Source organism: Acinetobacter sp. UBA5984 (genome assembly GCF_002429925.1).
Lineage (GTDB): Bacteria > Pseudomonadota > Gammaproteobacteria > Pseudomonadales > Moraxellaceae > Acinetobacter > Acinetobacter variabilis.
Window position 1 is genome coordinate 1 of the sequence record NZ_DJBE01000078.1, and the last position, 57,671, is coordinate 57,671.

A 57,671-nucleotide genomic window follows, 5' to 3' on the forward strand; every position below is an offset into this window, starting at 1 on the left:
ACAACTTGGAACTGAGCAAAAATGATTTATGAAAGAGGTCTTATCTATGTTTTTATATTTTTATAAAGAGAAAATAACTTTTTCCTTAGTTTCTTTTTAACATGTGCGACCCAGCTTGTCACTCTCATTTTACATCTCCACTATTAATCAAAATTATAAGTAGAAATATATGTTATCCCTTTGTAATTTTAGTTGAATATTCAACCAATAAAATAATATTTATTAATCACTTAAATTTCATACGTGTATGATCAAGCCTCTTTTTTCCTATTTCCTTAAAAGGGTTTATATGAACATGCTTAAAACAATGATCGCAACTGCAATCGTAGCGACTTCTGCATCTGCAATGGCAACTGAAGCTCAAGTTGCGCCAGCAACTGTTGTAACCAAAACAACCCAAACTATTGCTAAAGAAACTGCTGCACCTGTACAAGCGAAAGTTGAAGCTGCTCAAGCGACTGTTGCTGCAACTCAACAAGCGGCTGAAACTAAAGCTGAAGCAGTAAAAACAGAAGCAACGACTCAAGTAGAAATGGCTCAAGCTACAGCAGAACAACACGTTGAAGCTGCGCAAACTGAAGCAGTAGAAACCAAAGATACGGCTGCTGAAAAAGCAGAAGTAAAAGCCGAGAAAAAAGGCTGGTTCTCTTGGTTTAAAAAAGCAGCTTAAGATTTTTTAAGCATAAAAAAAGATGTCCGGGTGACATCTTTTTTTATTTTTGGCTCTCTCTGATTTAAAGCCAAAAATCTAAAAACTGTATAAATCTCTTATTCGACTTTTTGGGCTAGCATAGTCGCAAAATGCTGCTTGATCCGGTTGCCCTGTTCATCTACACGATGTAATTCACCTACATTTTCATTGTATTTCACCAGATTCCAGCCTTTATAATAGGCACTAAGCTGTCCCGGCTTAAAACTAAACGGAAAGTCTGGCTGTACCGGAATATCATCGGTATCCATCGCACAGACAATCAGGTTATAACCGCCCGGCACTGTCGCCTGCTGCATCTGTGCAATAAGAGGTGGAATGGTATCGGCCTGTAGGAACATCATCACTACCGTACAGCAGATAAAGTCATATTGGCCCTGAATACTTGGGTCAAGATTTAAATCTCGTTGCTGAACCTGAATATTCCCGATTTCTTCGGCCTGAATGATCTGTCTTAAGGTCTGCAGACTATTTTCATTCACATCCCAGGCATCAACTTCAAAACCGTTCTGGCTCAAATACAGCGAATTGCGGCCTGAACCACAACCGACATCCAGCGCACGGCCACCCTTTAAATACGGCATAGCCGCCAGAATTTCCGAATGAGTCGGGCTTAGCTGATATTTTTTGCTGAAGTAATTCTCAGGTTTGCAGTAAAAACGCAGCTGACATTCTGCATCTTCACTGGCAGAAATAATCTTATGCCATACCTGTGGTTCAATAAACGGTGGTTGCTGCTCTGGCGTAAATACATGTTCAGACTGTATATGACCTGACTGATCCAGCATGGCAAAATGCAGCTCACCTTTAAGAACGGTCAGCTTTGCCCAAGTCCCCGCTTTGGTATTATGTGGCTGCTTGAACCCTTGTGGAATAGCTTGCTGTGACCAGACCGGAAATTCTTTATAACATCTCAGTTGTTGCATAAAAGCTTGTGCTCCCTATCTTCTCTTTCCGTCTGCAAGTATGCTTCTGGATATTCATTTTTCTCAAGCATAGTTGGTTCTATTACAGATGAGAACTGGTACATCTTTGATGTAAGCAATGCAGTAAGACTGATCGATCTAGCAAGAAAACCTCAATACAATTTAGCGCATAAAAATCCATAAGACCCTTATATTTAGAGTTTGTTCTCTGCTTCTTTAAGAGCCTGCTGATCCACTTGAGTCATTTGCTGGTTAAGCTGCACTATTTCCTGATAGAGCTTATTGAATTGCTTTAAGGGTGCATCTTCATAGAACATAAAGGTCTGGTTTTTCTTTTCCCATTTATTGTTTTTCAGCACCAGAAATAACTGGTCTGCTTTGGCCAGACTCTGTTTCTCAATTTCAAAAATTGCATGGGCATTATCCTGCTGCTGATTGGCTTTCAGATTATCTGCCAGCTGCTGACGATAACGGCTTTTAATGTCCAGCTGTTTCACCTGCTCTAACTGCTGGGTTGCCCGCTGTTGAATTATCTGTTCATAGCCATCGACAATTTCATGCACACGCTTCAGCATGGCTTCGGTTTCTTTATAGTCTTGAGCCTGATCTTTGGCTAAGCGGTCAATATCCAGAAAACGATCCCAGTCCGCTGCTTTGAGGTCACGTAAATACTGATTGCGAGCCTCGGCACGATCACGCATCTGACCCAAAATAAACTGAGCCATCACAGCATAATCCCCGTCCAGGCGATTATCTTCCAGATCAATCTGAATCGGTTTAGACCAATCCTGTGCCTGCTGCAAAATAGATCCGGTTTTTTCTTCCAGTACCGTTTCATATTCCTGCAAATCGGCCTGCTGTTTTTGCTCTACAGAATTTTGATAAAATAACCAGATCAAAATTACCAGTACCACTCCAGCGATAATCATAAAAACACGGGGCATCTACACGCTCCAGGTCTGTCATCCAGATCTTATTGATTTTTTACACTATGCTTATTTTTCCAGCATAATTCAAGACATAGAACTTTTCACATTTGTGAATGTGCTTTCTCAATACTGAAAAATGAATCCAGTAAAAAGCCTGAAGAAAGGAAATAAGTTTTTAACCCACCCTTTCTCCATGACGTGATCTGGCTATACCGAAACTGACTGACCTGATCAGCCTGGCCCACCGGATTGTGTGCTAGCGCGAACCAAAAGGCAGACTGAGCTCAAGCCGATTCGGATCAAACTGTTCCCGGACGATCTGGACATTGGTGGCATTCCGGTCAATACCGAAAGGTTGCAGAATTACATAGATTCCGTTTCTTGGATCTGAAGACTGCAAGCCTTGCGCTACTGCCAGTACATATTCTCGGAACACAGTAGGCAAACTGTCCAGATCAGGATTAGGCGCTGCTGCCCCTATGTCAATATTTGCAACAACATCACCATCGACACTATAAGCTTGGATATCGCGTTCAATTTTCATCAGGCGCATCTGCAAAGCCTTACGCTGGCTGGCACCTTCCTGATAAGGCGTGATTTCCGTCACAGCACGCATTTCAGGCTCTGCCATGACAGTTAAGGTGGGAAGTACCGTTGTTTCAGAATGAGCAGGAGTTGCGTGACTCAATATAGGGAGAGTAAAAGCAGTACAGGTCAGCATCAGGCCCAAGCTTTGAATGGATTTTAGGAGATTCATCTTATTACCCCTCGGTTGGAAAAGGGAAAGCGTCAGATTAAATCTTACAAGTAATACAGCTTCTTATTGTTAAGTTTGATAAACGGTCAATCGAACCCATTACACCCTGATAAAACCAACCATCAAATCAGGAACAAAGCTCCTAAAAAACATAAATTAATCAAAGGTTAAATTTAAAAAAAGCAAAAATCCCCGGTTTGCGGGGATCGATCTGCATTACTGGCTCGTCCTTTAAGGAGATCTTGGAAATTGTGCTACAGGGGATGGATTGTTGTAGTTTTCTAATAAGCCCAGATTCACCTTGTCCAGATTGATCTGTAATTGAAGGCCACGCCCTGGCTGCATGCTGCTGCTACGATCGATCCCGACATTCTCCAGCAGTGTATACAGCCCTTGGGTTGGATCACTAGATTGTAAGCCTTGGGCGATGGTCATCACATACTGTTGCAGTGCAGGTGACAGTAGACTCAAATCTGGAGCTTGGGTCGGCTTGATATCGAGGTTTGCCAGCACATTTGGATTGACCATGAAATTCTCTGCATCCTTGGTTCCTCGGATTACCTGATGCTGCAAGGCAAGACGATTGGCTTCATTCTCAATAAATGGAACATAGCCAGTTTCATTACTCATTTCAGGTTCAGCCATAATGGTCATCGTCGGCAAGGATAAGCACCGGTTTCTGTTCTTCCGCGTGTACTCCTATGCTCAATGTACCTAACAGAATCCCAAATAAAGATGTTTTTATACTATTCATGGGCTTTCCCCTACTTCAAATTTCACAACCTGAATGCCTTCATCGGTTGCTAAAGTCTGTATTTAATCTAGTTATCTATTAGATTACCTTGATTATTTAGAGAACTCATTCCTGTTCAGATGGATGGCAAAACAAGTTAATTCTTGGGCTGAATCAAAAATTACAGGCAAAAAAAACCTCAAACAATGTTTGAGGTTTTTTCGAATATGGTGGCGAGACCCAGGATCGAACTGGGGACACACGGATTTTCAATCCGTTGCTCTACCAACTGAGCTATCACGCCGATGCGGTGTATTAAGCCGTATCTGGACACATTAGTCAATCAAAATTATGAAAAAAAAGATTGAGTGTCTGAATTTTGGCCTAAAAAAAAATCCCTGATGGGATCAGGGATTGAAAACTTTAAAATCGTTTTGAATATGGTGGCGAGACCCAGGATCGAACTGGGGACACACGGATTTTCAATCCGTTGCTCTACCAACTGAGCTATCACGCCGATGTCGCGTATTAAACAGTTTCAGCTCTTAATCGTCAAGTACATAACGTATAAAAATCACCAAATGTTTACTTTTCCATCGATTTGCATGTTTATACAGCAATATTTTTCAATATTCTCAGCAAATACCTGACTAATAAAACAAATTGAATCTGTTATTTACAAAAAAAGCAGCCCGAAGGCTGCTTGAAATTTATCTGTATTTAAATTTTTTCAAGATTTGCCAGACAGCGGTGAATGGCCCCACATCCCGGTACGAATGCTTTTACTCCTTTTTCCTCTTCCATTCGGCATGCCTCACTCACCAGCCTTTCTGCAACCCCGCGTCCACGGTTGGCCGGATGCACCACAATATTTTCCAGGGTTCGGCTTTCGCCTTGTCCCGTGCACCAGATGGCGCCGATGATTTTGGTGTTAAATTCTGCGGTATAAAGTAAGGTATACTGTGCAAGGTTTTGCTCTAGATGTTCAATGGCATCTGCCCCATCACTAAATTCAGGGCTAGTGTCATACAGTCGCTCAAGCTGGCTGCGCACTTCGTCGTTTTCTAGAGAAGTATAAGCATGTACGGTAATAGGCATTGATAAACCCTCCTGAGCAATCTAATATGCGGTGACGTCGTCACGGCGAAAATATTTTCTACATCAATCATTTTGACGTATTTGAGGAACGTGTCTATGACAGATCGTATCAGTGAAGTGGTAAGAAATACCAACGAAACCAAAATTCGAGTTCGTTTGAACCTCGATGGTACTGGTCAAGGCACTTTAAACACTGGTATTCCATTTTTAGATCATATGATTGATCAAATCAAGCGACATGGGCTGTTTGATATTGATATTCATTGTGATGGAGATCTGGAAATTGATGACCATCATACCGTAGAAGACTGTGGTATTACCTTAGGTCAAGCGTTCGCTCAGGCTTTGGGTGATAAAAAAGGCTTACGTCGTTATGGACACTTCTATGCGCCGCTTGATGAATCTTTAAGCCGTGTGGTGGTGGATCTGTCTGGTCGTCCGGGTCTGTTTATGGACATTCCATTTACCCGCGCCATGATTGGCCGTTTTGATGTAGACCTGTTCTCTGAGTTTTTCCAGGGCTTTGTCAACCACTCGCTGATGACTGTACACATTGACAACTTAAAAGGTAAAAACAGTCACCACCAGATCGAAAGTGTATTTAAGGCATTTGCCCGTGCACTGCGTATGGCATGTGAAGTTGATCCACGTGCTGCGAATACTGTTGCTTCAACCAAAGGTACCTTGTAATGACCCGTATTGCCCTTCTTGACTATGGCATGGGAAACCTACACTCAGCAGCCAAAGCACTTGAACACGTCGGTGCAACGGTAGATGTAACCAATGATCCAAAACTGATCGCCCAAGCCGACAAAATCGTTTTTCCGGGTGTGGGTGCGATGCGTGACTGTATGCAAGGCATGCATGAAGCCGGAATTGATGAAGTCGTGCGTAATGCCGTGTTCAACAAACCGGTGTTGGCCATCTGTGTCGGCATGCAGGCCCTGATGCGACGTTCCGAAGAAAATGGCGGTGCGGATGCGCTGGGTATTTTTGCAGGTGAAGTCAAACATTTCCCTGAAATGGCAGGTTTGAAAGTACCGCATATGGGCTGGAACCAGGTACATCAGGCCGATCCAAGCCATCCAATGTGGAAAGACATTGCTCAGGATGCACGTTTCTATTTCGTGCACAGTTACTATGTAGAACCGCAAGATCCAAGCATCGTGGCAGCGACCTGTAACTACGGTATTGATTTCTGTACTGCCCTGCATAAAGACAACCTGTTTGCGACTCAGTTCCATCCGGAGAAGAGCCATACTGCAGGCCTTCAATTGCTAAAAAACTTTGTGGATTGGAATATCTAATCCAATATATTCAAAAAGCTCGCATCATGCGGGCTTTTTTATGGGCTACAGTTTAAAATTTTATTTTTGAAAAATAATTCACATCCAAGCTTCCTTCTCTAAGGTATGCTCTATTCAACCTGAATATTCATCAATGGAAGATTCTTTAATCATGGATACACAGCCAAATGATGTCATACCGAGTAAAGAGACAATAGCGACTTTTCCACCTTTTCAAAATATCGCACCTGAAAATATTGTGGTGATTAACAGCATTCAGCAATGTGAAGCTCTACGTGAAGAACTTGAGCAGATTTCGGTCTTTGGTCTGGACACTGAGTCCAAACCGACTTTCAAGGTCGGTGAAGTTTCCACTGGTCCGCATTTGGTTCAGCTGGCCACTCTAGAAAAAGCTTACCTGTTTCAGATGAATGCTGCCATTTGGGATTTTCTGAAACCGATTTTTGCCAATCGAGACCAGATCAAAGTCGGTTTTGGCCTGAAAAATGATGCGCATCTCTTCCGTAAAAGAGGCATTGAGCTGAACAGTGTCATTGAACTGTCAAAGTGCTTTGGTGCGTTCGGCATTAAAAATCCTCTTGGATTAAAAAATGCGATGGCTTTGCTATTTCAGGTGAATTTTCCTAAATCGAAACGGGTTACGACATCGAACTGGGCGAAAAAACATCTCAGTCAGGCACAGATTGAATATGCGGCTGCAGATGCCTATGCACCTTTACTGGTCTTTGAAGAATTGCTGCACCGTGGCCTGAGTCCCAAGGAAGTTCCCAATACTTCACTAAAATTGAAAATTCGCCCGCATTCAAAAATTTGAATGAACAGAAGATCAGTTTTCTAGCGAAATATCATTTTGATATCAGACTCCCTCAGGAGTATTGCAAAGAATAAAAAATTGAAGAATAAAATCTTGTCACTCCAGCATATCTTCAGACAGGTTTTCTTTTTTCATACCGTTTAAGAGTTAGAAATTTCGACTTTATTTGCTAAGATGAACTCACTGAAATTCATTCTAAAGATTGAGCAAGGAGCGAAAGCATGCTGATCATCCCTGCAATTGACCTGAAAGATGGCAAATGTGTCCGTTTAAAACAAGGTCGTATGGAAGACGATACCGTATTTTCTGACGATCCAGTGGCAACAGCACAGCATTGGGTAAATGAAGGCGCTCGCCGCTTGCATTTAGTAGATTTAAATGGTGCTTTCGCAGGTACACCGATTCATAAGCCAGTGGTAGAAGCGATTGCTAAATCACAGCCAGAATTGCCTATCCAGATTGGTGGCGGGATCCGCTCACTGGAAACTATTGAGCACTATCTGGAAGCAGGCGTGTCTTTTGTGATTATTGGTACAAAAGCAGTACAAAATCCTGAATTTGTAGAAGAAGCATGCAAGAAATTTGCAGGCCATATTATTGTGGGTATTGATGCCATGAACGGCATGGTAGCCACTGATGGCTGGGCGAATGTCACTGATGTAAAAGCGACTGATCTGGCAAAACGTTTTGCGGATGCAGGCGTGTCTAGTATTGTTTATACCGATATTGCTCGTGACGGCATGATGCAGGGTGTCAACATCGAGCAAACCGTACATCTGGCACAATATTCAGGTCTGCCTGTGATTGCTTCAGGTGGTGTAACAAATATGGATGACGTGCGTAACCTGAAAGACCAGCCTGGTATTTTAGGTGCGATTACTGGTCGTGCGATCTATGAAGGCACTTTGAATCTGCGTGAAGCACAATTATTGCTGGATGAACAAGAAGCGCTATAATAGCGTCTGCTGAAAAAGAGGTCTGTGGACCTCTTTTTTATTGTTCAATTTTTTGATCCTCTCTCCCATGTCGACACCTGTTTCCCAAACTCCCTCTACTTGGAGAACGAAAGTTCCTCAACTTGCTCTGATCCTGATTACCATCATCTGGGGCGGCAGTTTTATCACCGTACAATATGGCCTGCATTTTAGCAGTCCCGTGATCTTCGTCGGGCTACGCTTTGCAGCGGCGGCAATTGCCGTTACCTTGCTTTCGCTGAAGCATCTGAAAGGCATAACACTCAAAGAAGTGGCAGCGGGTGCCCTCATCGGGGCGGTGATTGCAATCGGTTATGGAACACAAACGGTGGGTCTGCAAACGATTAGCAGTAGTGAATCGGCCTTTCTGACTGCACTATATGTTCCATTGGTGCCCCTACTACTCTGGCTGCTGTTCCGTAAGAAACCGCATTTTATGACCTGGATCGGGGCTCTATTTGCCTTTCTTGGTCTGGTGTTTTTGACGGGCAATGGCTTTGGTGCCATTCAGCTGAATTTTGGTCAGGCGCTGACTTTACTTGGTTCAATTGCCATTGCGCTTGAGATTATTTTTATCAGTCATTTTGCTCCAAAGGTGAATACCCGGCGTGTCACCGTGCTACAACTCATTTTTGCCTCGCTATTTTGTTTTCTGATGGCACCGATGCTGGGTGAAACTCAGTTACCTGACTTTCACTGGCATCTGGCAGGTATTTTGGTCGGCCTCGGTATTGTCAGTGCCTGTATTCAGCTGGTGATGAACTGGGCACAAGAAATGGTAGATCCTTCTCAAGCTGCGATCATTTATGCGGGTGAACCGATCTGGGCAAGTTTATTTGGACGTATGGCGGGAGAACGTTTGCCTGCGCTGGCACTTCTAGGCGGATTGATGGTGGTACTTGGGGTGATTGCCAGCGAATGGAAACCAAAATTTTTCAGAAAAGAAAAAATAGAAGAGTTGAAGGAAGATCTTTCCTAAGCTTATGAACTCCCCCTCTTAAAAAAGGGGGAGTTATTTATCTAAAGAAATATAGCTAACTTTATTTGGTATACATCGGTCGATTGTCATTCAGACGCATAATGCCGCGAATCGCGCGATAGACAATCCAGATCCAGGAAACAAAGACTATAACCAGACAGAAAGTGGATGCGCCAAAAGCGACGCCTGCAAACAGGTCCGGATCTTCATGGGTAAAGAACAGGAATAGGAATGGCACAAAGGCTACAATATTCCAGAATAGATACCACCAGAAACTGCGGATTTGCCAGGTAAAGTGACTTTCAAAAATCGAACCTCGTACATCCGAGCGCTTCACATAGTTAATAATCAGTGCAATCACTGCCAGCAAGCCACCACTAAAAATGGCCACGATATATAAGATATAAAGAATCAGGGTTAGCGTGCGATTTGAGTCTTTATCAATTGAATAGTTCATCTACGCTCCTGTGGTTGTTTCTAGATATTCAGGCTGTTGAAGGGAGAAATCAGCCATATAATCAAAATGATGTTAAAAGCTATAGTACAAAAATAAATTTGCCGGAAGGGTTGTTTTTGTGTTTTATGCCGTAATTTTTGCTGTGCCAGCCAAGCTGCCGGCCACCCTCCTAGAAATGCCACCAGATGCAGGGTATTTTCTGGAATACGGCGATTGCCCAATTGTGCCGCTTCCTTATCCTGGGCATATAGCCAGTAACTGAGAACATTCATCAGGCTCACCAGCAACAGGATCATTCCACTCAACAAGCCGGCTAAACTTAGTCCCACTAATACCAGAATATAAGCCACAGAAGCAACCTGCATCGGCTGTAGTTTTTCTTGCTGGCTTCGGCCTGATGTTTTAGTTTTTGTTTTTGCCGTTTTGGTTTGTGATGCTTTCAGGTACATAACCTGCTGGGCACGATAACGGCCCTGCTCGTCCAGAATCACCAGATAATCCAGCGCACAGCCGACAATTGGCCGTGGACCGGGACGGGCAAAATCCTTGATATGCAAAAACACGCGATCTTTGGCCGGATCATTGGGCTGAATAAAGCCATAGCCTTTGTCATCAAACCATTCCACTAAACGTCCCTGATCGCGCATTTTGCCTGTTCCTGTTTATTTTAAAGTTAAGCTGTCACGAATTTTAAACGTTCAATCAGCATGTTACGCATCTCTTCCGGATTTTTTTGCAGAATATCTTCACCGGTACGACCTTCAGCCGCATTTTTCTGTGCCACTTGTAAACGCATCATCCAGAAACGACCCGCAGCCATTGCCAGGTAAAGCTCCAGACATGATTTTTCATCTGCAGTTAAAGGGCGAATAGTTTCATAGGCTTTTAAAAAGGCATTGGCCTTTTCTTCATTTAAAGTAACCTCCGGATAATTGGTACAGAAGTCATTTAAAGTAATCGCGATATCAAACAGGAATTCATCTTTATTCAGTTCATAAAAGTCCAGAATTCCTTTCAGCTGATCACCCTCAAACAGGGTATTGTCACGAAACAGATCCGAATGGATAAAGCCACGTGGACGATCTGGATATACTGCGGTTAAAGCTTCATACAGGCCCAGAAGTTTGCCTAGTAAGACTTTATCTGCTGCGTTCAGGCTTGGTTTAATTTCCTGTGCTACGTTATACCAGTAGGCATGGTCACGGACAAAGGCACGCTCAAGTTTAAAATCTTTCAATGCCACATGCATTTTGGCCTGAGCAATGGCAATCGCTTCCACATGCGCAACGGTAGATGGCATCGGATGCTCACCCATCATACGTGGCGCAATTTGTGCGGGCTTATTTTTTAGCGTGTGAATGGCTTTACCTGAGTGGGATAAAGGCACCGGTACGGCCAGACCTGCCTGCCCCAAATGCTGCAAGACCGGCACCAGTTCTCCGGCGGCCTGTTCATCCATATCTTCAAAAACGGTCAGCACATATTGCTGGTTTTCGCAGACCAGAAAATAGTTCGTATTCTGGATACCTCCTTGAATGGGAATCAGATCAATCACCTCAAGTCCATAAGGTGCTGCGAAATCCTGAACTTCCTTTAAAGTCAAAGTGGTATAAACCGACATAGAAAACCTGCGAAAAAACTTACATATTTTTGCTAGAATACCGTTTCCATCTACCAAGGTGTAGCGCTTGCGTGGGTGAGTTTCATAATCGGCTGTAATAATTGGAAAAATTTATGCTAGCTAAACGTATTATTCCTTGTCTGGACGTCGACAACGGTCGCGTAGTCAAGGGTGTTCAGTTCCTTGATATTCGTGATGCGGGTGACCCGGTAGAAGTGGCACGCCGTTATAATGAACAAGGTGCCGATGAAATCACTTTCCTTGATATTACCGCTACACATCATGGACGCGACACCACTTACCGTACCGTTGAGCGTATGGCTGAATCTGTATTCGTACCGCTTACCGTAGGCGGTGGCGTGCGTAAAGTCGAAGATATTCGTTTACTGTTAAATGCAGGTGCGGATAAAGTCAGTATTAACTCGGCAGCAGTCTTTAACCCTGAGTTTGTACAGGAAGCCTCACAGCGTTTTGGTGCGCAATGTATCGTGGTGGCGATTGATGCCAAAAAAACTGGCGAGAATAAATGGGAAATCTTTACCCACGGCGGACGCAAACCGACCGGTATTGATGCCCTGGAATGGGCAGAGAAAATGGCCAGCTACGGCGCAGGCGAACTGTTAATTACCTCTATGGATGCCGATGGCACCAAAGCAGGTTATGACATTCCACTCATGCGTGCTATCAATGACCGCGTCACTGTACCGACGATTGCCTCTGGTGGCGTAGGCAACTTGCAGCATCTGGCTGACGGGATTATCCATGGTGGTGCCGATGCAGTACTTGCCGCCTCTATTTTCCACTTTGGCCAGCATACCATTCCTGAAGCCAAGGCTTATCTAGCTGCTCAAGGCATTGAAATGCGTCTCTAAACAACAGCCTTCAAATGAAAAAGAGCGTGAATATCACGCTCTTTTTTTTATGGATTATTCTTAGGAATCATTTAAATTCTGGACAAAAAAAGGAGTCTTGCGACTCCCTATAAAAACCAAGAAGAACTACAGCACTTGGTATTTTTGACATTTACAATATAACTCAATCTGTATGCAGGTTGATAAGACTTTCAATCATCAACAGACGCAAATATAGGTGAAATCCTGAGCACAATATTGACAATATATACAGAATTTATTGACAAATCACGACAGGGCTAACCAAAGTGAGAAATGGTTAACATTTTATGTGGCAGATTACTCGAATTTTAAGTTATTTAATCACGATCTTTAGCCCATTTAGCCGGGAAATAACGCTGGGTTAAGTGGGTTAAGCGCGTAGAGATCTGCTCCGGCAAGGCAATACCAAGGGGATTTTTTTCCTGTAAATCTGCTGAAGAAATCACCCGGGTTCCCATCAAATAATCAAACCAGGGCTTGGTTACACACCAGTTGGCATCTTGGTTACTGTTCATATGATGATCATAATGCCAGGGAATTTTTTTTCTGGCCCATTCTGGTTGCAGATGTGCCCGCCGATGCATATAAAAATAATTGCCTGCACTATATAGCGTGGCCAAAAACATGCCTTTGGACAAGGGATAAAAAGCCAGCCCGAATACGCTCGCTGCGACGGCCAGTGAACCGATTTCATTACGGATTCGCCAGTTTTTCAAACCTTCAACATAGGCATAATCAGAAAATCTGGTCTTGCGAACTTCACGATGATGTTCCCAATGTGAGCGCATGCTGTCCGGCACTGGGCTATAACGCGTCTGCCCTGCCCGATGGGTACCATGCAGCACATATTTATGCGCGAACCATTCAAAGCCATTGGCTACGACCAGTCCTGCTAGAAAGCCTTTCCACATGATCTTTTCCTCCCTGTTTGTTTACACTATAGGTCAAACAAAGGGCTAGATATTGACCGATAATTTCAATATCATTGACAAAAAACGACAGAACAAAAGAATTAAAAAATGCACGTTCCCCAAGATTATGTCGGTTCGGTATATGGTGGTTTAGGACATTTGCTTTTGGACTATTACCAGCTCAAACAACTGGACATTCCCAAGAAATTGTTTGCGATCCAGAACCTGGAGCGTTTTGATTATATTCTCTGGCGTGATCTGCTCAGCCAGCTGGACCAGGAGTTGCAGCGGCCAGCACTCGGCCTGGAAATCGCGCAACTGGTGCAAGCCAAGCATCTGGGTATTATTGGCTATCTGGCATTATCCAGTGAAACGCTGGGCGAAGCCTTTATGCGTTATCATGACTATCATCGCCTGATCTATGATGGCAGTCCCTTACAGGTCAGTCTGGATCGAGATTACCTGTCTATTTCCTGGAGTGAAATTCCGTTTAAAGTGAGTACGCAACTCACAGATGAGATTGCCATCGCGCTCATGACTGAATTTATTCGCTCAAGCATTCTGGACCAGCATCAACTGCATCTGCATGAAGTCCATTTTCAGCATCCGGTCAATAAAAATATTGCGGTCTATGAACAGTATTTCCGCTGCAAGGTCCGTTTCGGTCAGGCCAGAAATCAGGTACTGATTCCTGTGAGTGAAATGTCGACTCCTTTAAAGAAAGGTGATCAGACCTTACAGAAATTACTGATGCAACAGGCAGAAGCGGTGCTGGAAAAACTTCCGAACTCCACCCAGATTGATCAACGCTTGCAACAGGCGATTCTGGTGGGTCTGCAGAAAAATATGTTCCAGATTGAACATATCGCCAAACAGATGAATTTTTCTGTACGTCAGCTACAACGTTACCTGCAAAAACAGGGCCAGACCTATCAGCAGCGTATACAGGAAATCCGCTGCATGATGGCCATGCAATATCTAAAAGATCCTCATCTGAGTTTGCAGGAAATCAGCATGCTGCTTGGCTATTCTGAACAAAGTGCATTTCAGCGTGCCTTCAAGCAATGGACCGCTCAGACACCACAACAATGGCGCTCAGAATATCTGGAAACCCAGGTGCAGGAAAAATTTCTGGACTATCCTGCTACCGCAGAGATTAATGTCCCATATCAGATTTAAAAGTTTGAATAAAATAAAAAAGCTCCTCATCAAAGGAGCTTTTTTCTAGCCGGAATAGTGATTAAGAAATTTCTATAAAAATGGATTTTCAATTTCATCTGCATCATTGCGTTCAATTTTTTCTGGCAGATCCGGTGTTTCTTCGAGCTGCTGCACAATATCATTTAACAGTGCTTGTAAGACTTTGGCTGCCTTGAGACCGGCCTGGTCTTTGGTAATTTGCAGATTGCCATACACACTGACACAGTCCAGATCATTCTCAACTGTCAGGTCATGAATCGCATGCGATTCGGTTCCATTTTCAAATGCTTTAAACATTAATTTCCACTCTGTTTTATTATTGTTACTCACCTGTCTTCAGCATGCTACCTGAAGCCTGCTTTTTACAGCAAGCTCCTTTTCACTATTTCAGCAGCTGCAGTATGTATTGTAGTAAGGCCTCAATCAGCTGTTTAACAATCGTATCCTGGGTATCATGATCGATCCCGTTCTTATTGACTGATGAGCTCGTATTACTTGTACTGGCCGAACTTGAAGCCGACGGTTTGAACTCACGCTGCAATTTTTCCAGATCTTCTTTCGGCACGTCTTCAGCACACTGGCTTTCTGCATCCCAATTCGAATAGGCAATTTTCTGGTTAGCCTTCACAGCATTCGCAGTCAACGGCAGATGATAGGTATTACGTTTCTGTTCTTCAGTTAACTGAGGAAACAGGTTAATGCCAAGCTGCTCTTCCAGATAACAGACACTGACAATGCGAACCTTGAGCGAATTATCATTAGGAGCATAGTAGGCACCAATGGCTCCAGTTTTCGGCATATAGATTGCTTTGTACACGGCAGTTGGTACAATCACACCCTTGCCAATAGTTTTCAGTTTTTTGGCTGCAAAGACAGGCCCAGTCACTACATATACGTCCTGCTTCTGCTTGGTCACAATGGCCCGGGTCGCTTCTTCTAGCTCGCGCCAAACCTGCTGATTGTTCTTTGGTGCCTGCGGAACCATATTGGCCAGCGAGAAACTGTCAGACTGTGAAGCTTTATTTGGCATATCTGCATTTGGCGCCATATGGCCACGGTCATAGCCTGAGCCACGATAGTCAGCCAAAGTCGCACGATGAGCAGCATTTAGTCGTGTTTCTTCATGGAAGTTGTCTTCACGTGGAATTTTCTGGCTCAGACGCTTCGGTGTTAAAGCCTCCGCCACCCACAGTGGCGTTTTGGATACACCCGAATAACCCACATTAAAGCCATTAAAACACAGTGAATAACTGTCTTTTTTCAGGCTGTCTTTCATCAGGTAAGGCGGGATGTCCCGGTAAAACTGTTCCAGACAGCTCGAATTCGATGTAGAAGGCAGAGAAATCCACTGACTGATTTTTTCCTGGCCAAACGCAATCGCAAAACTCCCGGAAGCGACCATTGCCAGGATCACTTTCACGCTATTTTCATTAAAAAACTGAAAAACTGAATTCTTCGACTTACGCTGCTTCTTTGCCATGCTACACGTGCTTTTAAGATCAAAATCGGGGGTTTTGCGAGCTTAACAAGCCATGTATATGAAGTATATCTTACCCCCTTTATTTGCCTAATAATTACACAATCTATCCCTATATTCTTAAATCTTGTAACAAAGTGTCGTTTTTTTAGTGAGCTTTCAACGCGGTTTTTTTACCTTTAAGTAGCTTTGATTGTGACCTCGTCTTGAGTGTGCAAAGCTAATTGACTACTCAAATTACGTACAATTATTAGCAATGGAGTTAATTTATGAATTCCAAACTATCTAACAAACTATCTAAGTTATTAGGTCTCGGAATATTTACAAGTGTGATCAGTGCCGGCGCATTCGCTGAGCCTCCTGTACAAGCGGGTGAAACACTTGAAAGCTTGTCTAAAGCTAAAATTAGTACCACTGTAAATGGTCAGCAAGCCTCACTGGAAAGCCTGGTGAATTCTGGACAGATTCGTCTGGTAAACCAGCCAATGTCTGCACCTGCTCAGCCAGGCCAGCAGCCACAACAATCAATGCCAAATCAGCCAATGCAAACACCAGGTATGCCTAATGCACTTGTTGCACAACCAGAAATGCCGGATACCAATCCGGCTCCAGCCAATCTTGAGTCTGAACCAGCAGCCCCTGCTACAGAACAGGAAATGACTATGGGTGAAGCTGTAGAGCAACCAGCTCTTGAAGAACAGCAAGCTGCTGCACCTGAAGCGGCTCTGTGATGACTGAGCAAACTGAAATTGCGGTAGAAGCTGAAGCTGATCCTGCGGTAGATGCACCTTTAAACGCAGCCCCTGAAATGCCGGCTGAGACAGAAGCAACAGAACAATAATTTGTTATAAAGCTTTCTAAATTCTCTCCCCTAAAAAAACCAGAGCCTTGCTCTGGTTTTTTTATTTTTACATCTCGATCTGGCTACCCAGCTCCACTACCCGGTTGGTCGGAATCTGGTAGAAGTCGCTGACTGGACTGGTATTACGCTGCATGGAAACAAACAGTTTTTCCCGCCAGGGTGCCATTCCCTCTCCCACTGTATGCATAATCCGTTCCCGGGAGATAAAGAAACTGATCTGCATCAGGTCATATTCAAAGCCCCATTCTGCATACGCATGCTGCAATGCTTCCGGGATATTAGGCTGATCCTTAAACCCGTAATACATCGTGACTCGATAAAAATGCTCACTGAGTTTTTCTAGTTTGATGCGTTCTTCATCGCCTACAAAAGGAATATCCCGGGTAATAACCGTCACCAGAATATTGCGCTCATGTAGTACCTTGTTGTGCTTGATATTATGCAACATCGCATGCGGTACAATGGTCGGGGTTCCGGTCAGGAAAATCGCTTCACCCGGCACAAACTTGGTGCCTCCACCGATTGAAATACTCTTAATAAACAGGTCAATTGGTAGCGCATCTTTTTCTAGACGGTTCAGGACCAGTGCACGACCATCTTTCCAGGTCATCAGAATCGTAAATAATGCCGCCCCGAGCAGAATCGGTACCCAGCCACCTGATGCAATTTTTAAAGACGTTGAGGCTACAAAAACTAGATCCAGCATCAGGAATGGTGTGGCAAATAACACTACTTTCCAGATTGGCCAGCGCCAGAAACCATAAGCCAGAATACTGATTAAAATGGTACCACACAGCATAGTCATGGTGACTGCGACCCCATAAGCACTCGCTAAGCGGGCACTATTTTCAAAGAGTAAAATCAAAATCACCACAGAAATAAACAGCATCCAGTTAATGAAGGGCAGATAAATCTGGCCACGTTCTTCGGCTGAGGTATGTTTTACGCTCAGACGCGGTAAATAGCGCAGTTGAATGGCCTGATTCACCATGGAGAACACCCCGGTAATCACCGCCTGTGAGGCAATCACAGCAGCTGCCGTCGCCAGACCAATCATTGGATATAAGCCCCATTCCGGAAGTAGCATATAGAAAGGATTTTCCAGTGCTTCAGGACGGCGCAGCAACAGTGCCCCCTGTCCGGCATAATTCAGTAACAGACAGGGCAACACAATAATAAACCAGGCCAGACGAATCGGCAGACGACCAAAATGCCCCATATCGGCATAAATGGCTTCACCGCCAGTCATGGTCAAAATCACGGCCCCCATGGTCAAGAAGGCTACAAAAGGCTGATCGACTACAAAATGATAGGCCCAGTATGGATTCACCATGGCCAGTACTGTCGGGGTTTGGATAATGCTCCACAAACCGAAACCACCAATTGACAGGAACCAGAGTAAGGTCAACGGACCAAAAAATTTGCCCATGGTTCCGGTACCATGACGTTGTACCAGAAAGAGTCCCGCAATAATCCCGATCGATAAAGGCTCTAACCATTGATTAAACACAGGTGTGGCAATACTCAACCCTTCAATCGCAGATAACACAGAAATTGCCGGGGTAATGATCCCGTCACCAAAGAACAGTGATGCCCCAATAAAGCCGAGCGCAATCAGGTAAATTTTCTTGTCATCAGAAATGCGTGTGGTTCGCAAGTTAAGAGCCAGCAAGGACATGATTCCTCCCTCACCGTTGTTATCGGCACGCATGATAATGGTGACGTATTTAAAGCTCACCGTCAGCATGATACACCAGAAAATCAAGGACAAAATGCCCAACACCGAAGCTTCACTAATGGCAAGGTGCGACGTCAGAAAACATTGGCGTAATGCATACAATGGACTGGTCCCAATATCTCCAAAAACAACCCCAAGCGCAGCCAGCGTAATTACCGGGAGAGCTGCTTTCTGTGCAGTGCTTTGCATATATCATCTTCGTTTTTAACAAGCATTTTTGCGAATCATAGCACTGCGCTCAAAGTTTTTCCGCAAATCAATTGTTTCAAGCTTGGCAGACTGGCTTTTTTTCTATATCATCCACGGCCATGGTGAGGTGTCCGAGTGGCTGAAGGAGCACGCCTGGAAAGTGTGTATACGTTTATAGCGTATCGAGGGTTCGAATCCCTCTCTCACCGCCAAGATTCATAAACATGTAATCACATGTTGTAAACGAAGGCTTAAATCTAAAGGATTTGAGCCTTTTTTGTTGCCTAAATTATGAGGTGATGCGTTAAAAATAAAAGAATAACAATACAAGTTACATAAATGATGCCGGATGGCTGTTGAATGACACTGAGGAATATTCGAGCATGATCTTATCTTGGTAAAAAATGATGGATCGCTATGAAAGATGATGAAAAGCCCCTAAATTTTGATGATGATAATGAGCCTCTAGATTTCGAAGATGAAGAGTTCACTGACGATAAAAAAGAGGACGAAATGTACAATCCGATCACTAAGGATGGATCAAGTGTAGATCCTGCAGATGATGGCACACGTCATCTTCGTCCTGAAGATGGTGATCCGCTAGAAGTTGAGCCTTAAGCCCTAGCCCAATTTTATATTGGGCTTTTTTTATAGTCTAAAACCCTAAAAGTAAGCATCTTGGACAGATGAATTAAAAAAGGATAATTCATTTTACTGGTTATTTTTGAGATGAGTATTGCTTGTTTTTTTTTACAGATTTAAAGATGTGAAGATATAGGCTGGGATATATTTAAATAAATTCTTTGGATAAAACCATGATATATCCATTTTTATTACTTTCTTAACTTTATGTTCTTCTTTTAGTTTATTTATATGATGGAGACAAAAACTGGCATAAAAATAGCTTAATTTAATTGTCATCATCGCTATGTTATGGTGGAATCAAAACAGGATAAAAGGAGAATAAAAACCAAAAGATAGAAAACGTTATTGCTTGAGCCTTCCTTATTTGGGTTAGAAAAAAGTGGAAACACTGCTATTCGGAGAGTGGACATGAATAACAGCGCAAACTACATGAAACAGATAAAAAATGCCAAACGCGGTGGTTATACCCCGACAATTGCCAAAGACGTCAACAAACATAAGATTCAAAAAGCCCTAAAACTAATTGAACAGTGGAGAAGTCTCGCTCAAGAACTCAAACCTCAAATGCAGTTTGATATGGCCTTTACTTTAGAGGAATGCGCACAAGACCTGGATCGGATACTCAAAAGCAGATAATTCCCTTTTAACTTATTCATAATAGATTTTAAATATCAGTCCTTTACCCTTGCCCATATCACCGATGTGGGCAATTTCATGATTTAAATGTAGATGCCTGAGTGAAGATGATTCAATGATCAGCATTAAAAAAATGGTTATAAGATTGAACGGTTATTTTTTGGCTTGCGCCCTTAAGAAAAATCTGTAAAATGCACTCCACAACGCCGGCATAGCTCAGTTGGTAGAGCAACTGACTTGTAATCAGTAGGTCCACAGTTCGAATCCGTGTGCCGGCACCATTTTCTTAGCCTCGCTTTTTAGTGAGGCTTTGATGTTTCTGGGCTTGGTATTTTTATCTAGCTTGTCTCTAGTCTTTAGATCGCCTGTGCTGTCACCTGCACATATTTTACAATCCCCTCCTGATATAACTTCTGGCAAAGCTTTGCCGTCATCCGGATTTTAAACTGATCCAGTCCTTTGCCTTTTTGTTTCAAGTTCTTTGAATTTAAATGCTGATTTACATAATTAGCAAAACCTGAAAATACCGCTTCGGACAGATCTTCAACCTGAATATTCTTGAATTCAGAATTTTCCAGACAATGATAAAGCTCATTTTTCGACATCAGGTTTTTTAAATCGACATCGGCGGATTTCAGCAAAAACTGATATTTACGCTTTTGCAGCGCATTCAAGCTGTTCCATTTTTCAGACAAGATCAGATGATGAAAGCCAATCCGTGCATTGGCGTTCAATACACTGCATACCTGTTCGAGAAGTTCGGGAACGGGACTATGATAGGCAGCATCCAGACACAGCACCACATCAAAGCGCTGGGAAAAATGCATGTCGTTTAAACGCAGGAAAGAAGCCGGATAGATGGCATTGAGATCAGGTAAATGCTGTTGAATATTCGCCACACAAGCTGGCTGAAGTTCCACACCGGCCAGATATTGCACCTGATAGTGTTGTTGCCAGTGCAACAGGCTGGCACCTTGGCCACAGCCCAGATCCAGCAATTTGTCTTTTGAATTTAAACCAACCGTTTCTGCCAGATGGTCAGCCAAAGTTCGACAGGCAGCTACATAATCCTGCTGCCCTGCCTGCCAATAACCCAGATTGCTCCAGGGCAACTGCGACTGGTCTCCCAGCAACGATGCATCAATTGCATATTTGTGTTGAGGAAGACGCTGACGAAGTGCCTGAAACCATTGCATCAATCAATAACCGAGTTGGGGTGCTACCTCGATCTTAGGTTTAAGCCCTTCAAATGGCAACGGTGCCCCCATAATTGCGGCAATTTTCATAGCAGATGTCACTGCAGATTCCAGGATTGGCAAACCGTCCGACGACCACGAACCGCAGTAGAAGACTTTACGGTTCATTTCCAGATGACGATGCTGTAATTCTTTATTGAGAGCGATAGTATTGGCATCCACTACCGCACGGGTCAAGGTCACTGAGGAAATCACTTTTTTCGGATCAATCTCAGTCACAGGACGCCAGGTCTGGAATACCGGAGATTTACCCACCAGACTCGGTTCAACCGCATTCAGCCAAACCGTAAATTGCTGACGGGTAAACTTGCGATCCATCATATAGCTGAGTACAGCCCAGTCCTTACGCTTTGGAGGCATCACGCTGCTATCACGGTGAATGACCAATTCGCCCTGTTCGAATTTGAATTTCTTTAACAGCTCTATATCACGGCCAAACTGCTCATGATCCAGGAATTCATCAATATGATTGGTTGGTGTCGCAACCACGACACGATCAAAAGTTTTCGACAAGCCGGCTGCATTTTCTACCAGTACTTTGTCACCCTGCTCTTTCACCGATACGATCGGCACACCACTTTCAATGTGAATGCCTTCAATCAGTTTGTCTACCAAAGCTGGAGTTCCACCCTGCATACGTAACAAGGCATCACCATCCGTTAGCTGACGCAGGAAAATCAATAAAGGTTTGGCTGGCCATTCACCAATGGTTTTCGGGTTACAGGTACAAATGGTATACAGCACCGGCATCACTGCACCATGCCAGAACACTTCTTCAATCTCGTTACGATTGATAAATTCTGCTAGGCTAATGTCCTGATTTTTAGATTTAAAGAATTTTGCCAAGGCTGTTTTGAGCTGTAACAAACCTTTGACCAGACGCCAGCCATATTGCTGGATGCCTTTGCGGTTATTGATAATCGGAATATTGCCAATCCGGCTACGTGACGTGGTTAGCCAGGTTTCTACCCGGTCTTCAAACAGCCAGCTACAGGCCATATAAGTACGTACCGGGTAAGTTTTAATGCCCAGATGAGTCGCCAGACTTAAGGTATTTTTCCACAGATAAGGATTCATCACACGTAAAGGTGCGTCAATGAGGCCTCCTTCAAATTCGAGACTATGACTGTCCATGCCACGACCTTGAAGCGCTTCAAAAATAGTAATGCGATGTCCTGCGTCCTGAAGAATTCTGGCAGTAGCCAGTCCAGCCATGCCACTACCAATTACTGCGATATCCAATCTGATCATCCGTCATTGAAAAACTAAAAGAAATTATGAACCATGCTTTCGGCAAATAGGTTATTAAAATCTTCCAGAATACTTTTTTTTCGTAAGTCTGAGTTAACGTAACTTTACAAATAAATTACATTTTTTGAATAGCAAAGAACGCCTTTATATAGAGTGACTTAAACCTTCATCATATTTAAATATTTCAAAATAAATCTTTAAAAAACAAATGATTTAATTAACCAATTTTTTAATAATCGGTTTACAAAGACCGCAAAACACTCTATAATATGCAGTACAAGAAAGAGATAAATTCATAGAGATAAACAAAATGAATTTATCCCAGAAACTCGTAAAAACGACAAGAAATTCCAGCGCATTAGAAAAAAAGCCTCTGCTTGTGCAGAGGCTTCTTTGTTTTCAGACTGACTGTATTATTCGGCCTGTACCGCGATTTCACCAAATTTACCCTGATTAAAATCTTGAAATGCCTGAATAATTTCTTCCTTTGTATTCATCACAAATGGGCCATAACCTTGAATCGGTTCATTCAGCGGCTCACCGGTCAAGAGCAGAAATTTAGCGTCCTGATCGGCCTGTAGCTGAATTTCAGGATCATCATCGCGCGCAAACATGACAATAGAGCTATCCAGTACTTTTTGACTGCCATTTACCATCAGCTCACCCGCCAGTACAACCAGCAAAGCATTATGTCCGAGAGGTACATGCAACGTAGTTTCATACTCCGCTTTTAGCTCGCCGTCCCAGACATTTACCGGACTAAAGGTATGCGCAGGGCCATGATGACCTCCGAATTCTCCGGCAATCACCCGGATATATCCTGCACCTTCATCCATTTCAATCCGTGGAATCTCAGCTGCAGTAATGGCCTGATAACGTGGCGCGGTCATTTTGTCTTTAGCTGGCAAATTGACCCAGAGTTGAACCATTTCAAACAGGCCGCCCTTTTGAGAAAAATCTGGAGAATGAAATTCTTCATGCACCACTCCGGCACCTGCTGTCATCCACTGTACATCACCGGTCTGTATCGTACCGCCACCACCACTGGAGTCCTGGTGGGTCACTGCACCCTGATAAGCCAAGGTTACAGTTTCAAAGCCACGATGCGGATGTGAACCTACGCCATGCTGCTCAGTAGTTGATGCAAAGTGATACGGCGCTGCATAATCCAGCAACAAAAATGGACTAATAGCCTGCCCCAGACGATCATAAGAAAACAGGTTTTTCACCGGGAAGCCGTCACCGACCCAGTGCATGTTTTGATTACGGTAAACACCAATGACTTTTTTCATCTTTTACTCCTATACGCAATAGGATGAACATGTAGCCATTTTAAGCTTTATCAGCAGTCATCAATACCGTACTTCTAGAATGCAGTATTTCAATTATAAGACGATTCGACTCTTAGATTTCTGTGTAGCTACTTATAACTTTAGCTTTGCTCATAAGACGTTAATTTAAGTAGTCATGGGCAGTAGACAATAAAAAACCCAGCGCTGAGAGCTGGGTTTTTTCAACTTCGATAACGTGTTATCGAATTAGATTTTACCGACCAGGTCGATTGAAGGAGCAAGGGTCGCTTCACCTTCTTTCCATTTTGCAGGACATACTTCACCTGGGTGAGCGTGTACATATTGAGCCGCTTTTACTTTACGAAGCAGTTCTTGCGCGTCACGACCGATACCACCCGCGTTGATTTCAACGATCTGGATTTTACCGTCTGGATCGATCACGAAAGTACCACGATCCGCCAGACCATCAGCTTCAATCAGCACTTCAAAGTTTTTCGCCAAAGTCCAGGTTGGATCGCCGATCATTGGGTACTGGATTTTACCAATCACGTCAGACGTATCATGCCAAGCTTTGTGCGTGAAGTGCGTGTCTGTAGATACTGAGTAGATTTCTACGCCCAGTTTCTGGAATTCAGCATACTGATCAGCAAGATCGCCTAATTCTGTTGGACAAACAAATGTGAAGTCAGCAGGATAGAAGAATACTACAGACCATTTGCCTTTCATGTCTTGCTCAGACACTTCAATAAATTGGCCATTGTGGTAAGCAGTTGCGTTGAATGGCTTAACTTCAGTATTGATTAAACTCATAAGTCTATTCCTATCTATTCGTGAAAGTGTGTGTTCATTTGATGTAGTTAAGAATACGCAAAAACTATCAATAGGTAAAACCGTAACTTTTAATAAAAACTATCGGTTTTTTAGATTTATAATTCCTTGTATTTTTATCTTTCTAATTTGTTTAATCAATTTTGGCGAATTCACTTTCTTGAAAATGCTGTATAGATTTCCAGGCCGATTTTGCTAAGGCTGCTGCATAATGTTTGGGAGAGGTTTGAACTCGACCAGATAACCAGCTCCGGCAATAACTTTCAGTGGGTCCAATGATCAGTGACATAAGCAGTTCCAAGGGAACAGCTTGTAATTGATTGGCATCTATCTGTTGAGCCAACCATTGTTTTAAGTCTTGATTGCGCTGCTGATTCGACTGCTGTAACTCCTTTTTAAAGTCACTGCTTTGAACTGTATGATGCGCAGCATAAAGAAAGCGGGCAAAATCAGGATACGCTACGACCCAATCGATATAACTCTGAATCACCGCCTGTATGCCTTGTTCAATACCCTGAACTTGCGACAAAGCCTGTAAACGCTGCTTCGACTGATCCGTAAGTGCTGCAATATATAGTGCCGCAATGATCCCCTCCTTGTTTTTAAAATGATGGTAGATCGCCCCAATACTGGTATCGGCCTGATCACGGATCATTTCAATCGTAGTCGCAGCAACACCGGTACGCAGAAATTCTGTCAATGCGCATTCCAGAATCTGACGTTTGAGTAAAGCCCGTCTTCCCTTAAGAATCCTTTCCAGCAATTCCATGTTTTGCATTTTTAATATTTAAATCCTCTCTATTTTTAAAAGCAGGCTGGCAGCCTGATGTCTGGTTTTTGTCAGATGCGCCAATACAGAATAATATTCTGTATGAGAATATTATTCTGATTAAAAATAATATACAGGAAGTTATAGATGAGCCAAGCCCTAAAAATCTGGAACAGCTTAGAAAATAAGCCAGCCGGTAAGTATCTTTTTTCTAAATTACTTTGTCTAAAAGCACCTTATTTCGGCAGTATTTCTCCATTGTTTGAAGATTTAAAGCCTGGATATTGCGCAGTGAGCATTAAGAAACATCGTGCTGTGCTGAATCATTTAGGCACTGTACACGCGATTGCCATGTGCAATATGGCTGAACTGGCAGGCGGCACCATGACCGATGCAACCGTTCCAAAGACCCATCGCTGGATTCCCAAGGGTATGCAGGTCGAATATGTCAAAAAAGCCACCACTGACCTAGTTGCGATTGTAACACCCGCCGAGCCTAACTTTATATGGAACGAAGGCAGCGATTATCTGGTCAATGTAGAAATTAAAGATATTGCAGAAGAAGTCGTGTTCCGGGCGGTGATCACGATGTGGGTTTCAGTGAAAAAATAGAAGAACCCAGATATGAAAAACCCGCCAAATGGCGGGTTTTTTTGATGATTTACCTTTCTAATATCGGGATTAAAACGGAAGATCATCATCCAGATCGGCTGCCGGTGCTGCTACTGGAGCAGGTGCAGACTTCGGCGCATAACCACCCTGGTTATTTTGGTTATTGTTGCCATAACCACTGCCCTGATTATTATTAAAACCGCCTTGCTGAGGCGCTGAGCCATAACTACCTTGTGGATTATTGCCATAACCGCCACCCTGGTTATTGTTATTAAAACGTGGCTGGTTAAAACCGTTATCGCCTTGCTCGCCTTGTGGACGACCAGAATCCAGCATTTGCATTTGCTCACCACGGATTTCCGTTGTGTAGCGTTCTTGACCGCTTTGATCTGTCCATTGACGGGTACGTAATGAACCTTCGATATAAACTTTAGAACCTTTGCGCAGATATTGCTGTGCAATTTCACCTAAACGGTTATGCAGCACAATACGGTGCCATTCGGTTTGCTCTTTACGTTCGCCCGTATTTTTATCAGTCCATGAATCGCTGGTTGCGATAGAGAATTGAGTGAGAGAACCACCATTTGGGAAAGTTTTGGTCTCAGGATCTCGACCTAAAGTACCAACTAAAATGACCTTATTAACACCACGCATCAGACGTACACTTCCTATTTATTTCTATATTTTACTTTATAAGAGTTATGTTTAAATGGCTACCTCTTTACCTAACAAGTGCGTTAATTGTTGTCGCGAAACATCATCAACCTGCTGTTTATCGACCTTGACAAAGGCGACTTGCTGTTCAGACATGACCACAACCTCTTCAATACCACGAATCGCTAAAAGTTGAGAAGTCCATTCATCTGTTTGTTTACTCTCTGGCAGACGAAGCACAAGCGATGAAAGATAGCGTGGTTGAGCCAACCCAAAACTCACGAGCAGCCAAATTATAGCAATTGCCGATAAAATACTCCAACCGAGCGAAGTGTTGTTGAGTAACAACAATTGTCCACCGATAATCCCGCCAAAGAATGCGCCCAGGAACTGACTACTGGCATTCACGCCCATCGCAGTGGCTTTGGATTGAATTGGTGCTGCCTTAGATAGCCAAGATGGCAGTAAAGCTTCCATGACGTTAAAGGCAATAAAGAACAGCCCTAATCCACCGATCAGCACATATTTGGATTCAAAGCCAAAAATCATGATCAACAGACCCAGAATAATACCGCCAATCGCTGTCAGGAAAATGCTGCGCATCTTGCGGTATTTCTCTGCCAGTACAATGCTCGGAAAAGCAAAGAACAGACTCACGACCAGCAGCGGCAGATAGACCCAACCATGACTCGATAATGGCAGTTCAGCAACTTCAATCAGTTGCGATGGCACATAAATAAACATCGCTGTAAGTAGCAAATGCAGGGTAAATACCGAGATATGCAGACGGTTCAGGTCCCCCATTTTCAGGACCTGTTTTAGCTGCTCCAGATAGCCCTGCTGAAAATTTTTATGATGACGGGTAACTTTAGGGACCATCAACAACATCGCAATCGCGGCCAATCCCATCACTGTGGTCACCCAGAACAGACCAGAAATGCCGACCAGTCCTGTCACCCATGGCCCCATGGTAAAGGCTACCACAAAGGACAGGCCGATACTCATGCCCATCACCGCCATGGCTTTCATGCGGTTTTCTTCACGGGTCACATCAGCCAATAAGGCCATTACCACCGCTGAAACTGCTCCACCACCCGCAATCGCACGACCGATGATCACACCATAAATAGTGTCAGACATCGCTGCAATTGCGCCACCTAGAGCGAATAGTAGTAAGCCCAAAACCACCAGTGGCTTACGGCTATAGCGGTCTGCAATCAGGCTAAACGGAATCTGCAAAATGGCCTGTGTCAGGCCATAAATCCCCACCGCCAGACCAATCAATGCCGGCGTAGCATATTTATATGACTGCCCTGCTACAGAGAATACAGGGATGATCATAAACAACCCCAGCATGCGCAGTGCGAAAATACTGCTCAGGGCAAAGGTCGAGCGACGTTCTAAGGCATTCATCATAAAGTCTGGCGATCGAGTTAGTTAATCTTGATGCGCAGATTATAGGCCATTCCGCTCAAAGGAATGCATGAATTTTATTTGAAATAAAGATAAGGACTATCTGAAAAATAAAAAAGCGTAGACGGAGCTACGCTTCTGTTCAGTGATCACAGGACTATTTGCCTGCTTTTAATAACTGACGCTTGGTATATTGGATCGAAGCAATGACTGCCCAGATAATGAAAGCTACACCGATCAGACCCGTTATCACTTCAGGAATATGCACACCGGTACTGCTTGCCAGCATGATAAATGCCAGAGCACCAATCGCATAGTGCGCGCCATGTTCCAGATAGATATAGGCATCCAGCGTGCCTTTATCGACCAGGTAAATGGTCATCGAACGCACGAACATCGCACCGATGGCCAAGCCTAACATGATGATTACCACGTCAGATGTAATCGCGAAGGCACCGATTACACCGTCAAAACTGAAAGATGCATCGAGTACTTCCAGATAAAGAAAACCACCAAAGCCAGCTTTTACCACGCCAGTCGGTACACCTTCAGCATCGTGACGAACGGCATTACCCTCTTCGTCTACTTCCGGTTCCCCGCCCAGCATATGGCTTAGGACCTGTACCCCGATATAAATCACGATCCCCCAGATCCCAGCCAGAATAACATCCAGACGTTTCGCTTCTTCAACCTGGAAATCCATGATTAATAAGGCAATCAGGGTAATAAACACTGACATCGCCGGAACGTTCGCCAAATGCGCCAGACGGCGTTCCAGCATGCGGAACCAGTGGGTATCTTTTTCTTCATCCAGGAAGAAGTTCAGGAATACCAGCATCAGGAAAGCGCCACCAAAGGCAGAAATCTCGGCATGATGTGCCATCAGTTTGGCCGAATATTCTTTTGGTGCATTTAAGGCGAGCTGCACCACTTCCATAAAGCCCATATCCGCAGTCACGGCCACAATGACCACCGGGAAAATCAGGCGCATCCCGAAAACTGCAACCAGAATCCCGACTGTCAGGAAAATCATTTTCCAGAAATGATCCCAACCGCGCAGGACGGATGCATTGACAACCGCGTTATCAAACGACAACGACACTTCCATAATCGCCAGAATAGCGGTGATGGTCAGTGCTGTGAACATGGTTTGCAGGCCCGCTTCCGGACCATGGGTAAATCCCCAATAAGCAGACAAACCAAGGCACACGATCGAAAATACGATTGAGAAACCAAAATGTTTCAACATATATATCGACCTTAGATAAATTTCATTAAATGCATTTCTTTAAACGTAGAGAAATACTAAGACTAAAAGTTGTCCCAATTATGAAACTTTTGCCGCATAAACCAAAGCACTTCCTGAACCATTTTTAGGTATTTTCTGCTTTTCAGATTTGCTGATCTTTTAAACAGATTCATCTTTGCTATAGTGCTGGATGTTTTGACTTCAACTGCTAAGGATTTCAGTATGAGTTTCTCTCAAGACGTATGGCAACGTAATCTCGGACTTTATCAAAAGACATTGGCGCTGCCTTTTAACCAGCAACTGGCGCAGGGAACATTAAACCGTGAAGCTTTTAGTCATTATGTAATTCAGGATGCGCATTATTTACTGGCCTATGGTCGTGCGCTGGCGGTCTGTGCAGCCAAAGCTTTTGAAGCAGATGACGTGATCCAGTTTAGTGAAGCCGCTAAAACTGCCATTGTGGTCGAACGTAGCCTGCATGATGGCTTTATGCAGGATTTTGGCATCAGCAAAACCCAATTTGAAAATACACCTTTGACTCTGGCCTGCCATCATTACACCTCTTATTTACAGGCAACGGCTTGGGCAGAAAGTTATCCGGTGGTTCTGGCTGCCCTTTTGCCATGTTTCTGGATCTATGCGGAAGTGGGTAAGGATATTGTCGATAAGGCAGCGCCGAATAATCCGTATCAGGCCTGGATTGATACCTATGCCGGTGAAGATTTTCATACAGCGGTACGCAATGTAATTGCCACTGTGGATCGGGTGGCAGCGCGGGTCGATGCTGATACTCTGGAAAAAATGCATCAGACCTATACCCATGCAGCACGTCTGGAATGGCTGTTCTGGGATAGTGCTTATGAACAACGCCAGTGGCCGGGTCTGGATGATTAATTTTAGTGTCTATTCACTGAGCCCTGTCCAATGCAGGGCTTTTTTATTTTTAAGCCAAACCATAAATGATGAAAAGTGAAGCTAATTTCGATGTAGGTATACATCATAAAATTTAACCCACTAGACGTTTTGAAGAAAGCAAATTCACTCCACGTTTTTACCCAGTTGCTTTAGTACTGATCTTTTGACCAATATCCGACACAACTTGACGTTTAAAATACTTTTATTTGCACTTGAACATTTTTCATTCGGTATCATATAAAGGTTTTTGATGAATTTTCTAGGATCATTGCATGAGCCAAAGTCACATCCGTATTCGAGGTGCACGTACCCACAACCTGAAAAATGTGAACCTTGATATTCCACGCGACAAGTTTGTGGTGATTACGGGACTGTCTGGTTCAGGTAAGTCCTCACTGGCATTCGATACGTTATATGCGGAAGGTCAACGCCGTTATGTAGAATCTCTGTCTACCTACGCGCGTCAATTCCTTTCGCAAATGGAAAAGCCGGAAGTTGATTCGATTGAGGGCTTAAGCCCGGCCATTGCTATCGAACAGAAATCGACTAGCCATAATCCGCGTTCGACTGTAGGTACCATTACCGAAATCTATGACTATTTACGTCTGCTCTATGCACGCGTAGGTACACCTTACTGTCCGGAACACGACCTGCCTATGGTGGCACAGACCGTAACTGAAATGGTCGATGCGGTTAAAGAACTGGAAGAAGGTACTGCACTGTTATTGCTAGCGCCTGTCGTGCGTGAACGTAAGGGTGAGTACACAGCGCTATTTGAACAACTGCAAAGCCAAGGCTTTGTACGTGCACGTGTCGATGGCGAGATCATGGAAATTGATCCGCCACCCGAGTTGGACAAAAAGAAAAAACATACTATTGAAGTCGTGGTTGACCGCTTTAAGGTCCGTGATGATCTCGGTAACCGGATTGCAGAAAGTTTTGAAACTGCACTGCGTCTCGGTGGTGATATCGCGATTTTGTCTTGGATGAAAGGCGAAAATGATGATCGCGTGTTTTCTGCCAAACACTCCTGTCCGGAATGTGACCGCGCTGTGGCTGAACTGGAGCCACGCCTGTTTTCATTTAACAATCCCTTCGGTGCCTGCCCGGTCTGTGATGGTCTGGGCACCCGTAGCCATTTCAGTGCGGACAAACTGATTCCCAATCAGGAAGTCAGCATCAGCCAGGGTGCGATTCGTGGCTGGGACCGTCAGCGTCCATATTATTATGGCATGCTGCAAAAAGTAGCTGAGCATTTTGGCTTTTCTCTGGAAACGCCTTGGAATGAACTGGATGCCAATACCAAGAAGAAATTCCTTTACGGTACTGGTAAAGAAAAAATTGACCTGAGCTATATTGATGAACGTGGTCGTCGTCATAACCGGGTGATGCCATTTGAAGGTATTTTGCCGCATCTGGAACGCCGTTACCGCGAAACCGAAAGCAATTATGTCCGTGATGATCTGGCGCAGTATCTCTCTAACGCTGCTTGTGATGCTTGTGATGGTTCACGTCTGAATGAAATTTCGCGTAATGTGAAAATTCTGGATAAGACCATTGCCGACGTTACCCGCATGTCGATTGGTGATGCAGAAAGCTATTATCAGGGGATTAATCTGGAAGGTGCGCGTGGTGAAATTGCGGACAAGATTTTCAAGGAAATCCGTGAACGCCTGCACTTCCTGGTATCAGTCGGTCTGAACTATTTGAGCCTGTCCCGTTCTGCTGAAACCCTGTCTGGTGGTGAAGCACAGCGTATCCGTCTGGCCTCACAAATTGGTGCTGGTCTCATGGGCGTGATGTATGTGCTGGATGAACCTTCGATTGGTCTGCATCAGCGTGATAATGATCGCCTGTTACAAACCCTGATTCGTCTGCGTGACCTCGGTAATACTGTTTTAGTGGTCGAACATGATGAAGATGCCATTCGTGCAGCAGACCATATTATTGATATTGGTCCGGGTGCCGGTGTGCATGGCGGTCATGTGATTGCAGAAGGAACCTATCAGGAACTCGCTGAAAACAAAGATTCCCTGACTGGTAAATATCTGTCTGGTAAACTGAAAATTGAAGTCCCGAAAAAACGGGTTCAGCCACCGAAACCAGAAGAACAAATTAAGCTGATGGGTGCTGCCGGGCATAACCTGAAGAAAGTCGATCTGACCATTCCATTGGGAATCATGACTTGTGTCACCGGTGTTTCAGGTTCTGGTAAATCTACGTTGATTAACCGGACTCTATTGCCACTGGCAGCGACTCAGCTGAATGGTGCAACCACGCTGACTGCCGAGAAGTTTGATTCAATTGATGGTCTGCAATTTCTGGATAAAGTGGTGGATATTGACCAGAGCCCGATTGGTCGTACGCCACGTTCGAACCCAGCAACTTATACCGGTTTGTTTACTCCAATTCGTGAACTGTTTTCACAGACTCCGGAAGCCAAAGCGCGTGGTTATACCGCTGGCCGTTTCTCGTTTAACGTGAAAGGCGGACGCTGTGAGGCTTGTGAAGGTGATGGCATGATCAAGGTAGCGATGCACTTTCTGCCGGATATGTATGTGCCGTGTGACGCCTGTCATGGCAAGCGTTATAACCGTGAAACGCTGGAAGTGAACTACAAAGGTAAGAATATTTCCGATGTATTACAGATGACCGTTGAAGATGCCATGCATTTCTTTGATGCGATTCCAGTGATTCATCGTCGTCTGGAAACTTTGCATCAGGTTGGTCTGGGCTATATTCGTCTGGGTCAGTCAGCGACGACCCTTTCTGGTGGTGAAGCGCAGCGTGTCAAGCTGGCGCGTGAACTGGCTAAACGCGATACCGGTCAAACCCTGTATATTCTGGATGAACCGACCACAGGTCTACATTTCCATGATATTGCCAAACTGCTGGATATCTTGCATCAGCTCCGTGACAAGGGCAATACCATCGTGGTGATTGAGCATAATCTGGACGTGATTAAAACTGCCGACTGGGTCGTGGACTTGGGCCCTGAAGGTGGTTCGGGTGGCGGTATGATTGTCGCGGAAGGTACTCCGGAAGATGTTGTGAAAATTAAGGCTTCACATACAGGGAAATTCTTAAAGCCATTATTAAAGTAATTTAATCCTCCCCAACCCTTCTTTTTAAAAGAGGGGCTTTTATTTTTGACTATGCGATTGAGCAAATATTTTCAGCCAATTGTGCCAGCGTTTGATCATCCGCCCTTCGACCATCATGTGATGAAATATAGCCCTCATAAGCATCAAAATACTTATCAATTGAAGAATTAATTGGCTGCCAGTTTTCATGGGTATTTTTAGTCTGATGTATTGGAAATAGCTTTGCATGCACATGATCGACACCAAATCCCTCGAACACCATCGCTGTTCGGCCAACGTCATCAAAATAACGATCCAATTTTAGGGCTACCTGCTTGGTATATAAAACCAGATTTGTCAGCACCTGGTCACTCAGTTCAAAGGCATAGCTGGAATAATGCTGTTTTGGAATCACTACGCTTGCGCCTAATGTATTGGGAAATATAGTAAGAAACGCCATAAAATCATCATTTTCATCGATTAAATGACATGGCAATTCCCCTTTTACCATTTGACAGAAAATACAATTTTTACTCATTTCAAGATCCCCTAAATTTTTATATTTTTAAGAATTTCAGTGAAATTTACTTTATTTTTTAACAATATAAACTATAAAAGTTATGACTCTTCAAAATGTTTAGCTTAAAAAATTCAGTTAACTGGCTTAAACCTCAGCCACGACATTGCGTCCTTTCGCTTTAGCCTTAAATAGCGCCTCATCGGCCTGTTCCAGTAACGCAATCCATGACTCTGCGCCAATCGCCACCCCAATACTCACCGATACATGAATATCTTCATCAGCTGAGGTCAGAATAGAATGCTCAGCGACTTCAGTCCGGATTTTATTCGCCAGCATGAAAGCATGCTGCATCTCGATATTTTCAATCAAGACCAGAAATTCGTCTCCGCCATAGCGAACCAGTAGATCCGAAGCTCGAATATTGGCTTTTAAGCGCTCTGCAACCAGCTGAATGACCTGATCACCAATAATATGCCCATATTGATCATTCACCTGTTTGAAGTGATCAATATCAATAATCATCAGGCAGGTTCGCTTAAACTGGGTCGGATGCGTTTCCATAAAACGGATATATTCATCGAGCGCAAAACGGTTAGCCAGTCCGGTCAGGGAATCGGAATGGGCAATATTTTTCAGTCGAAACTCTAATGCTTCACGCTCTTGCAGCATGTGCTGCAGTTTTTGAATTGCTGTAAATAAGGATTCAGTAGGCCGGTCTGTTTTTAGTTTTGATTGTGCTTGCTTCCGTTCAGACCCAGTGGACAAATCAAATAAAATTTTACGTGCCCGAATTAAAGGAATAAAGATGCGTTTACGCGCAAAAATCATGGTCAAAATTGCCGTAATCAGGGAAATTCCAGATAAGCCCACTGTCCAGATCAAATGATTCAGACTGTGGCGCATTTCCTTAATCGCCACATCTTTGGTGTATTGCAGTAAATAGTTCTGCAAATCAATCACTGTTGTAAATTTATCTACAATGGCTTCAGTCAGCTGAGTTCCAGTTAAATAATAAGGACGCTGTTGTCGACTATCTTCAATCAGTCGCTCCACAATCGGTAAACCTTGCTGAATAAATTCAGTTCCGACCCGTTGATGTAAACGAATAAATTCATCGGTTTTGTCCTGAACAGGCTGTAGCGTATCAATAATATCCCAGAGGTAGCGTACCTGATGCTGGACCTGCAAGGAACGGGTAATGTTTTGCTCTGGAATCTGGGTTCCAAATGTCACATGTGCCATGACATTTGACGCTACCCGACCCGATTGATCCCTGAGATCAGATAAAAACAGGATTTCACTCATATAATTATCCAAACGGGCAGATGGAGTCGCAGAGGCAATCACTACACCTTTCAGAATTTTACGGCTGCTCTCCCAGACACTAAACATGGCGAGAATGGCCTGATCCATTTCCTGTGCAGTACGTTCCGGGCGAGGTATTTGAGTATAGAGATCGACCTGCTTACGCCCATATTGCAGACTAGGCTTTAACTCAAATAAAAGTTGCTGGCTTAGGTCATTAAAACCGACCTGATCGAGTGCCTGAGCTGTCATCTGCATCTGTTGATCGACTTCCTGACGGTAATCGCTTAACTCCTGCTGATGTTTGGCAAATTCCTCAACCGAACTGGACATAACTTTGTTGGCGGGTGCCCGTTCACGGGAGATTTTATTGGCGAGATCGGTGACCTGTTGTAAGGCATCAAGCTGCTGATAGGTTTGTTTTGATTTCAAATAATGTTGAGTACTATCAATAATCAAGGGAATACAAATACACAATAAACATAAAATAATGATCGACATCGACCAGTACAGATGTTTGCTGATTTTCTCAGAGCGCAAAGTATTCATCTTGATTTTTAGTCCTTCACATAGATCAAGGACTCCCCATTTAATAGTAGATAGATTATACAAATAAACACCTACTCATCATCAATATTTCTTCCCAATTACGTTGATTTTCAGAAGGTTTTTCTTATGTTCTTAAAGGTTTTAGCTCTTTATATTTTCAGGATTTTCTATTTGTTATCACTAAAACATAAATAGGAATGAAAATTTCATAATTTAAAATATAAGAAAATTAAAAAACTCGCTTTCTGAACTATTTACACGTGCAACAATTAGGTGCATAATGCACCGCATTAGGGCGAGTTAAATTATTCCTCAGCAGATTTTTTGATTTACCCGCAAATTTTGGCGAAAAAACCTCAATTCTTTATAGAAATTGAGGTTTTTTTTTGCAATTTTATAGAACAAGACTATTTTTAAATCGAATTAACGCACCATTAAGGTGCATTAAAGAGTCATCTTTGACGGCTTTCTATACTTGTTCTTTCATCTTCTTTTATGAAGTAATCCGTAAACTGAGATTTCCAGAAAATTTAGGTAAAAAAAAGCCCAACCTTGGGGAAAGCTGGGCCGATAAAAACAAAAATATGTGGAGAATCAGGCTAAATCACTATGAAAGTGTGAACTCTAACTTGATTTTCATATTATGTAAAATTCCCCCCAAAATGTAAAGTCGATTGCTTCAGTCAAGATTATAAAACATGCCCATCTAGCTTAAAAAACAGACATTCATTCTGAAGCTCGAGCTGATTATGCTCTAAAATTAAGCAATCCAGTCATAGACATGTTGCACCAAACATCTTGCACTTCTTGACACATTTATGAATTAGCTCACTGATTATTAATTGTTTTAATAGATTATTAAATTAAAATTGATCGTACTAAGTGATTTAAATAATCACACAATTTCTCCTTAATTTTTAGTCAAAATCTATATTTAAATTCTAGCTTTTTGTTATACAAGAGTTTTTATCTAAAATGGCTTCCGAGCGTGATACTTGAATTTTATACAAAATTAATACAATAATTTAGCTTAAAAAAATAGCGATTTCGAATTGGATTGACTTAATAAATTGTCACAATACAATACGTTCCTGTTGTACATCTTTTGTAACAAAATGGTAAATATCATGAAAAAACTCGGTTTAGCCACTGCTTTATTATTAGCAATGACCGGTGCTCAAGCATATCAATTCGAAGTTCAAGGTCAATCAGAGTTCATCGACAACACTGTAAATGACAAAGATTTCACTGGTGCTGTTCAAGGTACTTACTACTTCAAAGATGTAGACGCTTCTAAAGGTCCTTTAGCTGAAGCTGCTTTCATCAACCAGGCATCTAACGTTTCTGCTGCTTATACATATGGCGAATATGATGTAGATGCTGATGATAGAGACCAGACTTCTCATACTTTCGGTGTGAAAGGTGAAGCTTACATCCCAACTAAAGTTGTTCCTGCTTATGCAAGCGCTTCTTATAGCCATACAATTACTGATGGTAAAGGTGGCCAAAATGATGACAATGGCGACCGTTATGCATTAGAAGTAGGTGTACTCCCTATTCCTAACTTCCTGGTAGCTGTAGGTTACACAAGCGTTGCAGACCAAACTTCTTATGACGCTTTCAACATGTTCAACAACGGCGTTGCTAAAGCTGCTCTTGAGTCTCGCACAATCGATGAAGACCAAGATGCAATCACTGCTCGTACTAAATATGTAGGCGCAATTGACGGCACTAACATGTCACTTGGCTTCGAAAGCGGCTTGGTTTATGGTGAAGATACTGCTTACAACCTAGGTACTACTTTGTACATCAACCCTAAATTAAGCGTTGGTGCATCTTATATGGAATCTAGCTACGCTAATTCTCCAGACAAAGCTTGGGGCGCAAACGTAAACTACTTCATCACTCCAGCAGTTGCTGTAGGTGCTAGTTATGTGAACTCAAACTACGAAGCAAATCTTGCTCAAAATGCTGTAGTTCGTGATACACAAACTGTAGGCTTAAATGCTAAATTCCGTTTCTAATTTCTGAATTAGTGATTGAATAAAAAAAGGACGCATCAGCGTCCTTTTTTATTGGATCAAATATTTATTCTGGAGAACGGACCAGACTTAAAAAGTGCAGATGACGTTCATATTGGTCAATGATGTCCTGGATTAAATCTTCCTGAGTCCATTCCATCACATCATAGTTTTGTCCTCCTTCCCTTAAAAAGACTTCTGCCTGATAAGACTGCGGAGAATCTGCATCCGGCATAAAGCTCGGTGCTAAAGTTTGGGTAGCAATGACCTGATAAATGAAGTTCATTTCATTCTGATGATCGACACGTAACTCGATCCCATCTTCTAGTTTAAAGATTTTCACCTGGATGTGACGACGTTTCAGTTCAGCCTGAAAACTGTTAAAGGCTTTGCTGACCATCGTATCAATATAATCACGTACTTCATCATGCGTATGCGGATAATGCATAATTAAACCGAGTCGCTGTTGCCAGCTACGCGGGTTCTGAATGGCTCGTGGGGTAATGCGTGCAGCTTGTAGCGCATGCATTTTTGTTACATCCAGATGCAGGGCCTTAATCAGTCCCCAGCAAATCAGCAGCATAATAAATGTAAACGGCAAAGCACTCATAATTGTAGCCGACTGCAAGGCTTCCAGCCCACCTGCCAGTAACAGAATGATGGCCAATAAAGCCATTAACACGGTCCAGAACAGACGCTGCCAGGTCGGTGAATTCTCGGTTTTAGCAGTGAGATAATCCGTGACTAATGATCCTGAATCTGCTGAAGTGACAAAGAACAGAATAACCAATACCGTAGCGATAATACTGGTGACTGAATTAAATGGCAGATTACCTAAAAATTCGAACAGCGCTACAGAGGAGTCACGTTGTACTGCTTCAAGCAGATTGGTATTGGCTTCATGCATGATGCTGAATAATGCAGCATTACCCATAAAGCCCATCCAGATCAGGGTAAATCCGGTAGGAATCAGTAGAACCCCAACAATAAACTCGCGGATACTGCGGCCTTCGGATACTCGGGCAATAAACATCCCGACAAATGGCGACCAGGAAATCCACCAGGCCCAATACATAATGGTCCAGCCACCGATCCAGCCACTAGGCTGATAGGCATACAGATTAAAGGTCATGCTAAACAGATTAGAGACATACTGGCCGGCATTTTGGATAGTGGTCTGTAACAAATAGATACTTGGACCCGCGACAAAGACAAAGATGAGTAGCAGTAAGGCAAGCAGCAGATTCAGTTCAGCTAGGCGTTTGATGCCCTTATCCAAACCAAAAAATACGGACATTGATGCCATTACAGTGACGGCAATAATCAAAATGACCTGAGTACTGGGGGTCTGCTCAACTCCAAATAGGTAATTCAGACCCGAATTAATCTGAGTCACCCCAAAACCTAAAGTTGTCGCAACCCCAAATACTGTCCCTAAGGTGGCAAAAGTATCTACCCCGTCTCCGATTGGGCCATGAATCCGGTTGCCGATCAGTGGATATAAGGCGGAGCGAACTTTTAAAGGCAGATTATGTCGATACGCAAAATAGGCCAATGACAGACCCACAATGGTATAAATCGCCCAGGCATGCAGGCCCCAGTGGAAGAAAGTCACGCGAATAGCTTGCTGCGCAGCCAGTACAGTTTCTGGTTCACCAGCAGGCGGTGTGACATAATGCATAACCGGTTCTGCAACACCGAAAAACATCAGGCCGATCCCCATGCCTGCGGTAAACAGCATGGCAAACCAGGATGCCTGGCTGTATTTTGGCTGACTATGGTCGGGCCCGAGTTTGATTTTCCCCATATCAGACAGGGCAATATAAATCAGGACAATCAGAAAGATCGCCACGGAGAGGACGTAAAACCAGCTAAATGAAGTGGTAATCCACGCATTCATTTGCTTGGTCAACAGGTCAAATGAATCAGGTGCCAGTATTACCAGTCCCAAAAAAATGGCGATAATCACCACTGTACTAATAAAGACATTCGGATTGATATTGGCAAACCAGGATGAAGGTTTGGAAGGCATAGATCCCCCATTTTTTTAATAGATTGAATGCCGGGAGGCTTGAATCATTATTGATAAGTAAAAACATTCTGATCGAGAGAATTACGATCAAAGATACGTTTTGGACCTTAAGATTTTAAAATATTCAGGAAAATAAAGCCGTTAAGTTACTGTAACCAAGCTATACAGCTCTGTACGTTCTATTCCTCAGGCTTTCTATGCTTATGTTGTATATGAGTCTGTTTAGGAAGATGGGAAATATACTGTAAGGCAATCAGACGCGAAACTATTAAGGCCAGATACATCACCCCGACAAACATCTGGATAATGGCCAACATCCGTGCGACCGGGCTGACCGGCATCACATCAGATAATCCTGTAGCAGACTGTACACTAAAGCTCAGAAAGAGCAGATCCAGCCACGGCTGATAAGCCTGCAACTCAGGATCTGAAAAGCTGTAAGGCACCCATAACTGGCAAATGCTATAGAGAAAAGCGAATCCCCAAGCCAGTAGTGTAAAGACTGCTCCTGCTGCAAACAGCTCATCCTTGGTCAGATAACGGTCATGAAACATATAACGTAACAAGCCATATGCTGCACTGAAATAGGCGCTGGCTTCAAACAGATGAGCAACGATCATGATCCAGGTATAGCGTAGCCCCAGCACAATCAATGACGAAAAGAAGATGGCGCCTGCGACAAAGATGAGTCCCAGAATGGTAAACATCGGAGTCTGACGAATCACCTTGGCAATTACCAGCAAGACCACCACCCCTAGCATCCATGTACCCGCGCGATAAGACACACTGTCATAACTCAGCATCGACAGGGTCAGAATCAGTAATTGTAGGCATAGCAGCCACGCAGAAGGCAGATACTTAAAATGGGTCCAGAATCGTAGCAGAGAGTGCTTCATGAGATTTGTCTTGATGTCCTATCGCACATCATTATTGTTATCGCTGGCTTAACATAGCATGATCTAGCCAATGGTTAGAAACAGGATTGTATAAAAATTATTGAAATCTTAGTTAAAAATGGCCGTATTTAATTTTAGATAAACTATCCTAAAGTCTTCTTCATTGAGTAGCTCAAGTATTCTATCGCTATAAAAAAGCCCCCATCAGGAGGCTTTTTTAGGACATCAGATCTTAGTGATCAGATGCACCTGAGATACCAATACCTGTTTGTGAACGAACAAACTGTGCATCGAAAGCTTTGCGTTCTGCTTGTGCTTTCACTGAGCGGTCTGTAATGGAGAAGAACCAGCAGCAGAAGAAAGACAATGGCATTGCAAATAATGCAGGACCATTAAATGGAACGACTGGTGTATCTGAAATTGCGAAAGTATCTACCCAAACGGCTTTAGACAGTACGATCAGTACTACTGCAGTCACCAGACCAACCACGCCACCAATGACAGCACCACGTGTAGTCAGGCCTTTCCAGAACATAGACAGAACCAGTACCGGGAAGTTGGCACATGCGGCTACCGAGAATGCCAGACCCACCATGAAAGCAACGTTTTGCTTCTCAAACAGGATTCCCAGGATCATCGCAAAGATCGCAAGACCAAGAGTCGCAATTTTAGACATGCGCAGTTCAGATTCAGGGGTAGTACGGCCTTTCTTGAATACGTTTGCATACAAGTCATGTGAAATTGCTGAAGCACCTGACAGGGTCAAACCTGCAACTACCGCAAGAATAGTTGCGAATGCTACTGCAGAAATGAAGCCCATGAACAGGTCACCACCAACAGCATCTGCCAGGTGAACCGCAGCCATGTTGTTACCACCCACCAGCTCTAGCTTGCCTGTAATTGCCATTTTCGCAATGTCCAGGAACTGCGGGTTATTCGCTACATATAGAATCGCGCCGAAACCGATAATGAAGGTTAATAGGTAGAAATAACCGATAAAGCCTGTTGCAACAACCACTGATTTACGTGCTTCTTTGGCATCTTTTACCGTGAAGAAACGCATCAGGATATGTGGCAGACCTGCTGTACCAAACATCAGCGCCAGACCAAGAGAAATCGCATCGACCGGATTCGAAGCCAGGTTACCTGGACCCATAATCTTGGTTGCATCTGCAAGGCTCAGGTCATGTACTTTAGAGAAAACCTGAATCGATTGTTCAAACATATTGGTGAAACTAAAACCTACGCCTTTCATGACCATGAAAGCCATAAACGTCGCACCAGACAGCAGCATTACTGCTTTAATAATCTGTACCCAAGTGGTCGCCAACATGCCACCAAACATTACGTAGGCCATCATCAATAGGCCAACAATCACCACAGCAATGTTGTAGTTCAGACCGAAGAGCAACTTGATCAACTGACCTGCACCCACCATCTGTGCGATCAGGTAGAACGCCACCACAACCAGTGAACTTAATGCTGCTAAAGTACGCACCGGTTTTTCTTCCAGACGGAACGACACTACATCAGACAGGTTAAATTTACCTAGGTTACGCAAACGTTCTGCCACCAGGAATAAAACGATTGGCCAACCCACCATAAAGCCTAATGAGTACAGCAATCCGTCAAAACCGGACAGGAACACCATCGCGGAAATACCGAGGAAAGATGCTGCAGACATGAAGTCACCAGCAATGGCCAGACCGTTCTGGAAACCAGAAATCCCGCCGCCGGCAGTATAGAAATCATTGGTATTCGTGGTTTGTTTGGCAGCCCATTTGGTAATAAATAAGGTTGCTCCAACGAAAATCACAAACATGATAATTGCGTGCCAGTTGGTCGCTTGCTGCTCCGCAGCACCCAGATCTGGTCCAGCAAATACCATTGCCGAGCTGAGCAAGGTCAGCGCTGCCGCTGCAAGCGCTTGATATGAAATCCCTTTCATCTTAGTGTTGCCCCTTTTCTTTTGTAATCGCTTCCACTTCCTGAATTGCTTCTCTGTTCAGCTGATCAAGTTTATTATTGGCAATGTAGGAATACACCCAGCACAATATAAAAGACAAAATAATGATACCGATACCTAGAGGTACACCCCAGGTCGTTACACCGCCAGAAATTGAAGACAATAGAAATTCTTTGTTGTAGCCAACAAGCAACATGAAACCGACATAGACAAATAGCATGATGCCGGTTAAGGTCCAGCTCAGCGTACTTTTTCTACGTACCATTTCTTTGAATTTGGGATTCTGTAGAATTCTTTCTACTTGTGCCTCATCCATAGTTACACTCCTGTAGCCCCACCATGGGCTTACTATTTTTTAATTCGAATTATCACTGTTGCAAAATAACAACATTTAGAATGACTTGTAATTTAGACTTTGGTCGTTAAAAAATGATCAATTTAAACTGCTGAGTGCATGATGCGGTATCATAGCATCATGCACAGTACACATCAGGCTATATGAACAGTTGGCTCATCATAGGGGTGCTCGCCCTCTATATCACTTTACTCTTTACTTGCGCTTTCTATGGGGAAAAACATGCCAGTCGGCTCAGTACCCGTGGCCGCATGCTATTGTTTAGTTTAACTTTAGGCGTCTACTGTTCTTCCTGGACATTTTATGGCGCGACCGGTGCTGCGGTTCGTGAAGGGATTATTTTCCTGCCGATCTATCTTGGTCCCCTGCTCTTTGTCGCGATTGGTTACGATATCTGGCGCCGTCTGGGACGGGTACGCCAGCACCATGCCATTTCTTCAATCGCGGACTTTGTCGCTGCACGTTATGGTAAAAGTGGGCCTCTGGCTTCGCTAGTCACCATTCTGGCGGTGATTGCCATCATTCCTTATCTGGCCTTACAGTTACGTGCAATTGCCTTGAGTGCGGCGGTCATTCTGGAACCCTCCGCAGGGATTGCCAGTACCACCAATAGCGTACTGTTCCTGACTGGCGTCCTGGCAATCTTGGCGATGATTTTCGGTACCCGGCAGATTGCCAACACTGAACAGCATGGCGGTCTGATGCTGGCTGTCGCCTTTGAGTCCTTCGTCAAGCTATTTGCCCTGCTGGCCGTAGCCTGTTTCTTCATTTTTGAAGCACCAGAAAATCTGCCTCAGATCAGTAGCGATATTCAGTCTACCTTCCATGATGTACAGCTGTTTGGTGTACCGGAAAGCTTCTGGGTACAGACTTTGCTGGCTGCACTGGCGATTATCTGTTTACCGCGTCAGTTTCATGTCGCCGTAGTTGAATTACGGGATGAAAAACATATCCGTGGTGCACGTCGCTGGTTTGCCATTTATCTGATTCTGACCACACTAGCAATTATCCCGATTGCCAGCTGGGCACTGCATGCGGCACCTCAATACCTAGCGATTCCTGATGTCGCAGTGCTGTCTTTACCGCTTAGCTATAATCAGGACTGGCTGACTTTATTGGCCTTCCTAGGGGGCTTCTCGGCCTCGACCGGCATGCTGCTGGTATCTTCAGTCGCTTTATCCATCATGCTAAGTAATGACCTGATCATGCCAGCGCTCTGGCGTTTAAACCTGATCTCACGGCATGACAAGCGTTTACCACTGGTACTCAAATTTACCCGCCGGATCTGTATTCTGGCCGTGATGTTGATGGGCTTTCTGTTCTTCAACTTTTTTAATGATATTGACCAGCTCTCAGTCTTTGGTCTGCTGGCTTTTAGTGCTGTGGCACAGTTCGCCCCTGCTCTGATTGGTGGTCTGTATTGGCGTGGTGGGAGTAAGCAAGGCGTGTATGCGGGTCTGTTGACCGGTTTTGCTTTGTGGTCTTATACCCTGCTATTACCAACGATTTTGCGCAGTCTGCCAGAAGCCTATCAGCAGTTCAGCCAGAGTTTTCTGGAACAAGGGCCTTTGGGCTTGAACTGGTTACGCCCTGAAGCCCTGATCGGTTTCGAATCTTTTGATCCTCTGACGCATGGTGTGGTCTGGGCACTAGGCCTGAACACATTCCTATATATCTGGGTCTCCCGGATGTTCCGCCCAAGTGTGGCTGAACAGATTCAGGCGGAAAGTTTCTTCTACTATGAAACCAAGCCACTTCCATCACAAAGTCCATCGACTGATGTCAGCTACTCGCATCAGGATGTGGCCCGTTTAAAAGTTGGTGACCTGATTACGCTGGCCAAGCGCATTACCGGTGAAGGCCCGACCATGCAGGCCTTCCAGCAGTTCTGTGCTCAAAACAGTGTGGAACTGAATGAAAATAGCAGTGCCAATGGCATGTGGTGGCGTTTCACCGAGCAGTATCTGGCCGGTACCATTGGTGCAGCATCGGCACGTACCTTGCTGACTACAGCGATGGTCAATAATGGCCTGGCGCTTGGTCAGGTCGCCAATATTCTGGATCAGGCATCACAATGGCAGCGTTTTAACCAGAACCTGATCATGACCATGATCGACCATATGACCCAAGGGGTGAGTGTGGTTGATGAAAACATGTGTCTGGTCGCCTGGAACAACCAGTATCTGAAACTGTTCGACTACCCAAAAGATATTGTTTATGTCGGTTGTCCAATCGCTGATCTGATCCGTTATAACGCTGAACGCGGTGAATGTGGTCCAGGTTCGGTTGAAGAACATGTGCGTAAACGGATTCACTGGATGCAGGTCGGTAGCGCGCATGAATTTGAACGGATCCGTAAAGATGGCCGCGTGATTCAGATGCGGGGTAATCCGATTGAAGGTGGTGGTTTCGTGACGACCTTTGCCGACATTACTGCCTTCCGCGAAAATGAAGCGGTACTAGAAGCCCGGGTTCAGGATCGTACCCAGCAGCTCGCCGATGCCCTGTCTGAACAGCAACTGGCGCGTGAACAGGCCGATAAAGCCAATATGTCCAAGAGCCGCTTTATTGCTGCCGCCAGTCATGACCTGTTACAGCCAATGCATGCTGCACGTCTGTTCAGTACGGCGCTGGAGCAAAGCGTACAAAGCAAAGAAGATCGCAAGACCCTGCAGCAACTAGATCGTGCTTTGCATGGTGCAGAAAGCATGCTCTCAGCCCTGCTGGATATTGCCCGACTGGAGGGCGGTACGATTCAGCCGAAACGCCAGGCTTATCCACTGCATGATTTATTAAGTGATCTGGAACTGCAATTCAAATCCATTGCGGCACAGCGTGGCATCAAACTGCGAGTGCATGATGCCCAGTTCTGGATTGACACCGATCCACAATGGATTCGCCGGATTATCCAGAACTTTGTCAGCAATGCCCTACGTTATACCGCCAAAGGTAAGGTCGTGGTCGGTGTACTGCGTTCTAGCAACCGGCCAAATCATATCCGGATCGGGGTTTGGGATACCGGTCCCGGTATTGCTGAAGAACAGCGCATCAAGCTGTTCCAGGAATTCGAGCGTTGTGGCCATACTTCGCCTTGGGGTGAACAGGGTCTGGGGCTTGGCCTCGCTATCGTGCAACGTATGACCGGACTACTGGATTATCCAGTTCATGTTTCTTCCGAACTGGGCAAAGGTTCCTGCTTCATGATTGAAGTACCGTTGACCGCAGCACCGAAAGTCGTTGCCGCCCCTGTTCAGGCTGTGCCATTGAAGTCCAAGGCCTTTAAGATTCTATGTCTGGACAATGATGAAACCATTCTGGAAGGCATGTCGACCTTATTGACCAAATGGGGCTATCAGGTCTTTAAAGCCACCGAACCAGAACAGGCAGCCGAAATGATCCAGCAGGAAAATATTCAGGTCTGGCTGGTCGATCAGCATTTAAACCAGGACAAGATCGGTCTGGACTTTATTCTGGAACATCGTAGTAGTGATATTCCGGTGGCATTGATTACCGCAGATTCTGATCCGGAACTGCCACAGCGCCTGAAGGATTTAAATATTGTCCTGCTGAAAAAACCGTTAAAGCCTGCTTCACTCCGTTCCTGGTTATCCGGTCTGAAAATCTCCGGTAACTAGAACTTTTTATTTCCATCTCAATGCCTATTTTAATGATTTAAAAATGGGCATTTTTTATACTGAATAAATACCTTTCTTTACCTGGCTGGCAAAAAAATCAGGCCAATGTGCTAAAAGCACCAAATTTCACATAATTCCTGCTGATAAATTGCTCAAAATTATCATTTCAGCATTCTCTATGGCAAAAGCCACCAAATCTATTAATATACATGTGTACAACTAGTTACAATTATTTAAGTTACTGTTTAAATTAATTTTTAATCCTATTTTATGGCAGATAGAACTTTGGTCGTATTTTTAATACAACAGGCTTAGCTCTAAAAATAGACAATATAAGAAACGATCAGTTTCCATCTGACAATGCCTAAATCCTTTTGGCAGCTGGTCTATTTGCACTGCTAGATAGGAGTTATAAAAATGAAACTCGATGAATCAATTGCTCAGCTTCCCGCACAGACTCAGCAATTCCATCGCCAATATGGTGCTAATGCCTTATTACCCAGCATCGACTGGGCACAAATGTTTAAATACAGCAAACTCGACGATACCCAGATTCAGGCACTTGAAACCCTGTATCAGCATGCAGTTCCTTTAGCCCTGCAAGTTTTTGATGAACTGCATTTTGATGTCTTTGAACCTTATGCCTATAAACCGCAAGGTTTAGGTTTATTTGAACGTCTGGCTGAACAGGAAAACAAGTTGATTGAATCTCTGGAAGCGGAAGCCGAAGATTTACCAGCAAAAACCCGTCATCAGATCTGGAGTATGCTGCTGCGTGGTGGCGCTGTTCTGGTCTTTAAAGCGTGGCTCGGTAAAGTAAAGAATGAAGAAGATTGTCTGGACACGACCCAATTTGATGAACTCTCTGATCTGCTCTTTATCAAAACTTGCCCGCATGAACTGGCAGAGCACCTACAGGTCGATCCGAATAGCACAGACGAGCATGTGTTCCTGATGTATGAGGATGAAGTTTATCTGGACCGTTTCAATAGTCTGGAAACCGCTGCCCTGTTTGTTGATCTTGGTGTTTATGATGCGACTTTCCTGAGTCTGCGTGATGACCGCGTGGCAGAATATCTGATCTCCAAAGGCTATGTCACTCAAGAACAAATTGATGAATTGCAATCCGCACTGAATCCCATGTTCTGTACTGATGTTACCCAAAAACAGGATTATATTGCTTAATCCGCAATATTCTCTCAATAAAAAAGACCTCTTCTGAGGTCTTTTTTATTATGTAAGCTGCATCACTTACATTTTCTTTTCTTCAATATTCAAGGCATTAATAGCAAGCACAGCTTGGGTACGGTTTTGTACACCCAGCTTACGGAAGATTGCTGTCACGTGCGCTTTAATGGTGGCTTCTGAAACATCCAGTTCATAAGCAATCTGTTTGTTCAGCAAGCCTTCGGCTACCATCATCAAGACACGGAACTGTTGTGGTGTTAAAGACTGAATCCGTTCTGCCAATGCAGTTTCATCTGCAGCACGCGGATCGAAGTTCATGTTGGCTGGCAGATTGGGTGGTAACCAGATTTCTCCTTCGAGGACTTCGCGAATTGCTTCACCAATATGGCTTGGATGTGCCGATTTTGGAATATAGCCCATCGCACCATGTGCAATCGCACGCTGGATAATGCTAGCTTCTTCGTGAGCAGAAACGACAATAATTGGAATCGAAGGATATTGTGCGCGAACGTGGACCAGAGCAGAAAAGCCCGATGCACCTGGCAGGTTTAAATCCAGAAGGACAAGATCAGGCTCAGGACCATTTTCTAGACGTTCATAAAATTCATTGACTGCTGCAGTTTCATGAATCTGCGCTTGTGGCAGACTATAACGAACAGCTTGGATCAGAGCATGACGAAACAGTGGATGATCATCAACGATTAAAATATTCATAGGACGTGAGAGAGATCTTGTGCACAGTAGCTCCTATTCTAACCACACAAGCCAGTTTATGGATATGCAAGATCGCCAATTTTTTAAATAATGTGGAGTTTTTCTTTAATTTTTTTAAATTTTGGCTTATTTCAATAATCCTTTAATTCTCATCACTTTTTTATATATGATTTATTCCTATTCTGCATAGCTTATCTTTATTCAATATAAATATAGTTATCAGCCATTTATCCAGCTCTATCCGTTTCAGAAGCACATTTTCCGCTTATATAGAAAAATCAGATAACTTTTCAGCATTTCGTTATTTTACACCTACTGCGGCAATCGGGATTAATAGGGTCATTCCGAGCTTAACCATTTTTAGGTACTTCACATGTCCCATTTTTCCGAGCAAAAACCTTTAAACATCGTGGCTGTTTCTGGCGGCCTGAATCACCCATCTAAAACCGAAGCATTGGTTCAAGCCATTCTGGATGAACTGGGTGAAGCGACGCCAATCAATGTACATTTCATTAAATTTAGCGAAATCGGCCAGCTTTTAGGTGGTGCAATTTACCGTAACCAGTTACCGCAACGCGTGCAGGATGATCTGGCAGCCGTTGAAGCAGCAGATGCCCTGATTGTTGGTACGCCTGTTTACCGCGCTTCATTTACGGGCCTGTTCAAGCATTTCTTTGACTTCGTAGAACAAACGGCGCTGGTAGATGTACCGGTTCTTTTAGCAGCTTCTGGTGGTAGTGACCGTCATGCGCTCGTTCTTGAGCACCAATTACGCCCATTATTCAGCTTCTTCCAGGCACAAACCTTACCAATCGGGGTATATGCCACAGATCGTGACTTTACGCCTGAATACACCATTCACAGTGAATTACTTCGTGCCCGTATTACTCTGGCAGTGGCTCGTGCCCTACCAATCCTTGAATGGGCACCAGCAAAGGGGCAGCGTGCTGAGGTCATTAAAGAAAAATCTCAGCAAGCCAACCAGAACCTAGGCATCAACAAGCAAATCGAACAGGAAGAAGTTTTACCTTCAGCTGCAGTGCCAAGTCTGGATGCCGCAGAATCCCGTTTGCACAGCAAGAAAGCGCCAAAGACTCAAGTGGCTTAATAGCCGCTTCATTCAGAGGGTAAGAATAATGTCTCAAGATAAAAATATTGTATTTGCTTACTGGGTTCCAAATGTCAGCGGCGGTCTGGTGGTCAGCGACATCGAACAGCGTACTGACTGGAGATATGACTATAATGTCCGTCTGGCGCAAACTGCTGAGAAAGCAGGTTTTGATTATGCCCTGACCCAGATCCGTTTTACTGCGGGCTATAACGCTGAAAACCAGCATGAATCAGTCAGCTTCAGTCACGGCATCCTGGCAATAACTGAACGCTTAAAAGTGATTGCCGCGATCTTGCCGGGCCCATGGAAGCCTGCGCTGGCAGCGAAGCAGCTGGCCACCATTGACCATCTCACCAACGGCCGAATTGCGATTAATGTCGTAAGTGGCTGGTTCCGTGGCGAGTTTGATGCAATTGGTGAAGAATGGCCGGAACATGACGAACGTTATGCACGTTCAGAAGAATTTATTCGCAGCCTAAAAGGGGTCTGGACTCAAAATAATTTCAGTTTTGATGGTAAATACTACCAGTTCAAAGACTATACCTTGAGTCCAAGACCGCTACAGAAACCGCATATTGAAATCTTCCAGGGGGGAAATTCTCGGGCAGCACGTGATATGGCATCTCGCGTGTCTGACTGGTACTTCACCAATGGCAATACGCCGGAAGAGCTGAAAAAACAGATCGATGATATTCGTGAAAAAGCCAAAGCGAACAACCACTCTGTAAAGATTGGCGTGAATGCGTTTGTGATTGCACGTGATACCGAAGAGGAAGCGCAAGCAGTACTGCGAGAAATCGTGGCCAAAGCCAATGTTCAGGCGGTGAAATCTTTCGGTGAGGCAACGCGTGAAGCGGGTGCAGCCAGTAAGGAAGGTGAAGGTAACTGGGCCAAATCTACGTTTGAAGATCTGGTGCAATATAACGATGGCTTCCGTACCAACCTGATCGGGACGCCACAGCAGATTGCGGAACGTATCATCGAACTGAAAAAAGTCGGTGTTGATCTGGTTCTTTCAGGCTTCCTGCACTTTATTGAAGAAGTGGAATACTTCGGTAAAAAAGTCTTGCCACTCGTGCGTGAACTCGAAGCGCAGCAAGCTGAACAGCAACAAAAAGAACAAGAAGCTGAGCTCGTTTAAACTATAATAATGCTCAGCATAACGATTCATTCCCTCAAGGCTCGGCTTGAGGGATTTTTTTTATGCAACACAGTGTTCTCGGCATAAAGATAGCCGCCTGCTTTATTCTTGACTAGAATGAAGCCAAACTCGATGAGATAGAAATTTAAATTATGTATACCGGTATCGTACAAGGCTTGGAAAAAGTCGTGGATATTCGCCAGGACAATGGCTTCATTACTATTGTTGTGAGCAACGAAAATCAGTTTTTTCAGGATGTCTTTATTGGCGCCAGTGTTGCGATCGACGGCGTCTGCCTCACCGTAACGACCATTGATCAGAAGCTAAATCAGATTCACTTTGATATCTCCGATGTAACCCTTGCTCTCACTACCTTAAAATCTCTTCAAGTGGGTGATGAAGTGAATGTCGAACGCTCTGCCAAAGTCGGTGCAGAAAATGGCGGGCATAATCTGTATGGACACATCGAAGGTACAGCGATCATTAAAAATCTGGAATATCGCGGTGAAACCTACCATATCGACATTCAGATCCCGGATGGCAATATCAAATACTTTTTCTTAAAAGGGTTTATTGGTCTGAACGGCTGCAGCCTGACCGTCAATCGCGTCGATCGTGCCAATAGTGAAATCTCGATTGATCTGATTCCCGAAACTTTGCGTCTGACCACCTGGAAAAATGCCAAAGTAGGTGATGAAGTCAATTATGAAATTGACCAGACCACGCGTACCTTGGTAGATACCTTAGAAAATATTCACCAGCGTTAAAATGAAAGAGCCGCTTATACCATAGGCGGTTTTTTTAACTGATCATTCTGCCTACGTCTACGTTTCTATACAGAATTTTCAGGTGGAATGAATAAAATAATCTAATTCCAATTCAGAACGTTATTCCCATGCAGTTGATCTGGTTCCGCCAAGACCTCCGTATTCATGACCATGCCGCACTCTGGCATGCGACCCAGCAAGGTCCTTGCATTGCATTAGCAGTCCTCTCTCCCGAACAATGGCAACTGCATCAGGATGCCCGGATCAAAACTGATTTTTATCTGCGACGGCTCAAATATTTAAAACAGCAGCTACAGCAACTGAATATCCCACTTATCATATTGAATATTCCTTTGTGGGAAGATTTGGCGCCAGAAATATTGAATCTATGTCAAAACCTGAAGATTGAAAACCTGCATACCAATATAGAAGTCGGCGTCAATGAGCTGGAACGTGATGCTCACGTACAGCAATTGCTGCAACAGCAGCAAATCAGGGTCGAGGTCTATCATGACCGCACCCTGTTTCCCCTCGGCAGTATCCGGAACCAGTCCAATCAACCGTATCAGGTGTATAGTGCCTTTAAGAAAAAATGCTATGAGCGGCTAATTCTGGATGTACCCGCCTGCTATCCTGAGATTGAAACTCAAGATCCAATCCAATTACCTACTGATTTCATCAATGTTGATCTGGAAAAATTCTCGGCAGATTATGTAGTAGAGCATGCTGCCCAACTTTGGTCTGCGGAAGATCGAACTGCCTTGGACCTGCTCGATGATTTTATCGAAGACAAAATGGCTCATTACAAAACCGACCGTGATCTGCCTGCAGTTGATGGCACCAGCCGTCTCTCCCCTTATCTGAATATCGGTATCGTTTCAGTTCGTCAATGTGTGCAGGCACTTTTTCAGGATGGCTATTTCCAGATTGAGGATGTGGGTCAACAGACTTGGTTGGATGAACTCTTGTGGCGAGAATTCTATCTACAGACTCTGTTTGATTTTCCACGTGTCTCCAAACACCAACCATTTAAGCAAAATACCCATAAGATCCAGTGGCGCAATGCTCCCGAAGACCTAGTTGCCTGGCAGCAAGGCCAGACCGGAATTCCGATTGTGGATGCCGGCATGCGGCAAATGCTGGCGACAGGCTGGATGCATAACCGGGTCAGGATGATCACTGCGATGTTCCTGTGTAAGAACTTGCTGATCGACTGGCGACTGGGTGAAAGCTGGTTTATGCAGCATCTGATTGATGGCGATCTGGCTGCGAATAACGGTGGCTGGCAATGGTGTGCGTCAACTGGCATGGATGCCGTGCCCTACTTCCGGATTTTTAATCCGGTCAGCCAGTCCCTGAAGTTTGATCCCAATGGAGACTATATCCGCGAGTGGGTGCCTGAACTGGCGCATCTGGATGTCAAATCCATTCATGAACCTTATGCCAAAAATCCTGATCTGGAACTGGATTATCCAAAACCGATTGTCGATTTAAAAGCCTCTCGTGTACGAGCCATAGAAGCCTTTAAGCAGATTTAGAAGAAACTATCACTTCATCTAATATGAAAAGCCTCCAGTATCAGAGGCTTTTTATTTTCATATCAAGAATAAAAACTTGGATCAGGCACTTTCCCGGTCAGGATCCACTCCCCAACTTCCTGATATTTATAATCTACCGGATCATGTAAGGTCTGGGTGCGAACATTACGCCAGAAACGGTCCAGATTCAGTTTGGCCGTGGTCGCACGCGCGCCCATCACCTGAAAAATATTCTGGGTGATATAGAGAGATGTATTGGTGGCCGCGATTTTGGCTATGGCAATCGCAACTGAAACTTCACCACGCTGTTCAGCAGTGAGATCATTGCCCAGATCCCAAGCAGCTTGTAAGGTTTGAATCGCTTTATCAGCTAGCAAACGCACGCTTTCCAGCTGCACATAAAAATCGGCAAAATGCTTCTGGATAAAGGGGTCATTCACTGCATCTTCTACCAATGATTTTGACCAGGCTTTTTGGGTTTGTACGGTTTGTTTGGCCACTTCAAATGCACCTTCTGCTACACCGAGGAACAGATGCACAAAAATCAATTGGGCAATTAAAGGACGTAAGCTTGAATACGGCGTACTGAGTGGACCCGGATTTAAAAGCAATTCATCTTCATGAATTTTGACCTGCTCGAAATGACTGGTGCCGCTATCAGTCTGACGTTGACCCATATTATTCCAGTCACCGAGAAAACTTACGCCCTTACGTGCTGTTGGAATTACCCCAATGAGTAATTTTCCAGCGTCGTTATAGCCTGAGCACAGTAAAATATCGGAATCAATAGAGCCAGAACAGAAACTTTTATTTCCATCAAAAATATATTCTTTTTCAGCAACTTTTGTTGCGGTAGTACGACGGTCCAGTGGATTTAAGGTATTGCCCCAGAACAGGTTTTCCCGAGCAGTCTGCTCAAACCATGGACCATATTGTTCCGGTTGGGAAAATAATTGAACCGTTGCAATCAGCAAATGATGAAACCCATAAACATGTGCCAATGAACTATCGACTTGGGCAATGATTTGAATGGTTTTAAAAATCGTCTGCCAGTCTGCTTCCTGACCACCATACTGTTTTGGAATGGACAGGCCCAGCAAGCCACTCTGGCGAATCAGATCACGCTCGGCTTTAGGATTACCGCCCTGCTTGTCACGAACTGCGGCCGTTTGGGCAAAAGTTTCTGCCAGCTGCTGGGCAATTTGCAGGGGAGATTGATCTAAATATTGTTGTCGTACATTCATTCTTTTGACCTAAGTTCAGCATGGTTTTAGCTTAGCAGATTGCAGCTTGGCACTATATTCGAAAGCATGCAGAGCTTATTCCTGAGACAAAAATACCGGCAAATAATGCCGGTATTTGAACGTCCCAAACTTATGCTTGATTGCGCTGCACTTCAGCAATCAATTGATCTACCACCTGTGGCTCCGCCAATGTTGAAGTATCACCCAGACTATCCAGTTCATTGGCAGCAATCTTTCTTAAGATCCGGCGCATAATTTTTCCTGAACGCGTTTTAGGTAAAGCGGGTGCCCAGTACAAGGCATCTGGCGTTGCCACTGGCCCTAAAATTTTACGTACCCAAGCTACCAGTTCACCGCGCAGCTGTTCAGTACTTTCAGTCCCTGCCTGCAAGGTGACAAAGGCACAAATCCCCTGACCTTTGATGTCATGCGGCATACCCACCACAGCCGCTTCGGCAACAGCTTCATGGGCCACCAGTGCACTTTCAATTTCTGCCGTACCCAGACGATGGCCTGAGACATTGAGTACGTCATCGACACGACCAGTAATCCAGTAATAGCCATCTTCATCACGACGTGCGCCGTCACCCGTAAAGTACGTTCCCGGATAGGTCGAGAAATAAGCTTCAATAAAGCGACCCGGGTCACCCCAAATGGTGCGCATCTGACCTGGCCAGGAATCTTTAATTACCAGATTGCCTTCTGCCACCCCTTCAATTTCCTTGCCTTCTGCATCGACAATGGCTGGTTGTATACCAAAAAATGGTCGGGTTGCAGAACCCGGTTTCAGGTCAGTCGCGCCCGGTAAAGGCGTAATCATAAAACCACCGGTTTCGGTTTGCCACCAGGTATCAATCACTGGACAGCGGCTTTCACCAACTACCGAGTAATACCAGTTCCAAGCTTCCGGGTTAATCGGCTCACCGACCGAACCTAAAATTCTCAGGCTGCTACGATCACTTTCCCGCACATAGGCATCCCCCTCACGCATCATGGCACGAATGGCAGTTGGTGCGGTATAGAGAATGGTCACATTGTGCTTGTCGACGATATGTCCGGTACGTGCCCAGCTTGGATATTGTGGTACCCCCTCAAACATGACCGTGGTTGTACCATTAGAAAGCGGACCATACAGCACATAGGAATGCCCGGTAATCCAGCCGACATCGGCAGTACACCAGAACACATCATCCTGTTTGATGTCAAAAACTTCGCGGAAGGTGCAATTCACATAAGTCAGATAACCGCCTGTGGTATGCAGTACGCCCTTAGGTTTTCCGGTTGAACCCGAGGTATACAGGATAAACAGTGGATCTTCCGCATTCATCGGCTCAGGCGGACAGATCTCATTCACGGTCATAATTTCCATGTGATACCAGAGATCACGTCCCTGTTGCATTTCCACCGGATTGCCAGTGCGATGTACAACGATGACATGTTCAACCGATTCGGTGCCAGCAATTTTCAGCGCTTCATCCACATTGGCTTTCAATGGAATGGCTTTACCACCACGCATACCCGAATCTGCGGTAATCACCATTTTGGCCTGACTGTCCTCAATCCGGCTAGCCAGAGAATCAGGTGAGAAACCACCAAACACCACACAATGCACTGCACCAATCCGGGCACAGGCCAGCATGGCAATTGCGGCTTCCGAGACCATTGGCATATACAGCACCACCCGGTCGCCTTTTTTAATCCCGTTTTTTTTCAGAACATTGGCGAAACGGCAGGTTTCATCATAAAGCTCATGAAAAGAAATAATCTTGTGACGGGACGGATGGTCCCCTTCCCAGATAATCGCCGGTTTATAAGGATGTTCCTTAAGATGGCGATCCAGACAGTTGGCACTGACATTGAGCTGGCCATCTGCAAACCATTCAATTTTAAAATTATCTTTATCAAAACTGGTATTTTTAACCTGGGTAAAAGGTTTGATCCAGTCCAGGCGCTGTGCCTGTTCAGCCCAGAACTGATCCGGTTGTTCAATGGATTGCTGATAACGCTCAAAATACTCTGTATCAGTGGTACGTGCGGTTTTCTTAAATTCTGCTGGTACTGGATAGATTTCTTTCATTGTTCGCTTCCTTGATCTTGTTCTATCTCATCACGAGAGCTTGATGGCATTTTGTTGATTGTTTTTTATGCATAATGGCAGTATGTACTGCATATTTCAAATCCTACAATCATGCTTTCGTCGTAGATTATTTATTCAAATTCAATCAGAATAACTTCGGATAATGCTCAGCTATGGCCAAAGTCAGCTAGATATTGCTATCGTTAAATAAAATGAGTCGCCCACTCTCGCTGTATTTTATACAGGCTTAGGATCTTGCCCATGAATTCAACTGAACCTTCCTATTTCCCTCCTCCTTTTCCTGCAGCAGATCATCCCTTATCGATCAGGGGCCGATTTGGACGTTTGAGTTTTATTGCCTGGTCTGCATTTTTACAGTTTATTTTCTTATGCAGCAGTATTGCGCTAGGTTTAAGTATTGATATTGTGAACATTGCCAGCCTATCGGTAGATTCAAACTGGCAAATTTCCCTGCATGGCTTATCCAGCCTGTTTGCCTTGGCGATCATGCTGGTCTACCTGTATTTCGGTATTGTGATTACGGTACGGCGCTTACACGATCTAGAACGCAGTGGCTGGTGGATGCTGCTATTCTTCGTGCCTTTGATCAATCTGTTTGTCTGGATTTATATCCTGCTTTTTCCGGGAACAAGAGGCAGCAATCAGTATGGCCCGATACGTACAAGCCCCGTCTGGGAAAAAATTGTGGCCTGGCTGGTAATCATTTTTACCGTACTGAGCCTGTTGGCGACGACTGCGTTATTCTCTTATATGAGTGAAGGTGAGCCTTCAAGAATCCCAAGTGAAGTGAAACAAAAAACGACTGAGTTCTTTTAAGACAGTTGTGTCTGTTTTACATAAATATATTGTGTATAAATTTCGTTGTTATTAATTTTTTGCTGTAGTTGAGGCAAAATAAGCGAAATTTAAATTGTGGAGTTTTTGTGGCTGAGCAAGAAAATACTTTAAGCCAGGTAACTGAAGGGACGACTGAGCTCCTGCATCAAGCGACTGAAAAAACTGCCCAAACCGTGATCGAACATACCTCCAAGTACAATGATGCCTATAGCACCATTGATAAGATCATGGAAGGTTTCTGGGAGCGTGTGCCTTATTTCTGTATTGCGCTAATAGTCATTGTCATTTTCTGGTTACTGTCAAAACTATTTAAGTTTTTTGTCCGTAAGACTTTAGAAAACCGTACTTATACCCGACAGAATCTGGTGCTGGTGCTGAACCGTGTCGGTAGTACCGTGATTGTTTTCTTTGGCGTATTAATCGGGCTGGTGATTGCAATTCCAGGCTTCACCCCAGGTCAGCTGATGAGTGCGCTTGGGATTGGTTCGGTGGCGATCGGTTTCGCATTTAAGGATATTTTCCAGAACCTGCTCTCAGGCGTACTGATTTTGCTGGGGGAACCCTTCAAGATTGGCGA

At 44.2% G+C, this 57,671-nt stretch carries 52 protein-coding genes and 4 tRNA genes (1 of these 56 running past the window's edge); 25 read left to right on the plus strand and 31 right to left on the minus strand.

Translation table 11 applies throughout. The features are described 5' to 3' along the window. Positions 1-289: 289 nt before the first annotated feature. A complete protein-coding gene (locus B3J29_RS12940; protein ID WP_005232583.1) occupies positions 290-670 on the plus strand; it encodes a hypothetical protein in 381 nt (126 codons plus the stop codon). A 98-nt stretch (positions 671-768) separates the two neighbouring features. On the opposite strand, the gene tehB is transcribed toward B3J29_RS12940, so the two are convergent. The 7 genes from tehB to B3J29_RS12975 all read right to left on the minus strand — a co-directional run bounded on the left by tehB (position 769) and on the right by B3J29_RS12975 (position 5,152). Next, on the minus strand, positions 769-1,635 hold the full coding sequence (gene tehB / locus B3J29_RS12945) for an SAM-dependent methyltransferase TehB (RefSeq protein ID WP_005232584.1): 867 nt from the start codon (positions 1,633-1,635) through the stop codon (positions 769-771). Positions 1,636-1,829: 194 nt separating this feature from the next. Next, positions 1,830-2,579 (minus strand): hypothetical protein, encoded by a 750-nt coding sequence (locus tag B3J29_RS12950; protein ID WP_005232585.1) that lies wholly within the window; start codon positions 2,577-2,579, stop codon positions 1,830-1,832. 241 nt (positions 2,580-2,820) lie between these two features. Next, positions 2,821-3,321 (minus strand): hypothetical protein, encoded by a 501-nt coding sequence (locus B3J29_RS12955; protein ID WP_005232586.1) that lies wholly within the window; start codon positions 3,319-3,321, stop codon positions 2,821-2,823. A gap of 231 nt (positions 3,322-3,552) precedes the next feature. Further along, complete coding sequence (locus tag B3J29_RS12960) at positions 3,553-3,984, minus strand: hypothetical protein (protein WP_262734487.1); 432 nt, start codon at positions 3,982-3,984, stop codon at positions 3,553-3,555. A 298-nt stretch (positions 3,985-4,282) separates the two neighbouring features. Next, a tRNA-Phe gene (locus B3J29_RS12965) sits at positions 4,283-4,358 on the minus strand. A gap of 137 nt (positions 4,359-4,495) precedes the next feature. Next, positions 4,496-4,571, minus strand: a tRNA-Phe gene (locus B3J29_RS12970). Between the two features lie 203 nt (positions 4,572-4,774). Further along, the gene (locus tag B3J29_RS12975; protein ID WP_004781604.1) at positions 4,775-5,152 is read right to left on the minus strand and encodes a GNAT family N-acetyltransferase; all 378 of its coding nucleotides are present in this window, start codon (positions 5,150-5,152) and stop codon (positions 4,775-4,777) included. Positions 5,153-5,248: 96 nt separating this feature from the next. Here B3J29_RS12975 and hisB point away from each other — a divergent pair, with 96 nt between their 5' ends. The 5 genes from hisB to B3J29_RS13000 all read left to right on the plus strand — a co-directional run bounded on the left by hisB (position 5,249) and on the right by B3J29_RS13000 (position 9,226). Beyond that, positions 5,249-5,842 (plus strand): imidazoleglycerol-phosphate dehydratase HisB, encoded by a 594-nt coding sequence (hisB, locus tag B3J29_RS12980; RefSeq protein ID WP_005232589.1) that lies wholly within the window; start codon positions 5,249-5,251, stop codon positions 5,840-5,842. Continuing rightward, positions 5,842-6,459 (plus strand): imidazole glycerol phosphate synthase subunit HisH, encoded by a 618-nt coding sequence (gene hisH, locus B3J29_RS12985; protein WP_005232590.1) that lies wholly within the window; start codon positions 5,842-5,844, stop codon positions 6,457-6,459. Before hisB ends, hisH begins: the two co-directional genes overlap by 1 nt. 151 nt (positions 6,460-6,610) lie before the next feature. Beyond that, positions 6,611-7,273 (plus strand): 3'-5' exonuclease, encoded by a 663-nt coding sequence (locus B3J29_RS12990; RefSeq protein ID WP_034580436.1) that lies wholly within the window; start codon positions 6,611-6,613, stop codon positions 7,271-7,273. A gap of 221 nt (positions 7,274-7,494) precedes the next feature. Continuing rightward, positions 7,495-8,229: a 1-(5-phosphoribosyl)-5-[(5-phosphoribosylamino)methylideneamino]imidazole-4-carboxamide isomerase gene (gene hisA / locus B3J29_RS12995; protein WP_005232592.1), complete on the plus strand. Its 735-nt coding sequence runs from the start codon at positions 7,495-7,497 to the stop codon at positions 8,227-8,229. 67 nt (positions 8,230-8,296) lie between these two features. Next, positions 8,297-9,226: a DMT family transporter gene (locus B3J29_RS13000; protein WP_005232594.1), complete on the plus strand. Its 930-nt coding sequence runs from the start codon at positions 8,297-8,299 to the stop codon at positions 9,224-9,226. Between the two features lie 61 nt (positions 9,227-9,287). On the opposite strand, the gene B3J29_RS13005 is transcribed toward B3J29_RS13000, so the two are convergent. The 3 genes from B3J29_RS13005 to B3J29_RS13015 are packed head-to-tail and all read right to left on the minus strand — an operon-like array spanning position 9,288 to position 11,304. Further along, positions 9,288-9,683: a DUF4870 family protein gene (locus B3J29_RS13005; RefSeq protein WP_005232596.1), complete on the minus strand. Its 396-nt coding sequence runs from the start codon at positions 9,681-9,683 to the stop codon at positions 9,288-9,290. Between the two features lie 20 nt (positions 9,684-9,703). Further along, positions 9,704-10,330 (minus strand): DUF1294 domain-containing protein, encoded by a 627-nt coding sequence (locus tag B3J29_RS13010; RefSeq protein ID WP_005232597.1) that lies wholly within the window; start codon positions 10,328-10,330, stop codon positions 9,704-9,706. Between the two features lie 26 nt (positions 10,331-10,356). Beyond that, complete coding sequence (locus B3J29_RS13015) at positions 10,357-11,304, minus strand: homoserine kinase (protein WP_005232598.1); 948 nt, start codon at positions 11,302-11,304, stop codon at positions 10,357-10,359. A 113-nt stretch (positions 11,305-11,417) separates the two neighbouring features. On the opposite strand from B3J29_RS13015, the gene hisF reads away from it, so the two are divergent. Next, positions 11,418-12,176, plus strand: coding sequence for an imidazole glycerol phosphate synthase subunit HisF (gene hisF, locus B3J29_RS13020; RefSeq protein WP_004781588.1), 759 nt, complete (start codon positions 11,418-11,420; stop codon positions 12,174-12,176). Positions 12,177-12,514: 338 nt separating this feature from the next. On the opposite strand, the gene B3J29_RS13025 is transcribed toward hisF, so the two are convergent. Further along, positions 12,515-13,108, minus strand: coding sequence for a hypothetical protein (locus tag B3J29_RS13025; protein ID WP_005232599.1), 594 nt, complete (start codon positions 13,106-13,108; stop codon positions 12,515-12,517). A 108-nt stretch (positions 13,109-13,216) separates the two neighbouring features. On the opposite strand from B3J29_RS13025, the gene B3J29_RS13030 reads away from it, so the two are divergent. Continuing rightward, on the plus strand, positions 13,217-14,287 hold the full coding sequence (locus B3J29_RS13030) for an AraC family transcriptional regulator (protein ID WP_005232601.1): 1,071 nt from the start codon (positions 13,217-13,219) through the stop codon (positions 14,285-14,287). A 72-nt stretch (positions 14,288-14,359) separates the two neighbouring features. Here the strand turns inward: B3J29_RS13030 and B3J29_RS13035 are convergent, their stop codons facing one another. Continuing rightward, positions 14,360-14,605 (minus strand): hypothetical protein, encoded by a 246-nt coding sequence (locus B3J29_RS13035; protein WP_005232602.1) that lies wholly within the window; start codon positions 14,603-14,605, stop codon positions 14,360-14,362. 85 nt (positions 14,606-14,690) lie between these two features. Beyond that, the gene (locus tag B3J29_RS13040; protein ID WP_005232604.1) at positions 14,691-15,788 is read right to left on the minus strand and encodes a DNA/RNA non-specific endonuclease; all 1,098 of its coding nucleotides are present in this window, start codon (positions 15,786-15,788) and stop codon (positions 14,691-14,693) included. 266 nt (positions 15,789-16,054) lie between these two features. On the opposite strand from B3J29_RS13040, the gene B3J29_RS13045 reads away from it, so the two are divergent. Then, complete coding sequence (locus B3J29_RS13045) at positions 16,055-16,516, plus strand: hypothetical protein (protein ID WP_286965786.1); 462 nt, start codon at positions 16,055-16,057, stop codon at positions 16,514-16,516. 177 nt (positions 16,517-16,693) lie between these two features. Here the strand turns inward: B3J29_RS13045 and B3J29_RS13050 are convergent, their stop codons facing one another. Next, positions 16,694-18,574 (minus strand): potassium transporter Kup, encoded by a 1,881-nt coding sequence (locus B3J29_RS13050; protein ID WP_005232606.1) that lies wholly within the window; start codon positions 18,572-18,574, stop codon positions 16,694-16,696. Between the two features lie 121 nt (positions 18,575-18,695). Here B3J29_RS13050 and B3J29_RS13055 point away from each other — a divergent pair. From B3J29_RS13055 to B3J29_RS13070, 4 genes are all read left to right on the plus strand, one after another. Beyond that, positions 18,696-18,786: transfer RNA gene (locus B3J29_RS13055), tRNA-Ser, on the plus strand. A 205-nt stretch (positions 18,787-18,991) separates the two neighbouring features. After that, positions 18,992-19,192, plus strand: coding sequence for a hypothetical protein (locus B3J29_RS13060; protein WP_004781578.1), 201 nt, complete (start codon positions 18,992-18,994; stop codon positions 19,190-19,192). Positions 19,193-19,627: 435 nt separating this feature from the next. Then, positions 19,628-19,855, plus strand: a complete 228-nt coding sequence (locus tag B3J29_RS13065; protein WP_004781576.1) for a hypothetical protein — start codon at positions 19,628-19,630, stop codon at positions 19,853-19,855. A gap of 205 nt (positions 19,856-20,060) precedes the next feature. Then, a tRNA-Thr gene (locus B3J29_RS13070) sits at positions 20,061-20,136 on the plus strand. Between the two features lie 75 nt (positions 20,137-20,211). Here the strand turns inward: B3J29_RS13070 and B3J29_RS13075 are convergent. From B3J29_RS13075 to B3J29_RS13095, 5 genes are all read right to left on the minus strand, one after another. Further along, complete coding sequence (locus tag B3J29_RS13075; RefSeq protein ID WP_005232607.1) at positions 20,212-21,051, minus strand: SAM-dependent methyltransferase; 840 nt, start codon at positions 21,049-21,051, stop codon at positions 20,212-20,214. Positions 21,052-21,054: 3 nt separating this feature from the next. Beyond that, positions 21,055-22,362: an FAD-dependent oxidoreductase gene (locus B3J29_RS13080; protein WP_004781572.1), complete on the minus strand. Its 1,308-nt coding sequence runs from the start codon at positions 22,360-22,362 to the stop codon at positions 21,055-21,057. A gap of 413 nt (positions 22,363-22,775) precedes the next feature. Then, a complete protein-coding gene (locus tag B3J29_RS13085; protein WP_005232608.1) occupies positions 22,776-23,654 on the minus strand; it encodes a pirin family protein in 879 nt (292 codons plus the stop codon). A 246-nt stretch (positions 23,655-23,900) separates the two neighbouring features. Next, entirely contained in the window at positions 23,901-24,464 is a 564-nt protein-coding gene (gene ahpC, locus B3J29_RS13090) for an alkyl hydroperoxide reductase subunit C (protein WP_005232609.1), read from the minus strand. Positions 24,465-24,615: 151 nt separating this feature from the next. Continuing rightward, on the minus strand, positions 24,616-25,260 hold the full coding sequence (locus B3J29_RS13095; RefSeq protein WP_005232620.1) for a TetR/AcrR family transcriptional regulator: 645 nt from the start codon (positions 25,258-25,260) through the stop codon (positions 24,616-24,618). Positions 25,261-25,398: 138 nt separating this feature from the next. Between B3J29_RS13095 and B3J29_RS13100 the strand changes: the two genes are divergently transcribed. Next, entirely contained in the window at positions 25,399-25,863 is a 465-nt protein-coding gene (locus tag B3J29_RS13100) for a hotdog fold domain-containing protein (protein WP_005232622.1), read from the plus strand. Between the two features lie 69 nt (positions 25,864-25,932). On the opposite strand, the gene ssb is transcribed toward B3J29_RS13100, so the two are convergent. The 3 genes from ssb to B3J29_RS13115 all read right to left on the minus strand — a co-directional run bounded on the left by ssb (position 25,933) and on the right by B3J29_RS13115 (position 29,179). Beyond that, positions 25,933-26,517 carry a single-stranded DNA-binding protein gene (gene ssb, locus B3J29_RS13105; RefSeq protein WP_005232624.1) on the minus strand — a complete coding sequence of 195 codons (585 nt, stop codon included), beginning with the start codon at positions 26,515-26,517 and terminating at the stop codon, positions 25,933-25,935. Between the two features lie 51 nt (positions 26,518-26,568). Next, the gene (locus B3J29_RS13110) at positions 26,569-27,933 is read right to left on the minus strand and encodes an MFS transporter (RefSeq protein ID WP_005232626.1); all 1,365 of its coding nucleotides are present in this window, start codon (positions 27,931-27,933) and stop codon (positions 26,569-26,571) included. A gap of 154 nt (positions 27,934-28,087) precedes the next feature. After that, positions 28,088-29,179, minus strand: a complete 1,092-nt coding sequence (locus B3J29_RS13115) for a DUF475 domain-containing protein (RefSeq protein ID WP_005232627.1) — start codon at positions 29,177-29,179, stop codon at positions 28,088-28,090. A 222-nt stretch (positions 29,180-29,401) separates the two neighbouring features. Here B3J29_RS13115 and tenA point away from each other — a divergent pair, with 222 nt between their 5' ends. Together tenA and uvrA are read left to right on the plus strand one after the other, a co-directional pair. Further along, on the plus strand, positions 29,402-30,073 hold the full coding sequence (tenA, locus tag B3J29_RS13120) for a thiaminase II (RefSeq protein WP_005232629.1): 672 nt from the start codon (positions 29,402-29,404) through the stop codon (positions 30,071-30,073). 293 nt (positions 30,074-30,366) lie between these two features. Continuing rightward, positions 30,367-33,198 (plus strand): excinuclease ABC subunit UvrA, encoded by a 2,832-nt coding sequence (gene uvrA / locus B3J29_RS13125; protein ID WP_286965794.1) that lies wholly within the window; start codon positions 30,367-30,369, stop codon positions 33,196-33,198. A 49-nt stretch (positions 33,199-33,247) separates the two neighbouring features. On the opposite strand, the gene B3J29_RS13130 is transcribed toward uvrA, so the two are convergent. Together B3J29_RS13130 and B3J29_RS13135 are read right to left on the minus strand one after the other, a co-directional pair. Continuing rightward, a complete protein-coding gene (locus tag B3J29_RS13130; protein ID WP_286965795.1) occupies positions 33,248-33,715 on the minus strand; it encodes an HIT family protein in 468 nt (155 codons plus the stop codon). A gap of 126 nt (positions 33,716-33,841) precedes the next feature. After that, positions 33,842-35,551 (minus strand): GGDEF domain-containing protein, encoded by a 1,710-nt coding sequence (locus B3J29_RS13135; protein ID WP_286965796.1) that lies wholly within the window; start codon positions 35,549-35,551, stop codon positions 33,842-33,844. Positions 35,552-36,678: 1,127 nt separating this feature from the next. Between B3J29_RS13135 and omp33-36 the strand changes: the two genes are divergently transcribed. Continuing rightward, positions 36,679-37,575 (plus strand): porin Omp33-36, encoded by an 897-nt coding sequence (gene omp33-36 / locus B3J29_RS13140; protein WP_005232638.1) that lies wholly within the window; start codon positions 36,679-36,681, stop codon positions 37,573-37,575. A 64-nt stretch (positions 37,576-37,639) separates the two neighbouring features. Here omp33-36 and B3J29_RS13145 read toward each other — a convergent pair whose 3' ends face one another. From B3J29_RS13145 to B3J29_RS13160, 4 genes are all read right to left on the minus strand, one after another. Next, positions 37,640-39,604, minus strand: a complete 1,965-nt coding sequence (locus B3J29_RS13145) for a BCCT family transporter (protein ID WP_286965798.1) — start codon at positions 39,602-39,604, stop codon at positions 37,640-37,642. A gap of 179 nt (positions 39,605-39,783) precedes the next feature. Then, positions 39,784-40,500, minus strand: a complete 717-nt coding sequence (locus B3J29_RS13150) for an ion channel (protein ID WP_004781539.1) — start codon at positions 40,498-40,500, stop codon at positions 39,784-39,786. Between the two features lie 232 nt (positions 40,501-40,732). Continuing rightward, entirely contained in the window at positions 40,733-42,448 is a 1,716-nt protein-coding gene (locus tag B3J29_RS13155; protein WP_005232642.1) for a cation acetate symporter, read from the minus strand. Position 42,449: 1 nt separating this feature from the next. Continuing rightward, the gene (locus B3J29_RS13160; RefSeq protein WP_004781535.1) at positions 42,450-42,782 is read right to left on the minus strand and encodes a DUF485 domain-containing protein; all 333 of its coding nucleotides are present in this window, start codon (positions 42,780-42,782) and stop codon (positions 42,450-42,452) included. A 182-nt stretch (positions 42,783-42,964) separates the two neighbouring features. On the opposite strand from B3J29_RS13160, the gene B3J29_RS13165 reads away from it, so the two are divergent. Both B3J29_RS13165 and B3J29_RS13170 read left to right on the plus strand, forming a co-directional pair. Next, positions 42,965-46,456, plus strand: coding sequence for a PAS domain-containing hybrid sensor histidine kinase/response regulator (locus B3J29_RS13165; RefSeq protein WP_286965801.1), 3,492 nt, complete (start codon positions 42,965-42,967; stop codon positions 46,454-46,456). 417 nt (positions 46,457-46,873) lie between these two features. Then, positions 46,874-47,641: a hypothetical protein gene (locus B3J29_RS13170; protein ID WP_005232645.1), complete on the plus strand. Its 768-nt coding sequence runs from the start codon at positions 46,874-46,876 to the stop codon at positions 47,639-47,641. A 66-nt stretch (positions 47,642-47,707) separates the two neighbouring features. On the opposite strand, the gene B3J29_RS13175 is transcribed toward B3J29_RS13170, so the two are convergent. Then, positions 47,708-48,358 (minus strand): response regulator, encoded by a 651-nt coding sequence (locus B3J29_RS13175; RefSeq protein ID WP_004781530.1) that lies wholly within the window; start codon positions 48,356-48,358, stop codon positions 47,708-47,710. Positions 48,359-48,731: 373 nt separating this feature from the next. Here B3J29_RS13175 and msuE point away from each other — a divergent pair, with 373 nt between their 5' ends. The 4 genes from msuE to B3J29_RS13195 all read left to right on the plus strand — a co-directional run bounded on the left by msuE (position 48,732) and on the right by B3J29_RS13195 (position 52,915). Next, positions 48,732-49,466: an FMN reductase gene (gene msuE, locus B3J29_RS13180; protein ID WP_005232646.1), complete on the plus strand. Its 735-nt coding sequence runs from the start codon at positions 48,732-48,734 to the stop codon at positions 49,464-49,466. 28 nt (positions 49,467-49,494) lie between these two features. Continuing rightward, positions 49,495-50,610 carry a dimethylsulfone monooxygenase SfnG gene (sfnG, locus tag B3J29_RS13185; protein ID WP_005232649.1) on the plus strand — a complete coding sequence of 372 codons (1,116 nt, stop codon included), beginning with the start codon at positions 49,495-49,497 and terminating at the stop codon, positions 50,608-50,610. Between the two features lie 152 nt (positions 50,611-50,762). Next, the gene (locus tag B3J29_RS13190; RefSeq protein WP_005232650.1) at positions 50,763-51,377 is read left to right on the plus strand and encodes a riboflavin synthase; all 615 of its coding nucleotides are present in this window, start codon (positions 50,763-50,765) and stop codon (positions 51,375-51,377) included. Between the two features lie 128 nt (positions 51,378-51,505). Beyond that, entirely contained in the window at positions 51,506-52,915 is a 1,410-nt protein-coding gene (locus tag B3J29_RS13195; protein ID WP_005232652.1) for a cryptochrome/photolyase family protein, read from the plus strand. Positions 52,916-52,977: 62 nt separating this feature from the next. Here B3J29_RS13195 and B3J29_RS13200 read toward each other — a convergent pair whose 3' ends face one another. Next, entirely contained in the window at positions 52,978-54,159 is a 1,182-nt protein-coding gene (locus tag B3J29_RS13200; RefSeq protein ID WP_005232654.1) for an acyl-CoA dehydrogenase family protein, read from the minus strand. Between the two features lie 130 nt (positions 54,160-54,289). Then, a complete protein-coding gene (gene acs / locus B3J29_RS13205) occupies positions 54,290-56,236 on the minus strand; it encodes an acetate--CoA ligase (protein WP_005232656.1) in 1,947 nt (648 codons plus the stop codon). A 261-nt stretch (positions 56,237-56,497) separates the two neighbouring features. Here acs and B3J29_RS13210 point away from each other — a divergent pair, with 261 nt between their 5' ends. Beyond that, on the plus strand, positions 56,498-57,073 hold the full coding sequence (locus B3J29_RS13210) for a DUF805 domain-containing protein (protein WP_005232658.1): 576 nt from the start codon (positions 56,498-56,500) through the stop codon (positions 57,071-57,073). A gap of 107 nt (positions 57,074-57,180) precedes the next feature. After that, on the plus strand, positions 57,181-57,671 hold the 5' portion of the coding sequence (locus tag B3J29_RS13215) for a mechanosensitive ion channel family protein (protein ID WP_004781520.1). The gene runs 490 nt beyond the window's last position; only the first 491 of its 981 coding nucleotides appear in the window; the start codon lies at positions 57,181-57,183; its stop codon lies off the right edge, out of view.

Coding starts and splice junctions, on each gene's coding strand:
- B3J29_RS12940 (WP_005232583.1), top strand. CDS start 290: ATGAACATGCTTAAAACAATGATCGCAACTGCAATCGTAGCGACTTCT.
- tehB (WP_005232584.1), bottom strand. CDS start 1,635: ATGCAACAACTGAGATGTTATAAAGAATTTCCGGTCTGGTCACAGCAA.
- B3J29_RS12950 (WP_005232585.1), bottom strand. CDS start 2,579: ATGCCCCGTGTTTTTATGATTATCGCTGGAGTGGTACTGGTAATTTTG.
- B3J29_RS12955 (WP_005232586.1), bottom strand. CDS start 3,321: ATGAATCTCCTAAAATCCATTCAAAGCTTGGGCCTGATGCTGACCTGT.
- B3J29_RS12975 (WP_004781604.1), bottom strand. CDS start 5,152: ATGCCTATTACCGTACATGCTTATACTTCTCTAGAAAACGACGAAGTG.
- hisB (WP_005232589.1), top strand. CDS start 5,249: ATGACAGATCGTATCAGTGAAGTGGTAAGAAATACCAACGAAACCAAA.
- hisH (WP_005232590.1), top strand. CDS start 5,842: ATGACCCGTATTGCCCTTCTTGACTATGGCATGGGAAACCTACACTCA.
- B3J29_RS12990 (WP_034580436.1), top strand. CDS start 6,611: ATGGATACACAGCCAAATGATGTCATACCGAGTAAAGAGACAATAGCG.
- hisA (WP_005232592.1), top strand. CDS start 7,495: ATGCTGATCATCCCTGCAATTGACCTGAAAGATGGCAAATGTGTCCGT.
- B3J29_RS13000 (WP_005232594.1), top strand. CDS start 8,297: ATGTCGACACCTGTTTCCCAAACTCCCTCTACTTGGAGAACGAAAGTT.
- B3J29_RS13005 (WP_005232596.1), bottom strand. CDS start 9,683: ATGAACTATTCAATTGATAAAGACTCAAATCGCACGCTAACCCTGATT.
- B3J29_RS13010 (WP_005232597.1), bottom strand. CDS start 10,330: ATGCGCGATCAGGGACGTTTAGTGGAATGGTTTGATGACAAAGGCTAT.
- B3J29_RS13015 (WP_005232598.1), bottom strand. CDS start 11,304: ATGTCGGTTTATACCACTTTGACTTTAAAGGAAGTTCAGGATTTCGCA.
- hisF (WP_004781588.1), top strand. CDS start 11,418: ATGCTAGCTAAACGTATTATTCCTTGTCTGGACGTCGACAACGGTCGC.
- B3J29_RS13025 (WP_005232599.1), bottom strand. CDS start 13,108: ATGTGGAAAGGCTTTCTAGCAGGACTGGTCGTAGCCAATGGCTTTGAA.
- B3J29_RS13030 (WP_005232601.1), top strand. CDS start 13,217: ATGCACGTTCCCCAAGATTATGTCGGTTCGGTATATGGTGGTTTAGGA.
- B3J29_RS13035 (WP_005232602.1), bottom strand. CDS start 14,605: ATGTTTAAAGCATTTGAAAATGGAACCGAATCGCATGCGATTCATGAC.
- B3J29_RS13040 (WP_005232604.1), bottom strand. CDS start 15,788: ATGGCAAAGAAGCAGCGTAAGTCGAAGAATTCAGTTTTTCAGTTTTTT.
- B3J29_RS13045 (WP_286965786.1), top strand. CDS start 16,055: ATGAATTCCAAACTATCTAACAAACTATCTAAGTTATTAGGTCTCGGA.
- B3J29_RS13050 (WP_005232606.1), bottom strand. CDS start 18,574: ATGCAAAGCACTGCACAGAAAGCAGCTCTCCCGGTAATTACGCTGGCT.
- B3J29_RS13060 (WP_004781578.1), top strand. CDS start 18,992: ATGAAAGATGATGAAAAGCCCCTAAATTTTGATGATGATAATGAGCCT.
- B3J29_RS13065 (WP_004781576.1), top strand. CDS start 19,628: ATGAATAACAGCGCAAACTACATGAAACAGATAAAAAATGCCAAACGC.
- B3J29_RS13075 (WP_005232607.1), bottom strand. CDS start 21,051: ATGCAATGGTTTCAGGCACTTCGTCAGCGTCTTCCTCAACACAAATAT.
- B3J29_RS13080 (WP_004781572.1), bottom strand. CDS start 22,362: ATGATCAGATTGGATATCGCAGTAATTGGTAGTGGCATGGCTGGACTG.
- B3J29_RS13085 (WP_005232608.1), bottom strand. CDS start 23,654: ATGAAAAAAGTCATTGGTGTTTACCGTAATCAAAACATGCACTGGGTC.
- ahpC (WP_005232609.1), bottom strand. CDS start 24,464: ATGAGTTTAATCAATACTGAAGTTAAGCCATTCAACGCAACTGCTTAC.
- B3J29_RS13095 (WP_005232620.1), bottom strand. CDS start 25,260: ATGCAAAACATGGAATTGCTGGAAAGGATTCTTAAGGGAAGACGGGCT.
- B3J29_RS13100 (WP_005232622.1), top strand. CDS start 25,399: ATGAGCCAAGCCCTAAAAATCTGGAACAGCTTAGAAAATAAGCCAGCC.
- ssb (WP_005232624.1), bottom strand. CDS start 26,517: ATGCGTGGTGTTAATAAGGTCATTTTAGTTGGTACTTTAGGTCGAGAT.
- B3J29_RS13110 (WP_005232626.1), bottom strand. CDS start 27,933: ATGATGAATGCCTTAGAACGTCGCTCGACCTTTGCCCTGAGCAGTATT.
- B3J29_RS13115 (WP_005232627.1), bottom strand. CDS start 29,179: ATGTTGAAACATTTTGGTTTCTCAATCGTATTTTCGATCGTGTGCCTT.
- tenA (WP_005232629.1), top strand. CDS start 29,402: ATGAGTTTCTCTCAAGACGTATGGCAACGTAATCTCGGACTTTATCAA.
- uvrA (WP_286965794.1), top strand. CDS start 30,367: ATGAGCCAAAGTCACATCCGTATTCGAGGTGCACGTACCCACAACCTG.
- B3J29_RS13130 (WP_286965795.1), bottom strand. CDS start 33,715: ATGAGTAAAAATTGTATTTTCTGTCAAATGGTAAAAGGGGAATTGCCA.
- B3J29_RS13135 (WP_286965796.1), bottom strand. CDS start 35,551: ATGAATACTTTGCGCTCTGAGAAAATCAGCAAACATCTGTACTGGTCG.
- omp33-36 (WP_005232638.1), top strand. CDS start 36,679: ATGAAAAAACTCGGTTTAGCCACTGCTTTATTATTAGCAATGACCGGT.
- B3J29_RS13145 (WP_286965798.1), bottom strand. CDS start 39,604: ATGCCTTCCAAACCTTCATCCTGGTTTGCCAATATCAATCCGAATGTC.
- B3J29_RS13150 (WP_004781539.1), bottom strand. CDS start 40,500: ATGAAGCACTCTCTGCTACGATTCTGGACCCATTTTAAGTATCTGCCT.
- B3J29_RS13155 (WP_005232642.1), bottom strand. CDS start 42,448: ATGAAAGGGATTTCATATCAAGCGCTTGCAGCGGCAGCGCTGACCTTG.
- B3J29_RS13160 (WP_004781535.1), bottom strand. CDS start 42,782: ATGGATGAGGCACAAGTAGAAAGAATTCTACAGAATCCCAAATTCAAA.
- B3J29_RS13165 (WP_286965801.1), top strand. CDS start 42,965: ATGAACAGTTGGCTCATCATAGGGGTGCTCGCCCTCTATATCACTTTA.
- B3J29_RS13170 (WP_005232645.1), top strand. CDS start 46,874: ATGAAACTCGATGAATCAATTGCTCAGCTTCCCGCACAGACTCAGCAA.
- B3J29_RS13175 (WP_004781530.1), bottom strand. CDS start 48,358: ATGAATATTTTAATCGTTGATGATCATCCACTGTTTCGTCATGCTCTG.
- msuE (WP_005232646.1), top strand. CDS start 48,732: ATGTCCCATTTTTCCGAGCAAAAACCTTTAAACATCGTGGCTGTTTCT.
- sfnG (WP_005232649.1), top strand. CDS start 49,495: ATGTCTCAAGATAAAAATATTGTATTTGCTTACTGGGTTCCAAATGTC.
- B3J29_RS13190 (WP_005232650.1), top strand. CDS start 50,763: ATGTATACCGGTATCGTACAAGGCTTGGAAAAAGTCGTGGATATTCGC.
- B3J29_RS13195 (WP_005232652.1), top strand. CDS start 51,506: ATGCAGTTGATCTGGTTCCGCCAAGACCTCCGTATTCATGACCATGCC.
- B3J29_RS13200 (WP_005232654.1), bottom strand. CDS start 54,159: ATGAATGTACGACAACAATATTTAGATCAATCTCCCCTGCAAATTGCC.
- acs (WP_005232656.1), bottom strand. CDS start 56,236: ATGAAAGAAATCTATCCAGTACCAGCAGAATTTAAGAAAACCGCACGT.
- B3J29_RS13210 (WP_005232658.1), top strand. CDS start 56,498: ATGAATTCAACTGAACCTTCCTATTTCCCTCCTCCTTTTCCTGCAGCA.